The 56,119-nt window shown below is 60.6% G+C and carries 48 protein-coding genes; 31 read left to right on the forward strand and 17 right to left on the reverse strand.

Annotated elements, in window-relative coordinates; translation table 11 throughout:
• Nucleotides 1-145: 145 nt before the first annotated feature.
• From ACP7E6_RS04260 to ACP7E6_RS04290, 7 genes are all read left to right on the forward strand, one after another.
• The gene (locus ACP7E6_RS04260; RefSeq protein WP_426228188.1) at nt 146-2,011 is read left to right on the forward strand and encodes an ABC transporter ATP-binding protein; all 1,866 of its coding nucleotides are present in this window, start codon (nt 146-148) and stop codon (nt 2,009-2,011) included.
• A 42-nt stretch (nt 2,012-2,053) separates the two neighbouring features.
• A complete protein-coding gene (locus ACP7E6_RS04265; protein ID WP_426228190.1) occupies nt 2,054-2,437 on the forward strand; it encodes a hypothetical protein in 384 nt (127 codons plus the stop codon).
• A 113-nt stretch (nt 2,438-2,550) separates the two neighbouring features.
• Nucleotides 2,551-4,419 (forward strand): ABC transporter ATP-binding protein, encoded by a 1,869-nt coding sequence (locus ACP7E6_RS04270; protein WP_426228192.1) that lies wholly within the window; start codon nt 2,551-2,553, stop codon nt 4,417-4,419.
• A 370-nt stretch (nt 4,420-4,789) separates the two neighbouring features.
• Nucleotides 4,790-5,368 carry a ubiquinol-cytochrome c reductase iron-sulfur subunit gene (gene petA / locus ACP7E6_RS04275; RefSeq protein WP_426228194.1) on the forward strand — a complete coding sequence of 193 codons (579 nt, stop codon included), beginning with the start codon at nt 4,790-4,792 and terminating at the stop codon, nt 5,366-5,368.
• Between the two features lie 14 nt (nt 5,369-5,382).
• The gene (locus ACP7E6_RS04280; protein ID WP_426228196.1) at nt 5,383-6,654 is read left to right on the forward strand and encodes a cytochrome b; all 1,272 of its coding nucleotides are present in this window, start codon (nt 5,383-5,385) and stop codon (nt 6,652-6,654) included.
• Between the two features lie 29 nt (nt 6,655-6,683).
• Entirely contained in the window at nt 6,684-7,577 is an 894-nt protein-coding gene (locus ACP7E6_RS04285) for a cytochrome c1 (protein WP_426228198.1), read from the forward strand.
• Between the two features lie 131 nt (nt 7,578-7,708).
• Complete coding sequence (locus tag ACP7E6_RS04290) at nt 7,709-8,533, forward strand: carbon-nitrogen hydrolase family protein (protein ID WP_426228200.1); 825 nt, start codon at nt 7,709-7,711, stop codon at nt 8,531-8,533.
• Nucleotides 8,534-8,670: 137 nt separating this feature from the next.
• Here ACP7E6_RS04290 and ACP7E6_RS04295 read toward each other — a convergent pair whose 3' ends face one another.
• The gene (locus tag ACP7E6_RS04295; RefSeq protein WP_426228202.1) at nt 8,671-15,279 is read right to left on the reverse strand and encodes a kinesin; all 6,609 of its coding nucleotides are present in this window, start codon (nt 15,277-15,279) and stop codon (nt 8,671-8,673) included.
• 663 nt (nt 15,280-15,942) lie between these two features.
• On the opposite strand from ACP7E6_RS04295, the gene ACP7E6_RS04300 reads away from it, so the two are divergent.
• Both ACP7E6_RS04300 and ACP7E6_RS04305 read left to right on the forward strand, forming a co-directional pair.
• A complete protein-coding gene (locus ACP7E6_RS04300; RefSeq protein WP_426228204.1) occupies nt 15,943-16,311 on the forward strand; it encodes an Hpt domain-containing protein in 369 nt (122 codons plus the stop codon).
• Nucleotides 16,312-16,533: 222 nt separating this feature from the next.
• The gene (locus ACP7E6_RS04305; RefSeq protein ID WP_426228206.1) at nt 16,534-16,854 is read left to right on the forward strand and encodes a 2Fe-2S iron-sulfur cluster-binding protein; all 321 of its coding nucleotides are present in this window, start codon (nt 16,534-16,536) and stop codon (nt 16,852-16,854) included.
• Between the two features lie 427 nt (nt 16,855-17,281).
• Here ACP7E6_RS04305 and ACP7E6_RS04310 read toward each other — a convergent pair whose 3' ends face one another.
• On the reverse strand, nt 17,282-17,905 hold the full coding sequence (locus tag ACP7E6_RS04310; RefSeq protein WP_426228552.1) for a DUF922 domain-containing Zn-dependent protease: 624 nt from the start codon (nt 17,903-17,905) through the stop codon (nt 17,282-17,284).
• 205 nt (nt 17,906-18,110) lie between these two features.
• Here ACP7E6_RS04310 and folP point away from each other — a divergent pair, with 205 nt between their 5' ends.
• Genes folP through folK form a run of 3 tightly spaced genes read left to right on the forward strand, consistent with a single transcriptional unit; the run spans nt 18,111 to nt 19,886 of the window.
• On the forward strand, nt 18,111-18,992 hold the full coding sequence (gene folP / locus ACP7E6_RS04315) for a dihydropteroate synthase (RefSeq protein WP_426228208.1): 882 nt from the start codon (nt 18,111-18,113) through the stop codon (nt 18,990-18,992).
• Nucleotides 18,989-19,357: a dihydroneopterin aldolase gene (gene folB, locus ACP7E6_RS04320; RefSeq protein WP_113318221.1), complete on the forward strand. Its 369-nt coding sequence runs from the start codon at nt 18,989-18,991 to the stop codon at nt 19,355-19,357. The genes folP and folB overlap by 4 nt, the downstream gene beginning before the upstream one ends.
• Nucleotide 19,358: 1 nt before the next feature.
• Nucleotides 19,359-19,886: a 2-amino-4-hydroxy-6-hydroxymethyldihydropteridine diphosphokinase gene (gene folK, locus ACP7E6_RS04325; RefSeq protein ID WP_426228210.1), complete on the forward strand. Its 528-nt coding sequence runs from the start codon at nt 19,359-19,361 to the stop codon at nt 19,884-19,886.
• 70 nt (nt 19,887-19,956) lie between these two features.
• Here the strand turns inward: folK and ACP7E6_RS04330 are convergent, their stop codons facing one another.
• On the reverse strand, nt 19,957-20,505 hold the full coding sequence (locus ACP7E6_RS04330) for a hypothetical protein (RefSeq protein WP_426228212.1): 549 nt from the start codon (nt 20,503-20,505) through the stop codon (nt 19,957-19,959).
• 260 nt (nt 20,506-20,765) lie between these two features.
• On the opposite strand from ACP7E6_RS04330, the gene ACP7E6_RS04335 reads away from it, so the two are divergent.
• Together ACP7E6_RS04335 and ACP7E6_RS04340 are read left to right on the forward strand one after the other, a co-directional pair.
• Nucleotides 20,766-21,626, forward strand: a complete 861-nt coding sequence (locus ACP7E6_RS04335; RefSeq protein WP_426228214.1) for a cytochrome b/b6 domain-containing protein — start codon at nt 20,766-20,768, stop codon at nt 21,624-21,626.
• Entirely contained in the window at nt 21,623-22,414 is a 792-nt protein-coding gene (locus ACP7E6_RS04340) for a molybdopterin-binding protein (protein ID WP_426228216.1), read from the forward strand. The genes ACP7E6_RS04335 and ACP7E6_RS04340 overlap by 4 nt, the downstream gene beginning before the upstream one ends.
• An 11-nt stretch (nt 22,415-22,425) precedes the next feature.
• Here the strand turns inward: ACP7E6_RS04340 and ACP7E6_RS04345 are convergent, their stop codons facing one another.
• From ACP7E6_RS04345 to ACP7E6_RS04355, 3 genes are all read right to left on the reverse strand, one after another.
• Nucleotides 22,426-23,505, reverse strand: a complete 1,080-nt coding sequence (locus ACP7E6_RS04345; protein ID WP_426228218.1) for a YcjF family protein — start codon at nt 23,503-23,505, stop codon at nt 22,426-22,428.
• On the reverse strand, nt 23,502-24,977 hold the full coding sequence (locus ACP7E6_RS04350) for a YcjX family protein (RefSeq protein WP_426228220.1): 1,476 nt from the start codon (nt 24,975-24,977) through the stop codon (nt 23,502-23,504). The genes ACP7E6_RS04345 and ACP7E6_RS04350 overlap by 4 nt, the downstream gene beginning before the upstream one ends.
• Before the next feature lie 115 nt (nt 24,978-25,092).
• Complete coding sequence (locus ACP7E6_RS04355; RefSeq protein WP_426228222.1) at nt 25,093-25,623, reverse strand: SixA phosphatase family protein; 531 nt, start codon at nt 25,621-25,623, stop codon at nt 25,093-25,095.
• Between ACP7E6_RS04355 and ACP7E6_RS04360 the strand changes: the two genes are divergently transcribed.
• Both ACP7E6_RS04360 and dksA read left to right on the forward strand, forming a co-directional pair.
• Nucleotides 25,622-25,912: a hypothetical protein gene (locus tag ACP7E6_RS04360; RefSeq protein ID WP_426228224.1), complete on the forward strand. Its 291-nt coding sequence runs from the start codon at nt 25,622-25,624 to the stop codon at nt 25,910-25,912. The two genes, ACP7E6_RS04355 and ACP7E6_RS04360, sit on opposite strands and share 2 nt — an antisense overlap.
• A 208-nt stretch (nt 25,913-26,120) precedes the next feature.
• On the forward strand, nt 26,121-26,540 hold the full coding sequence (gene dksA, locus ACP7E6_RS04365) for an RNA polymerase-binding protein DksA (RefSeq protein WP_426228226.1): 420 nt from the start codon (nt 26,121-26,123) through the stop codon (nt 26,538-26,540).
• Nucleotides 26,541-26,652: 112 nt separating this feature from the next.
• Here dksA and ACP7E6_RS04370 read toward each other — a convergent pair whose 3' ends face one another.
• On the reverse strand, nt 26,653-27,708 hold the full coding sequence (locus ACP7E6_RS04370) for a flagellar biosynthetic protein FliO (RefSeq protein WP_426228228.1): 1,056 nt from the start codon (nt 27,706-27,708) through the stop codon (nt 26,653-26,655).
• Nucleotides 27,709-28,044: 336 nt separating this feature from the next.
• On the opposite strand from ACP7E6_RS04370, the gene cckA reads away from it, so the two are divergent.
• Together cckA and ACP7E6_RS04380 are read left to right on the forward strand one after the other, a co-directional pair.
• Complete coding sequence (gene cckA / locus ACP7E6_RS04375; RefSeq protein ID WP_426228230.1) at nt 28,045-30,645, forward strand: cell cycle histidine kinase CckA; 2,601 nt, start codon at nt 28,045-28,047, stop codon at nt 30,643-30,645.
• Between the two features lie 247 nt (nt 30,646-30,892).
• Entirely contained in the window at nt 30,893-31,966 is a 1,074-nt protein-coding gene (locus ACP7E6_RS04380; protein ID WP_426228232.1) for a D-alanine--D-alanine ligase family protein, read from the forward strand.
• Between the two features lie 49 nt (nt 31,967-32,015).
• Here the strand turns inward: ACP7E6_RS04380 and ACP7E6_RS04385 are convergent, their stop codons facing one another.
• Nucleotides 32,016-32,939 carry a pseudouridine-5'-phosphate glycosidase gene (locus ACP7E6_RS04385; RefSeq protein ID WP_426228234.1) on the reverse strand — a complete coding sequence of 308 codons (924 nt, stop codon included), beginning with the start codon at nt 32,937-32,939 and terminating at the stop codon, nt 32,016-32,018.
• A gap of 32 nt (nt 32,940-32,971) precedes the next feature.
• Entirely contained in the window at nt 32,972-33,919 is a 948-nt protein-coding gene (locus tag ACP7E6_RS04390) for a carbohydrate kinase family protein (protein WP_426228235.1), read from the reverse strand.
• 248 nt (nt 33,920-34,167) lie between these two features.
• Between ACP7E6_RS04390 and recA the strand changes: the two genes are divergently transcribed.
• The 3 genes from recA to ACP7E6_RS04405 all read left to right on the forward strand — a co-directional run bounded on the left by recA (nt 34,168) and on the right by ACP7E6_RS04405 (nt 39,171).
• Nucleotides 34,168-35,259: a recombinase RecA gene (gene recA, locus ACP7E6_RS04395; protein ID WP_113318207.1), complete on the forward strand. Its 1,092-nt coding sequence runs from the start codon at nt 34,168-34,170 to the stop codon at nt 35,257-35,259.
• Nucleotides 35,260-35,484: 225 nt separating this feature from the next.
• Nucleotides 35,485-38,154 (forward strand): alanine--tRNA ligase, encoded by a 2,670-nt coding sequence (gene alaS, locus ACP7E6_RS04400; protein WP_426228237.1) that lies wholly within the window; start codon nt 35,485-35,487, stop codon nt 38,152-38,154.
• 165 nt (nt 38,155-38,319) lie between these two features.
• Nucleotides 38,320-39,171: an AraC family transcriptional regulator gene (locus tag ACP7E6_RS04405; protein WP_426228239.1), complete on the forward strand. Its 852-nt coding sequence runs from the start codon at nt 38,320-38,322 to the stop codon at nt 39,169-39,171.
• Between the two features lie 89 nt (nt 39,172-39,260).
• On the opposite strand, the gene ACP7E6_RS04410 is transcribed toward ACP7E6_RS04405, so the two are convergent.
• The 5 genes from ACP7E6_RS04410 to ACP7E6_RS04430 all read right to left on the reverse strand — a co-directional run bounded on the left by ACP7E6_RS04410 (nt 39,261) and on the right by ACP7E6_RS04430 (nt 43,894).
• A complete protein-coding gene (locus tag ACP7E6_RS04410) occupies nt 39,261-40,034 on the reverse strand; it encodes an HAD-IIB family hydrolase (protein WP_426228241.1) in 774 nt (257 codons plus the stop codon).
• Nucleotides 40,004-41,347: a glycosyltransferase family 4 protein gene (locus ACP7E6_RS04415; RefSeq protein WP_426228243.1), complete on the reverse strand. Its 1,344-nt coding sequence runs from the start codon at nt 41,345-41,347 to the stop codon at nt 40,004-40,006. Before ACP7E6_RS04415 ends, ACP7E6_RS04410 begins: the two co-directional genes overlap by 31 nt.
• 145 nt (nt 41,348-41,492) lie before the next feature.
• Entirely contained in the window at nt 41,493-42,707 is a 1,215-nt protein-coding gene (locus tag ACP7E6_RS04420) for an NADP-dependent isocitrate dehydrogenase (protein WP_426125481.1), read from the reverse strand.
• 125 nt (nt 42,708-42,832) lie between these two features.
• Nucleotides 42,833-43,225: a ribbon-helix-helix domain-containing protein gene (locus ACP7E6_RS04425; protein WP_426228245.1), complete on the reverse strand. Its 393-nt coding sequence runs from the start codon at nt 43,223-43,225 to the stop codon at nt 42,833-42,835.
• A 63-nt stretch (nt 43,226-43,288) separates the two neighbouring features.
• Complete coding sequence (locus ACP7E6_RS04430; RefSeq protein WP_426228247.1) at nt 43,289-43,894, reverse strand: DJ-1/PfpI family protein; 606 nt, start codon at nt 43,892-43,894, stop codon at nt 43,289-43,291.
• A gap of 203 nt (nt 43,895-44,097) precedes the next feature.
• Here ACP7E6_RS04430 and ACP7E6_RS04435 point away from each other — a divergent pair, with 203 nt between their 5' ends.
• The 5 genes from ACP7E6_RS04435 (at nt 44,098) to ACP7E6_RS04455 (ending at nt 48,520) form a co-directional block, all read left to right on the forward strand.
• A complete protein-coding gene (locus tag ACP7E6_RS04435) occupies nt 44,098-44,625 on the forward strand; it encodes a hypothetical protein (RefSeq protein ID WP_426228249.1) in 528 nt (175 codons plus the stop codon).
• An 89-nt stretch (nt 44,626-44,714) separates the two neighbouring features.
• Nucleotides 44,715-45,548 (forward strand): RNA methyltransferase, encoded by an 834-nt coding sequence (locus ACP7E6_RS04440; RefSeq protein WP_426228251.1) that lies wholly within the window; start codon nt 44,715-44,717, stop codon nt 45,546-45,548.
• Entirely contained in the window at nt 45,535-46,341 is an 807-nt protein-coding gene (gene murI, locus ACP7E6_RS04445) for a glutamate racemase (protein WP_426228253.1), read from the forward strand. The genes ACP7E6_RS04440 and murI overlap by 14 nt, the downstream gene beginning before the upstream one ends.
• A 4-nt stretch (nt 46,342-46,345) precedes the next feature.
• The gene (locus tag ACP7E6_RS04450; RefSeq protein WP_426228554.1) at nt 46,346-46,777 is read left to right on the forward strand and encodes a GNAT family N-acetyltransferase; all 432 of its coding nucleotides are present in this window, start codon (nt 46,346-46,348) and stop codon (nt 46,775-46,777) included.
• Between the two features lie 228 nt (nt 46,778-47,005).
• Nucleotides 47,006-48,520 (forward strand): helicase HerA domain-containing protein, encoded by a 1,515-nt coding sequence (locus ACP7E6_RS04455; RefSeq protein ID WP_426228255.1) that lies wholly within the window; start codon nt 47,006-47,008, stop codon nt 48,518-48,520.
• A gap of 24 nt (nt 48,521-48,544) precedes the next feature.
• Here the strand turns inward: ACP7E6_RS04455 and ACP7E6_RS04460 are convergent, their stop codons facing one another.
• Complete coding sequence (locus ACP7E6_RS04460) at nt 48,545-48,880, reverse strand: cupin domain-containing protein (protein WP_426125470.1); 336 nt, start codon at nt 48,878-48,880, stop codon at nt 48,545-48,547.
• 121 nt (nt 48,881-49,001) lie between these two features.
• On the opposite strand from ACP7E6_RS04460, the gene ACP7E6_RS04465 reads away from it, so the two are divergent.
• The 5 genes from ACP7E6_RS04465 (at nt 49,002) to ACP7E6_RS04485 (ending at nt 53,256) form a co-directional block, all read left to right on the forward strand.
• A complete protein-coding gene (locus tag ACP7E6_RS04465; protein ID WP_426228257.1) occupies nt 49,002-49,526 on the forward strand; it encodes a MarR family winged helix-turn-helix transcriptional regulator in 525 nt (174 codons plus the stop codon).
• Nucleotides 49,527-49,753: 227 nt separating this feature from the next.
• The gene (gene rpsD, locus ACP7E6_RS04470) at nt 49,754-50,371 is read left to right on the forward strand and encodes a 30S ribosomal protein S4 (RefSeq protein ID WP_113244728.1); all 618 of its coding nucleotides are present in this window, start codon (nt 49,754-49,756) and stop codon (nt 50,369-50,371) included.
• 101 nt (nt 50,372-50,472) lie between these two features.
• Nucleotides 50,473-51,411 carry a glutaminase gene (locus tag ACP7E6_RS04475; protein ID WP_426228259.1) on the forward strand — a complete coding sequence of 313 codons (939 nt, stop codon included), beginning with the start codon at nt 50,473-50,475 and terminating at the stop codon, nt 51,409-51,411.
• Between the two features lie 133 nt (nt 51,412-51,544).
• Complete coding sequence (gene ttcA / locus ACP7E6_RS04480; RefSeq protein ID WP_426228261.1) at nt 51,545-52,435, forward strand: tRNA 2-thiocytidine(32) synthetase TtcA; 891 nt, start codon at nt 51,545-51,547, stop codon at nt 52,433-52,435.
• Nucleotides 52,432-53,256, forward strand: a complete 825-nt coding sequence (locus ACP7E6_RS04485) for an inositol monophosphatase family protein (protein WP_426228263.1) — start codon at nt 52,432-52,434, stop codon at nt 53,254-53,256. The genes ttcA and ACP7E6_RS04485 overlap by 4 nt, the downstream gene beginning before the upstream one ends.
• A 76-nt stretch (nt 53,257-53,332) precedes the next feature.
• Here ACP7E6_RS04485 and ACP7E6_RS04490 read toward each other — a convergent pair whose 3' ends face one another.
• Together ACP7E6_RS04490 and ACP7E6_RS04495 are read right to left on the reverse strand one after the other, a co-directional pair.
• On the reverse strand, nt 53,333-54,616 hold the full coding sequence (locus tag ACP7E6_RS04490; protein WP_426228265.1) for a multidrug effflux MFS transporter: 1,284 nt from the start codon (nt 54,614-54,616) through the stop codon (nt 53,333-53,335).
• 34 nt (nt 54,617-54,650) lie between these two features.
• Nucleotides 54,651-55,886, reverse strand: a complete 1,236-nt coding sequence (locus tag ACP7E6_RS04495; RefSeq protein WP_426228267.1) for a multidrug effflux MFS transporter — start codon at nt 55,884-55,886, stop codon at nt 54,651-54,653.
• Nucleotides 55,887-56,119: the final 233 nt, after the last annotated feature.

Consider the following 56,119-nt stretch of genomic DNA (forward strand, 5'->3'; position numbering starts at 1 on the left):
TTTTTAAACTCTTGCGCACGACCGCCCGCTTTCCGGACGAACACGTTTCGTATGCAAGATTGAGTTGTTTTCCGGTTTTTAATGTCTAATCGATGAATGCGGGGCTTCCCCGCCTTCCTTCACTGGATTCCTGAAGGAGCCTATCATGTTCGGCTGGTTTGAATCCCGCCTTAATGCCTATCCGGTCGAGGAACCCACGGTTCCGCCGCAAGGTCTGTTCGCATTCTGCTGGCACTATACCAAGCCTGCGGCACCCTGGCTGTTGACCATGTCGATCTGCACCATGCTGATCGCGGTCGGCGAAGTGGCCCTGTTCCAGTTCCTCGGCAATGTCGTCGACTGGCTGTCTTCGGCCAAGCAGGACACGTTCCTGCAGAGCGAAGGCACCAAGCTGATCTGGATGGGTGCGCTGATCCTGATCGGTCTGCCGACGGTGGTGGCGATCGATTCGATCATCATGCACCAGGTGTTGCTCGGCAATTATCCGATGATCGCACGCTGGCAGATGCATCGCTATCTGCTGCGGCAGGGCATGACCTTTTTCGCCAACGAGTTTGCCGGCCGTGTCGCCACCAAGGTGATGCAGACCTCGCTTGCCGTGCGCGAAACGGTGATGAAGATCCTCGACGTCTTCGTTTACGTCGTCGCCTATTTCATCTCGATGCTGGTGGTGGTCGCTGCGGCCGACTGGCGGCTGCTCGCGCCGCTGATCGTCTGGATCATCATCTATGTCTGCATCGTCACATATTTCGTGCCGCGCCTGCGCAAGATCTCCAAGGATCAGGCGGATGCGCGCTCGATGATGACCGGCCGCGTCGTCGACAGCTATACCAACATCGCCACCGTCAAGCTATTTTCGCATGCCGGCCGCGAGGAGGTGTATGCCAAGGAAAGCATGGATGCGTTCCTGCAGACCGTGCACCGGCAGATGCGCAAGGTGACGCTGTTCCATGTGCTCGTCTACACCAACAACTGCATCGCGCTGTTTGCGATCTCGGCGCTCGGCATCTATTTCTGGATGACCAGCGGCATGTCGGTCGGTTCGATCGCCATTGCCGTGTCGCTCGCCATGCGTATCAACGGCATGTCGCAGTGGATCATGTGGGAAGTCTCGGCGCTGTTTGAAAACATCGGCACCGTCTATGACGGCATGAGCATGATGACCAAGGCACATGACATCGTCGACAATCACGATGCCAAGGTGCTGAAGGCGCCGCAGGGCGCCATCGCGTTCGAAAACATCGGCTTCCACTACGGCAAGAACAAGGGCGTGATCGACAACCTCTCGCTCGACATCAAGCCGGGCGAAAAGATCGGTCTGGTTGGACGCTCAGGTGCCGGCAAGACGACGCTGATGAATGTGCTGTTGCGCTTTTACGATCTCGAATCCGGCACGATCCGGATCGACGGGCAGGACATTTCCGCGGCAACGCAGAACAGCCTGCGCGCGCAGATCGGCGTGGTGACGCAGGATACGTCCCTTCTGCATCGCTCGATCCGCGACAACATCGCCTATGGTCACCCCGAGGCTGACGATGCCGACATCATCGCCGCTGCCAAGCGGGCCAATGCCTGGGACTTCATCGAGTTGCTCGAGGATAACCAGGGCCGCAAGGGGCTCGATGCGCAGGTTGGCGAGCGCGGCGTCAAGCTCTCCGGCGGCCAGCGGCAGCGGATCGCGATTGCCCGTGTCTTCCTGAAGGACGCGCCGATCCTGATCCTCGACGAAGCGACCTCGGCGCTCGATTCGGAAGTGGAGGCCGCGATCCAGGAAAACCTGTTTGCCCTGATGAAGGGCAAGACGGTGATCGCGATTGCCCACCGCCTGTCGACGCTGACGGAGATGGACCGGCTGGTCATCCTCGAAGCCGGCAAGATCGTCGAAACCGGCAGCCATGCCGAGCTGATCAGCCGCAGCGGTCTGTATTCCGACCTCTGGTCGAGACAGTCCGGCGGCTTCATCGCTGATGATGGCGATGGTGCAAACCAAAAGGAGGAGGCGGCCGAATAGGCCGCCTCCGAGCTTCGCATGCTATCTCCCGGGACGATCGACGTGAGCGCTATCGGTTTTGAATTCGACATCCTGATCAAGGGGGAGCGCACGCAGGCCTTCGATGTGTTCACCGCGGCCAATCCGGACTGGAAATGCCGCTGTGGAAAGAGCGGCGGCATGCTGGCCGAGCCACCACAGCTGACGGTGGATCAGCCGGATGCGTGTGCCTTCGTGGCGCTGCATGTCGATGCGTATGCGACGCAGCTTTCGGCGCTGCGGGTGCTTGGCCATGGTCATGGCGTCCGCATTGCCGTCCATTTTGACAGTGCGACAATGACGGCCTTGAGCCTTGGTCTCAAACCCTCGACCATGGCGCTGGTTTCGGCACTCGGCTATCAAGTCGAGTTTTGCCTTTATCCGTCCACAGAGCACGACGACGACTGAAAACTCGATCCGAACGCGCCCCTTTGGGAACATGACGAATTTGTAATTGAGATCATCAGCCTTCGCGGTTGATTGCCGATTGCCGCGCGCGCGAATCCGCCTATATCGGACATATGCTTTTGCGCGCCCTGTTCGCTTTTTTCGAAAACTGGATCCAGCCTTTCGCTGCTCGCGACGGCTTGCAGCCACCTGAGCGGCTGATCCCCTACGTTTGGTTTTATATCAGGCAGGCCAAGGCGCCGTTCATCGCCATGCTTGTTCTCGGCGGCCTGACGGCGGCGATCGAGGCGACGCTGTTCTGGTTCGTCGGCCGCATCGTCGATATTCTTGCCACGGTCAAGCCAAGCGACGGCTGGAGCGGGCTACTTGCAGACCACGGCGCCGAACTGTTCGGCATGCTCGTCCTGATCGGCGTCGTCCGCTTTGTCGTGTCGCTGGTGATGGCGCTGGTCGATCAGCAGGTGATCACACCCGGCTTTTACAATCTGGTGCGCTGGCAATCCTACCTGCATGTCTCGCGACAGTCTTTGTCTTTCTTCCAGAACGATTTTTCCGGCCGCATCGTCACCAAGGTCTGGTCGGGCGGGCAGGCGGTCGGCGATGTCGTGACCTCGCTGATGGAAAGCGTATGGTTCGTCGGCATCTACTCGGTCTCGACGCTGGTGCTGGTCGGTCAACTCGATCTGTCGCTTGCCGTTGTCGTTCTTCTCTGGCTGATCGGCTTTGCCTTCCTGGCACGTTATTTCGTTCCGCGCATCCGCAAGCATTCGAGGGAAACTGCGGAAGCGTCGTCGATGCTCAGCGGCCGCATGGTCGATGCCTACAGCAATATGCAGACGCTCAAGCTGTTTGCCCGCGACGAGGAAAACGACCGCTACATGCGGCAGGGTTTCGATATCTTCCAGGACAGCATCATCCGCTTCACCCGGTTCATCACCGGCGTGCGGGCGTCGATGGCGTTTCTGTCGGGGATCATGATCGTCACCATGGCGGGGCTCAGCGTCAATCTCTGGCTTTCAGGGGCGATCAGCTCAGGGGCGGTCGCGTTCACCATGGCCCTGATCCTGCGGCTGAATTTTCTCTTGAGCCGGATGATGGTGCAGTTCAACGGCATCATGCGCAATATCGGCACGATCCAGAATGCCGCCGAGATGATTTCGCAGCCGGTGCAGCTTGTCGACCAGCCGAATGCACCGAGCCTCGTCGTCAACAGCCCGGCGATCCGTTTTGACAATATCCATTTCCATTACGGCAAGGGGCAGGGCGTCATCGACAATCTGTCTCTTGTGGTCAGGCCGGGTGAAAAAATCGGCATTGTCGGCCGGTCAGGCGCGGGCAAGACGACGCTCGTCAATCTGCTGTTGCGCTTCTACGACCTTGAAGCCGGCCGCATTCTGATCGATGGGCAGGACATTTCGACGGTGCGCCAGGAATCGCTGCGCATGCAGATCGGCGTCGTCAGCCAGGATACATCGTTGCTGCACCGGTCGATTCGCGACAACATCCTGTTTGGCCGGCCGGATGCGGATGAAGACGGCCTGCGCGAAGCGGCGGAAAAAGCCGAGGCGCTGGATTTCATCGAGAACCTGCAGGATCAGCGCGGACGCAAGGGGTTTGACGCCCATGTCGGCGAGCGCGGCGTCAAGCTGTCCGGCGGACAGCGCCAGCGGGTGGCGATCGCGCGGGTGATGCTGAAGGATGCGCCGATCCTCGTGCTCGACGAGGCGACCTCGGCGCTCGATTCGGAAGTCGAGGCTGCCATCCAATCCAATCTCGATAGGCTGATGCGAGGAAAAACCGTGCTTGCCATCGCACACCGGCTGTCCACCATCGCAGCGCTCGACCGTCTGATCGTCATGGACCAGGGCCGGATCGTCGAAGATGGCACCCATGACCAGCTGATATCAGCCGGCGGCCTTTATGCTGATCTCTGGCTGCGCCAGTCGGGTGGATTTCTCGCCCGCGAAGCTGCGGCCGAATAGCGCACCAAGCCGCTATCCACGGGCGTGGAAAAGCCTTGTTTTGACCGCGCCGGACGGCAAAAATCGGTTTGCGAACATTGGCTTCGGTTTTCCCGCGACATTGTGGCTCACCTCTTGCGCTCAAGGCTAGACATCCCCAGCGATCAAGCATAGAACGCGCCGGAATGCCGGGGAATCTGCCGTTTCTGATACGTGTGGGGTTCGCCCGGTTTTGATGTATGACGCGGGAGAGCGAAAGTTTTCTTCGAATCGTGCATAGAGGCTTATTGATTTGGCGCTGTTCTTTCGCTCAAGTGTCAGCACGGGGCGCGGATCGACGCCGGGGACAGTGCGGTTTCCGCAAAACATTGCGTGAGAGGATGGTTTAGCCGTGAGCGAACACGAGATATCAAGCGAAACCTCGGGCGAGCCCACTCGCCGCGATTTCCTGTATTTGACGACTGGGATGGCAGGCGCAGTCGGCGCAGCAGCCGTGGCATGGCCATTCATCGACCAGATGCGGCCTGATGCCTCGACGCTGGCGCTGGCCTCGATCGAGGTCGATGTTGCAAGCCTGCAGCCGGGCATGTCGCTGACCGTAAAATGGCGCGGCAAGCCGGTGTTCATCCGCAACCGTACCGACAAGGAAGTCGAGGAAGCCAACGCTGTTGCGCTGGCCGACCTGAAAGACCCGGTTGCGCGCAACGCCAACCTTCCAGCCGATGCGACTGCGACAGACCTTGATCGCTCCGCCGGCAAGGAAAGAGAAAACTGGATCGTCATGATCGGCTCCTGCACGCATCTCGGTTGCGTTCCGCTCGGCCAGGCTGGCGATTTTGGCGGCTGGTTCTGTCCGTGCCACGGCTCACACTACGATACGGCCGGCCGTATTCGTAAGGGCCCGGCACCACAGAACCTCGCCGTACCGACCTTTGCGTTCGCTACCGACACAGTCATCAAGATCGGTTGAGGGGAATACTGATTATGAGTGGTGATCATTCAACCTATACGCCGACGTCCGGTATCGAGAAATGGGTGGATTCGCGCCTGCCGCTGCCGCGGCTCGTGCATGACAGCTTCATTTCCTATCCGGTTCCGCGCAATCTGAACTACGCCTACACATTCGGCGCCATGCTGTCGGTCATGCTGATCATCCAGATCCTGACCGGTGTCGTTCTGGCCATGCACTATGCCGCCGAAACGACGGTCGCCTTCAATTCCGTCGAGAAGATCATGCGCGACGTCAACCAGGGTTGGCTCCTGCGCTACATGCATGCCAACGGCGCGTCGTTCTTCTTCATCGCCGTCTACCTGCATATCGGCCGTGGTCTCTACTACGGCTCCTACAAGGCTCCGCGCGAAATCCTCTGGATCCTCGGCGTTGTCATCTACCTTCTGATGATGGCCGCGGGCTTCATGGGCTACGTTCTGCCCTGGGGTCAGATGTCCTTCTGGGGTGCGACCGTTATCACCGGCTTCTTCTCGGCCTTCCCGCTCATCGGCGAATGGATCCAGCAGTTCCTGCTCGGTGGCTTTGCCGTCGATAATCCGACGCTCAACCGCTTCTTTGCGCTGCATTACCTGCTGCCCTTCATGATCGCCGGCGTCGTTGTCCTGCATATCTGGGCGCTGCACGTCGTCGGTCAGACCAACCCGACCGGCGTCGAGGTCAAGACCAAGACGGACACGGTTGCCTTTACCCCCTTCGCCACCCTCAAGGATGCGCTCGGTGTATCGGTGTTCCTGCTGGTTTACGCCTGGTTCGTGTTCTACATGCCGAACTTCCTCGGCCACCCGGACAACTACATTCCGGCGAACGCCCTGAAGACACCGGCTCACATCGTTCCTGAATGGTACTACCTGCCGTTCTACGCGATGCTGCGCGCCATCACCTTCAATGTCGGCCCGATCGATTCCAAGCTTGGCGGCGTTCTGGTGATGTTCGGTGCGATCATCATCCTGTTCTTCCTGCCCTGGCTCGATACGTCGAAGGTTCGCTCAGCGGTTTATCGTCCCTGGTACAAGCTGTTCTTCTGGCTCTTCGTGGTCAATGCCATCCTGCTCGGCTGGCTTGGCTCGCGCCCTGCCGAAGGCCTGTACGTGGTGATGTCGCAGCTTGGCACTCTCTACTATTTCGGTTTCTTCCTCGTCATCATGCCGGTTCTCGGCCTGATCGAGACGCCGAAGCGCATCCCGAATTCCATTACCGAGGCGGTTCTGGAAAAGCAGGCTGCGAAAAAGTCTGTTGCTGCGTGATGTCTGACAAGAACAAGGGACCCAAAACAATGAAAAAGCTTGTTACAGGCATTCTTTCGCTCGCAGTCGTCGCCGGACTTGGTGCTGGCATGGTGTTCGCCGCAGAGACCGGCGAAGCCAAGCCTGCGGGTGCTGCCGCTGAGGAAGAGCATGGCGGCGGTACGCCGCACTTCCCGATCCACAAGCCGGAACAGGAAAAATGGTCCTTTGCCGGACCGTTTGGCCACTATGACAAGGGCCAGCTGCAGCGCGGCCTGAAAATCTACACCGAAGTCTGTTCCGCCTGCCACTCGATGAACCTGGTGTCCTTCCGTACACTGGAAGGCCTGGGCTATTCGCCCGCCCAGGTGAAGACCTTTGCGGCCAACTATGAAGTCCAGGACGGCCCGAATGCCGAAGGCGAGATGTATACCCGCAAGGCCGTGCCTTCGGATCATTTCCCGTCGCCGTTCCCGAATGCCGAGGCTGCTGCTGCTGCCAACAATGGTGCGGCACCGCCGGACTTTTCGCTGATCGCCAAGGCGCGCGGTATCGAACGCGGCTTCCCCACCTTCATCTTCGACATGTTCACCCAGTATCAGGAAGGTGGCCCGGATTACATTCATGCGCTGCTGACCGGCTACCAGGAACCGCCGAAGGGTGTCGAGATTTCGCCGGGCACGCATTACAACCCGTACTTCGCCAATGCTGCGGCTCTTGCTATGGCAAAGCCGATCGCCGACGATCAGGTCACTTATGACGACGGTTCGCCGCAGACGGTCGAGCAATATTCGCGCGACGTCTCCGCGTTCCTGATGTGGGCTGCCGAGCCGCATCTGGAAGCGCGCAAGCGCACCGGCTTCATGGTGATGATCTTCCTGTTGATCTTCACCGGCCTGATCTACCTGACGAAGAAATCGGTCTACGCCAACAAGGAGCATTGAGTTTTCTCAATCTTCCAAACGACAAGAGGCGGCCCAAGTGGCCGCCTTTTTTTGTGTCTGCGCGTTGTCCATACCGCTCAGCGGCGAGATGATGTGATTCGTACGCAAGTAGGGCGCTGATGAAACTGGCGATGGCGCAGACCGTTGTCTCGGCCGACATTGCCGCCAATGGGGCGGCGATACGCGTCATGATCGTCAATGCGGCGGAGAAAGGCGCGAGAATCGTCGGTTTTTGCGAGGGCGCTCTTTCTGGCTATTCGAAATTCCAGATCGGCAGCCCGGCCGAATGGGAGGGGTTTGACTGGGCTGCGCAAGAGGCTGCGCTTCGCTCTATCGCTGCGCTTTGCGGCGAGCTTGGCATTTTTGCCGTGGTCGGCGGAGCGCACCGGCTACCGGCCGGACATCCGCCGCACAACAGTGTCTATGTCCTTTCCGATTCCGGATCTTTGCTGACGCGGTATGACAAGCGATTTCTGTCCAACAGCGAACTCGGCGGCTGGTACACGCCGGGAGCCCTGCCAATTATTGTCGAGGTCGATGGTTTTCGTCTTGGCTGCGCCATCTGCATCGAGTCGCAATTCCCTGAGATATTCAGTGATTACGAGAGGATGGGTGTCGATGGCGTGATTTTCTCATCCTATGGACTCCCATCCTATTTCCAGATCGCGTTGAGGGCACATGCCGGATTGAACTGCCTCTGGATCGGGGCGGCGACCCCGGCACAGAAAGCCGGCAAGGGACCCGCCGGTATCATTGGCCCGGATGGCGAGTGGATGGCACAATGTGCGCCAACACCGGAGCCCGGTCTGGTCGTGGCCGACCTGGACCGGACCGATCCCACTTATGACATCCCGCTGCAGAAAGGCCGGCCTTGGCGCGTCAGGGCAAGGCAGGGGGATATCTATCGCGATCAGATGATCGATGATCCGCGTAGCCACACCAGAGACGGGTATTGATGTGGGCTTTTATCCCAGCTGATCAACGGCAATGACGTGTTCGCTATTCAGTGCATTCTGTTTCATTGGCGTCGAACGCAAAAAAAGCCCCGCAGTTTCCTGCAGGGCTTTGATGTCTCAGAGCATTTTCAAAGCTCTTAGCTGAACCGTCCAGCCGCGTGCGCCAGCATCGTGTAGACCTTGCCGGTATCCGACGTCAGGTAGGTCTGCGTCATGACCTTGTCGCGGTCGTTGCGGGCGACGTCGCCGAGCAGCTTTTCGAAGTCGGCGATGTAGCGATCGACGGCCGTGCGGAATTCCGGTTCGCGATCATACTTGCGCTTGATCTCGTCGAAGGTCTGCTGGCCTTTCAGCGTATAGAGGCGGCGTGTGAACACGTCGCGCTCGCCGCGCTGGTAACGGCGCCACAGATCGACCGAAGCATCGTGGTCGATGGCGCGGGCGATATCGACCGACAGCGAATTCAGCGATTCCATCACATGGCGCGGGTTGCGGGTGTCGCCGTTGCGGGCCGCAGGAGTCGGCTGTGCTTCGGCGGCACGCTGCTGGACCGGTGCGGCAGTTGCCGGCTCTTCGTCGCGTGAGGCACCACGCAGCAGGTCACGCATCCAGCCGCTGCCTTCTTCGGCACGCTGGCGGGTTGCTGCCTGCGGCTCCGGCTGGCGGCCAACCGGCTGTTGGACGGCTGGCTGCTGGGCGAGTGGACGCGGCTGCTCGATGCCGAGGCTGCCGCGAAGGGCCGTCTCGGGCTCCGGGCGGCGTTGTTCGACTGCCGGCTGGTGGGCGACGGCGCGGACCGGGGCGGGCGCTACGGCCTGCTGGACTGCCTGCTGGGCTGCGGTCTGCTGGCGGATCACGGGCTGGGAGATCTCGAGCTGGCCGGACGACTTGCCGATGATGTCGGAAAGCTCCTGCAAGGCCTTGATCTGTTCGGCGACCGCACGGCGCATGACCGAGGCGTTTTCCTTGGCCTCTTCCGGCAGGTCGAAGGCGCCGCGTTTCAGTTCCTCGCGGGTCATGTCGAGTTCCTTGCGGATCTCGTGGGCCGAGCGGCGGATTTCGTCGGTGGCGCCGCTGAAGCGGCTGACTGCCTCTTCGACAGCCTGGCGAATGGCGGAGCCCATGTGTTCGGCTGCCCCATCCGATTTCTTGCTGGTTTCGGTCATCAGGCGATCGATGTCCGAGAGCGATGCGCCGACGCTGCCGCGCAGGCGGGAGGCGACTTCCTTTGAGCGTTCCTCGGCGCGGACGAAGGCGCCCTCGACGGAGAGGCTGGCGTCTTCACCGGCCTTGGTGACGGCGGCACGCATCGCTTCGCTCGCCGAGGCGGCGCGGGCTTCGGCTTCCGACAGGGTCTTGCTGACATTGGCGAAGGACGACTGGACACCGGCGCGCAGGTTGCTGGCGATCTCGTTGGAGCGTTCTTCTGCCCGCACGAACACCGATTCGACCGACATGCTGGCTTCGTCGCCGGCCTTGACCACCGCATTGCGCATGGCGTCGGCCGCCGATGCGGCGCGCTGTTCGGCTTCGCTCAGAATGCGGCCGACATCGCTGAAGGACGACTGGATGCCGGAGCGCAGGTTGCCCGCGACCTGGGCCGAGCGGTCTTCTGCCCGCTGGAAGGCGCCATCGACGAAGCCTTCGAGCGCATGCATGGTCTTTTCGATTTCTTCGGACCGGCTGACGAGGCCGATGGAGAGTGTGCGCAGCGCGTCCTGGCGTTCTTCCAGCGTGCTGACCAGATTGGACTGGGCGGCAGCGAGGAGATCGGACGCCTGGCCGAGAACCTTGGAATGATCCTCGAAGCGGCCGACGATGCCGCCGATCTGCGACAGGGTGGAGCCGGAAATATCGGCGAGCTTATCGACCTTCCCTTCGAGAAGGCGGGTCGAAGTGGACAGCATGTCGGAGGCACGGGTGGCGGATTCGGAGAACCGCGCGGTTGTCGATTCCAGCTGCTCGTCCATGGCACCGAGATTGGTGCTGGCCTGTTCGATGACGCCGGCAATCGAGTGGTTGCTGGCGGCCAACTGGTCGATCAGGCCCATGGCCGTCGACTGCAGACGGTTCTCGACCATCTTCATCGCCTTGGCCGTCTCTTCGGCGCGGCTCGAGATCGCATTCAGCGTTTCGCCGGTGCGCGCAGTCAGGCTGTCGAGCAGAGTGGCATTTTCGGCCCGCAGGCGATCAGCGCTCTGCTGTGCCACTTCGCTGATCCGGTCGGCTGCTTCCTTACCAGTTGCGGCATACTGATCGATGATCGGGCGTGCCTGTTCGTCGATGATGCGCGTCAGCTCGGCGGAGCGGCCGGCCAGCATGGAGTTGAGCTCGCGCGTGCTGTCGTCAAGGGTGGTGCGGATGGTGTTGCCACGGGCCTCCAGGGCCTTTTCGACATCGGTCAGGCTCTGGCTCAGCGACGATGCCTGTTCGGCGACGCGCGACTGTGTCTGGGCAATCCGGGCAGCTGCGCCATCGGACGCTTCGCCAACGGAACGGGCAAGCTCGGCGCTGCGCATGGCTGCGGTCGCTGCCGTCTGTTCAACGGCCGACTGGAAGTCGGCCTGCCGTGCAGCCATTGCCTGGGCAAAATCGTCACCGGCCTTGGCGAGCAGTTCGGCAGAGCGCAGGGCTTCCGCATCGATGCCTTGGGCTGCTTCGCCGACGGCACCGCGCAGGTTGGTGACAAGGCCAGCGGCCTTGCCCTCGATCGTGCGGCTGACATTGTCGAGACCGATCGAAAGGGCGCGGTCCATGGTGCCGAGGCGTTCTTCGATGCGGCCTGTGCCGCCTTCGATGCTGGCCTCGATCCGTGTGGCGGCGGCTGAAGTGACGCGGTCGAGTTCGGCGGTCTGGGTGGTGAGCGTGTCAGAGATACGGGTTGCGGCTGCGACACTGATCCGGTCGATCTCTTCGGTGCGGCCGGTCAGGCTGCCGGCGATCCGGTCGGCGGCGAGGGTGCTGACACGGTCGAGTTCCGCCGTATGATCCGACAGGGTCGAGGCGATGCGCGCTGCGGCGGCATTGCCGACGCGGTCGATCTCTTGCGTCCGTCCAGCCAGGCTGTCGGTAATCATCGCGGCAGCAGCCGTGCTGATCTGATCGAATTCAGCCGTGTGGGCCGAGAGCGTTTCGGCGATCCGTGCTGCGGCAACGCCGCCGATACGGTGGATTTCGTCGGTGCGGCCGGCAAGGCTGTCGGCGATGCGCGCGGCTGCACGGTCGCTGACCTGATCCAGTTCGGACACCTTGGCCGACAGGGTATCGGCGATCCGCTGGCCGGCATTGTCGACGAAGTCGCTGACGCCGCCGACGCTTTCGCGGATGCGGCCTTCCAGTACGCCGAGGCTGCTCTCAATGCGGGCGCCGGTCTCGTCGACGCTGCTGTTGATGTTGGTGAGCGACGTGTCCATCCGGTGCGTCAGGGTATCGGCGGCACGGCTGATCTGATCGGCGGTTTCGCCAAGCTGGGTGGCGACGTGGCTGGTGCTGGCAAGCATACGCTGCTCAAGGGCAAGCGCGCTCTTGTCGATGGTGCTGCCGAGTTCCGCCTGGCGTTCTTCCAGCGACATTTCCAGCATGCTGGCGCTGGTGGCGAGCGTCGTGGCAATCGACATCGACTGCTCCGCCAAGACGTCGGAGAGCTGGTCGGTTCCGCTGGCAACCGCGACGTTGATCGCGTTGATCCGGTCGTCGAGCGTTGCCCGGATCTGGTCATGCGTCGATGCAAGCGAGGTCGACAGCTGCTCGGCACGGCCGGCAAGGGTCTGCTCGATATCGGCGGCACGGCCAGTCATGGCGAGGGCCAGTTCGGAGGCGTGGCCGGAGAGGACGGTGGCAATCTCCGCCGATGTGCTGGTCATCGTACCGGCAATATCGCTGACGCGGCCGGAGAGATTATCGGCGATTTCGGCGACGCGGCCGGACAGCTGCTTTTCGATGTCACCGACCCGGTCGGCCATCGTCTCGGCAATCGCGCTGGCGCGATAGGACAGGCTGTCGGCAATTTCCTCGGTGCGGCTGCTGAGCGTCTCCGTCATTTCGGTGGCGCGCGCAGACATCGTGCCGGCGATTTCGGCGGAGCGTTCGAAGAGAAGCGTGTCGAGCGTCGCGGTTTGGGCGGTAAGTGTGTCGCCAAGCGCACGGCTGCGTTCGGACATCACGCTATCTAGGCGCTCGGTGGTGCCGCCGATCGCCTGCTCGATTGCGCCGGCAGAGGAGGTCAGAACGTTGGCAAGCGCGCCGGTGCGGTGCGACAGGATGGTGTCGAGACGTTCGGCAGTGCCGTCGAATGCGCCGTCGATCGCAGCGGTCGATGAGGACAGGACGTTTGCAAGGGCGCCGGTGCGCTCCGACAGAATGGTGTCGAGACGTTCGGCAGTGCCGTCGAAGGCGCTGTCGATTGCCGCGGTCGATGAGGACAGCACGGTTGCAAGTGCGCCCGTGCGCTGCGACAGGATGGTATCGATCCGCTCTGCGGTTCCATCGAATGCGCCGTCGATTGCTGCGGTCGATGAAGACAGCACGTTTGCAAGAGCACCCGTGCGCTGCGACAGGATCGTATCGATCCGTTCGGCCGTACCTTCAAAGGCGCTGTCGATGGATTCCGAGCTTGCAGCGAGCAGGCCCGAGAGTTCGACGCTTCGTTCCGAAAGCGTGTTGTCGAGACGCAACTGGCTGGCCGCGATCGATGTGGTGATCTCGTCGGCGCGGTTGGTGAGGGTCTCCTCGATGCGGCCGTGGATCGCCTGCAGACCGTCGATGAAGCCGGTCGTGTGTGTGTCCAGGTTTTCGGCAAGCTGCCGGTTGCTTGCAGCGATGGCGCTGGTGCGGGCGTCGAGCGTGTCGGCAAGACGCTGCTGGCTCTCGGTAAGGGCTGTTTCGAGCGAGATCGCGCGGTGGGCAAAGCCGTTCTCAAGCCGGTCCTGCGCCTCCGTGAGTGCGCCCATCAGGGTGCCGGAGCGTTCCTGCAGGACGCTGTCAATGCGCAGATGCGCATTGCCGATCGCATCGCCGAGTTCAGCGGTTTTGCCGCTGATGGTCTGCTCGATGAAATCCTGCGTCGTGCCGAGGGTCGTGGCCAATGTCAGCGACTGGTCCTGAAGAGCGGTTTCGAAGCGTTCTATGCCGCCGTCAAGAATGCCGCCGATGGAGTCAGCGCCGCCGGTGACCGACTGGTTGATGCGGGCGAGGCTTTCCATCAGCTTGGAGTCCAGCAAGCCGGCGCGCTTGTCGAAGGCTGTGGCAAACTCGTGGAAGCGGCTGTCGAAGGCCGTTGCCAGGTGGCCGACGGTCGTCTGCAGTTTTTCATCGAAGAAGCCGGTGCGCAGATCGATATCCATGATCATGTCGTCGGCGCTGGACTTGAGGCTCTGGCGGAAGTTGGCGCCCTTTTCGTCCAGCGTGGCGTTCAGCGTGTGCAGGATGTCGTCCAGGCCGCCGGTAATGGCCTGCTGGCCAATGTTCAGGCTCTCGTTGAGATCGCGTGTGCGGGCAATCAGCGTTTCATTGAGCTGGCGGGCGCGCTCGTTGAGTGCTGCGTTCAGCTTCTCGGTATTGGCATCGAGCGAGGAGGCGCGGGTCTCGAACTGACCCAAAAGTTGCTGGCCACGCTTTGCGAGCGTCTGGCTGAGATTGTCCAGGCGGGTATCGAATTCGTTGCTGAGCGAAACGCCGGCGGTGGTCAGGCCCGAGAGCAGGGCGTCGGTACGGGTCGACAGCATGGCGCCGATCGTCTGGGTGGCGCTATCGGAGCGTTCCATCAGGGCCGCAGCGCGGGTCTCGATCATCGAGGCAAACGCTTCGCCTGACGTGGCGATACGGTTGGAAATGTCGTCGCCGGCAAGCGCCAATTCGTCCTTGAGCTGGATATGGGCGCCGGAAATGGACGAGCGGATGCGTTCGGCATGGCCGACGATGGATTCGCGCTCGAGGCCGAGTTCCTGAACCAGCGTCCGCACACGCAATTCGTTGTCACTATAGCTACGCTCAAGCGCGTTGACTTCGGAATGGACCAACGTTTCGAGCTCGGTCGCACGCGCAATGGTCCGCTCAATGCCTTCGTTCATCGCCGACACTTCGCGGCGAACCGCCTGGCCGACGGTCATGATGCGCTCGGAGGCGGCAGTTTCCGGCTCGGCGAGGCGCAAGGCGACCTCGGCCATGGAGCGGGCGGCACTGCGCAATTCCTGGGCGCGCGAAATCATGATGGCAAACGAGAAGAACAGCATCACCGGCAGGATGATGAAGATCGCCACGCCAATGGCGCCCGGCATGGCCGACAGATCGGCGAGCGAGCGGATTTGCCAGATTTCCGGCCCGTAAAGAAGATTGGCGACACCGAGGCCACCGATGATCCACAGGGCGGAGACTGCGGCGGCAATGCGCATTGCCGAACGGCTGGAGCGGACGTCCAGCGAACGCAGGATCGCAGCCGGCGTCTTGCGGCCATCGTCGTTTGCGGGCGCAAACGAGGGGGCCTTGGGAGCGGGCTCGGGAGACAGGGTTCTTTGGGTTTCGGCGGCGCGGGCAGCCTTGGCGGCCTGCTCCTGCTGTGCTTTTGAGTTCTTCGCCTGGCTGGGTACAGGCGTCTGTTTGGCCGGCTCGGACAATTTTTCCTCCGGATGATCCAGGGACGTCTTGTCGTTGAGGGCAGACTTAAGCTCGTCAAAATCGATTTTCAGAGCGTCTTCCAACGCCTGAAATGCCTTGTCGTCGATCGACTCATTGCTTTTATTTGTCGCCATGCGGATACGCCTCGTTACCAAACTGTCCTTCCGGAAGGATCCGCCGCAACACCGCCTGCATTGGGAACACCTCCGAAACTCGGACGGTGACATGAGGATACGCGCATCACATCTACGCAGAACCCTGACATGCACCCATTTCAACCACGCACCGACGGATAACGCATTGAGACCCGTAGGTGCTTCATTCAATACAGTTTTCCGTCAGGACCGTTTACACCCAAAGACATAAACATATCCCTCAACGTACCGTAGTGACACATTCACCGGTTTCTTACAATTAAGCCCCTCCGGCATTCGTTAAAATCCTAACAAGTTCTTAATGAAAATTAGAGGCGTTTCGGCCAAAAACCCTTGTAATCAGGCGGTTTAATGGCCGTTAACCATGCCAAGCGAAAGCTGCCCTCATTGTGCCGCGTTTTAATCAGATAGCAGCGCCGCTCCGGCTTAATCGGAGCTGAAGATGATTGAAATACCGGCTCTGCAGGGCGAAGGACCAAACGGTCGGCGCCATCTTGAAGCCACAGATTAGGTAGACCGGTCAGGCACTTCCAGACAAATCCGGGCAGTCCGGAGTTTCATGGGAGAGCGGACCGGTTAAAAAACGGGACGATCGGTTGCGAGCCGGTGCGTCAGAAAAAAACACAACAAGGACATTGGCACATGGCGGCTCTCAAGATCGCATTCGAAGCACCCGATAATTTCGGGGGCGCTTGCTCTTCCACGTCGAGGCCTATCGATCTCGTGCATCTGGCGACGCAGACGATGGGTGACAAGCTTCTTGAAATCGAAGTGCTGCAAATGTTTGCCCGCCAGACCCGGCAGTTGATGAAGGATCTGTCATCCGACAGCGCCGACGCCCGGCTGGCGACCGCCCACCGGCTCCGCGGTGCGGCTCTGGCCGTTGGCGCTTTCAGCGTGGCCGAGACTGCGGCTGCGGTCGAAGCGGCGCCGCACGACGCCGGCAATCTTGCGGCGCTCGGTGCAGCCGTGCTTGAGGCCGAACTGTTTATCCTGAAACTCTGCCGGTAATCGCCACGGGCCTTTGCCGGTGAAACGTTTGGCGACAAAGGGTCACGGTTGATGCCGGACCTTGCGGACACCCATGCGAGTTGACACCCATGCGAGTTGACTGGCGATGGGATTTGTTGGAAGAAATCGGCTGAATTCGCTGCGTTCCGCCGCCGCCTCTGTTTCGGGGCGGCGTTTGTTCTTGCGGCAAGCCGAAACAACGCCAAGCATCCGGAAGAAACAATGCCAAAACTGAGTATCATCGCCTTTGACGGCACGCGCCACGATTTTGAGGTTCAAGCTGGTTCCACAGTCATGGAAAACGCTGTCCGCAACTCGGTGCCTGGCATCGAGGCCGAATGCGGCGGCGCCTGTGCCTGTGCCACCTGTCATGTCTACGTCGATGACGCATGGTCGGCGAGGGTGGGCGCACCGGAGGCGATGGAAGAAGACATGCTCGATTTCGCCTATGACGTGAAGCCGACCTCGCGGTTATCCTGTCAGATCAAGATGAGCGACGGCCTTGACGGGCTCGTCGTTCATGTTCCGGAACGTCAGGCCTGATTCAGGTCCATCGATCTCATTGCCGCCGGCAAAAAAAGCCCCGCTCGTCGCGATCGACGTGCGGGGCCAGGAGGGCGCATCGCATGCAGATGAGGGAGGGAACATCTGCTGCATAAGGATACGCCAGGAGAACACAACCTGCATGATGGCTACGGCCGGTCGAACATCAATCCGGACGAGACAGTCAAGCGCGAAACAATACTCCGGATTTGGCGCATCCATGTGGAGGCGTACTCAGTAATCCGGGCGGGAATGAAGCCGGTCTGTTTGCCTGTTCTTCACTCTGTGCTTTAACAGTACCTCATCTTGCAGCGTTGTTGTATCGCTAGAAATCACCAATGAGATACTGTTGACGGCAAGCTTTACGCAAGCCACGTGATTCACCGCTTGGATTATCTGGGGCTGCGATTCTGTGTGATTGCTGTGTTTACCGCTTTTTCAGCGTATCAAGCCGGTATTGCAGCAACCGGATCATCCGGCGGTCAAAATTGGCGGCTTCCATCCTGTCGAAGCGGGCCTGATCGCGATCATGGTCCTGGATCGCCGTTTCGCTCAGCCGCGCGACGCGGGCCTGCATGCGCTCGCAATCCGCTTCTGGTTTCAGTGCCAGAAAGTCCTTTTCCAGCTTGCGGGCATGGTTGCGGGCGATTTCGGCATGACGCTCCTCGTGGCGCTTGATGTCGCTCGACAGCGTATCCCAGACGAGGCCAAGGTCGCGGTTTGCCTTGCCCCGGTTTTTCCAGCGGGGCAGGATCAACCGGGTGCTGAGCGTGACCTTTGCACTGCCGACGGCGCAACGGTTGCCGTGTTTTACATAGGTTACCGTGCCGCCGAACTTGATCTTGGTGGCGCCGGGATGGCGTGAGCCGCTGCTTTTCATCATCGGCCCGTTTTCCGACAGCGCCTTGTCCAGCTCCTCCGCCGTGCGGCCGCCGATGGAGAAATACGTGATGCTCTTGTTCACGACAGTTTCGGCATGGGCTGCCGAAAAAGTGCTCGCCACGATGCTTGCTATCAGAAGCGCGGCGAATGAAATGCGGCCAGTCGGCATATGTTTACAGGTCTCGGCAGTTGAACTTCCCAGGAGCTTGGGGCATAGCCAGCCGGAGCGCAACAGCAAATAGGCAACAGCTCCCGGTAAACCGGAAAAGCCAATGTATTTCGGATATTTGCGGTTTGCCAATTGTGCAGGTGCCTCCGCCGTCGAGCGGTTCGCCGTGTCATAGGCCCAGTGCAAGAAAAGGAATGAAACCATCATGATCGATCCTTTCCAGCCGTTCGAATGGGCATTGGCACATGGCCGGACGTTGACGCTCGGTCCGCAGGGACGGTTGATGGCGATCATCAACGTCACGCCGGATTCGTTTTCCGACGGCGGCAGCTATGCGGAAACCGAGGCGGCGGTGTCGCAGGCGTTGCGTTGTATCGAAGACGGCGCCGAGATCATCGATGTCGGCGGAGAATCGACCCGTCCGGGGGCAGCGATGGTGACGGCCGCGCAAGAGCAGGACCGGGTGCTGCCGGTGATTGCAGCACTTGCCAGCCGTACCGATGCGATCATTTCTGTGGATACCTACCGGGCCGAGACCGCAAACCGCGCGATCGCCGCAGGCGCCCATATCATCAATGACGTACACGGACTGCAGCGCGAGCCTGATCTTGCCAATGTCGCTGCGGCAACCGGGGCCGGGCTTTGCATCATGCACACGGGCCGCGACCGCGAGAAGCTCACTGATGTGGTTGCCGATCAGTATCATTTCCTCGAGCGGTCTCTGCAGATTGCCGCCGCCGCCGGCGTCGAGCGTCAACGGATCGTGCTTGATCCGGGCTTCGGCTTTGCCAAGGATACCGATGAAAACGTCGCGTTGATGGCGCGCTTCGCAGAATTGTCCGGTTTCGCGCTGCCGCTTTTGGCCGGCACCTCGCGAAAACGCTTTCTCGGGGCCATTACCAATCGTGAGGCGCAGGAGCGGGATGCGGCCACGGCTGCAACGACCGCACTGCTTAGAGTGGCCGGTGCTGCTGTTTTCCGGGTACACGATGTCGCAATCAACAGGGATGCGCTTCTGGTGGCGGATGCTATGCTTGCCGCAAAAAGACACATGACCGGACTGCCTGGGAAGGAAAATCGACCATGACAGCGATCTACACGATCACCCTAAAGAACTGCGCCTTTTTTGCGCGCCACGGCGTCCATGACGAGGAGGAGTTCCTTGGGCAGCGGTTCTTCGTCGATGCGGAGCTGGATGTTGTTCAGGGAACGGCTCTGGTCGAGGATTCGATCAACGATACAGTGCATTACGGCATTGCCTTCACCGAAATCGAGAAGATCATCACCGGGCGCCGGCGTTACCTGATCGAGGCCCTGGCGCTGGAGGTGGCAACCACGCTCTGTTCGGTTTTCCCGCAAATCCGCCGGGCGAAAATATCGATCCGCAAGCCGAATGCACCGGTTCCCGGTGTGCTCGACTATGTCGAAGTGACGGTCGAGCATTTTGCCTGAGATGGATGGGCATTTGGCGACGCTCGGCCTCGGCGGCAATATCGGCGACCCCAGAGCGTCAATGGCGCGCGCGCTCGTCCTTCTGGATACCCGGCCGGACTGCGCGGTGGTCAGTGTTTCAAAACTCTATCGCACGCCGCCCTGGGGTAAAATCGATCAGGCCTGGTTCTTCAATGCTTGCGCTGCCGTGAGGACGACATTGTCTCCGGACGATCTGCTCGATGCCTGCCTGTCGATCGAACGCCAGATGAAGCGCGAGAGGCTGGAGCGCTGGGGCCCGCGCACGATCGATATCGACGTTTTGACCTACGACGATCGCACACAGCATTCGCAGATACTGGAAATACCGCATCCGCGGATGACCGAGCGCGGTTTTGTCCTGAAGCCGCTGGCGGATTTTGCGCCGAACCTTGCCATTGCCGGCCGTACCGTTGCCGATTGGCTGGAGGATGCCGATGTGGCGGGCATAGAAATTGCCGATCCGCGCAGCGATTGGTGGCGGCAGACTACGGAAAATCCGCAGTCCTAAACGCATCCGCAGTCTTAAACGCAAAAGAGCCGGACAAGCCGGCTCTTTAAACTACCCAATGGGCATTTGCTTATTCGATAGAACCGACGGCCATGTTGTCGACCTGGCGGCTGAGGCTGACACCGATCACCGGAACCATCGCGTCTTCGACCTTGACCGAAATGGTGATGTTCAGTGTGGAGGAATCCTGCAGGCGGGCGATCATCGCGCCGTTCAGCTTCTTGCGATTGATGCCGACCACGACCTTGTCCTTGGCGACGTTGCCCGAGACGATGTCGAGCCCCTTGCCGTTGGCGCCATCGAGGAACTTGCCGGTATAGGTCTTGCCCTTCTGGGTGATCAAGGCGGACATTGGCTGCTTGAAAACGCCAACGCGGCAGGTACCATCGAGCTTGATGCCGGCGGCGGAGCCATCAGCCGGTTCTCCGATCAGGTCGCAGGTGAATTTCGTCCCCTTGTACTTGCCCGCGACGATTTCGCCCGGGCCTTTCCACTGGCCGGACACCTGTTCGAAAAACGCCTTGTCATCGCCGGAAAAGGCCGGCGATGCTGCGCAGGTCAGGGCTGCGAGTGAGGCTGCGGCAACGCCGCGAGCGATCAAAGAAGGGCGCGAGAACATGAACGATCCTTGATGGTCGATGTCAGGAATGTGGGGCTACATTTGCACTTAAATGGTTAATGGAGCGTTTCGCCACCTTGCTTGATGACGGTGAAGAGCGCTCACGAAATGTTTCATGTATCGATTTCCGGCCTTTTGAACCCCCTGGAAATCCAGCGTTTTCACGGCAGAATCACCGGGACGTGTGCAGCGGTGACTGGATGTGCTTTGGAAACTGCCATGCCGCTTGTTACGTAATGCGCATATAAGGGAGATACGAGATGACCATCGTTAACGATATCGAGTCGCGCTCGGCAGCAAAGGCCGGTGACGGCTCCGTCATCTACCGGCACCGGATTGCGACGCGCATCACGCATTGGACCTGGGCGATCGCGCTGTTCTTTCTGCTGTTGAGCGGGCTGCAGATCTTCAACGCCCATCCCCAGCTCTATATCGGCAATCAATCCGGCTTCGAATTTGAAAACAGCGTGCTTTCGATGCGGGCGATGCAGGCCGCCGATGGAACCGTCGGCGGCTACACTACGGTTCTTGGCCGCAGTTTCGACACGACCGGCGTGTTCGGCATGAGCGGTCCGGCCGACAATCCGGCCTATCGCGGTTTTCCCGCATGGGCGACACTGCCGTCCTACCAGGATCTGGCGACGGGACGCGTGGTTCATTTCTTCTTTGCCTGGTTCTTCGTTGCCGCCTTCCTTGTCTGGTTCGTCAGCAGCCTGATCAGCGGGCATCTGAAGCGCGATATTCTTCCCTCCATCGCCGATATCAGGGCTTTGCCGCGCAGTATCATCGATCACGTGCGCTTCCGGTTCCATCACGACGGCCGTTACAATGGCCTGCAGAAGATGGCCTATGCCGGCGTGCTGCTCGTGATCTTTCCTTTGATCATTGCCACCGGCCTCACCATGTCGCCGGGCATGAATGCCGCCTGGCCCTGGCTGCTCGATATCTTTGGTGGCCGGCAGACGGCGCGCACCATTCATTTCCTCTGTATGGCAGCGTTGGTGGTTTTTTTCCTGATCCACATCTTCATGGTTTTGGCGGCGGGGCCGCTGAACGAAATGCGCTCGATCATTACCGGCTGGTATCGGACGGATAAGAAGAATGAGGAGCACTCGGCATGACCCCCTTTATCATCAACCGTCGAAAGTTCCTGACCATCGCCGGCGTCGCCGCTGCCGCCGTTCCGCTTTCGGGCTGCGATGTCTTTGACAGCGTGCTGGCTGGACAAAGCCCGGTGCGGCAGTTTCTTGCTTCGGCAAACGGTCTTACCTACCGCGCCCACCGCGCGCTGATCGGCGCCGATACGCTGGTGCCGGAGTTTGCCGCCAGCGAAATCCGCCAGGGCCAGCGGCCGAACGGCTCCACCGATCCGACCGATGCCGACTATCTTGCGCTGAAGGACACCAATTTTTCCAGCTATCGGCTGGCCATCGGTGGGCTGGTCGAGAAGCCGGTGAGCTTCAGTCTCGATGAACTGCGCAACATGCCGTCGCGCACGCAGATCACCCGCCATGACTGCGTCGAGGGCTGGAGCTGCATCGCCAAATGGACCGGCGTGCCGCTACGCCAGATACTTGACGAGGCCCAGGTGAAATCGGAGGCACGTTTCGTGGTGTTCCACTGCTACGATACGATGAACCTCGGGCTGCAGGGCGCCGTAGCCTATTACGAATCGATCGACCTCATCGATGCACGGCACCCGCAGACGATTCTTGCCTATGGCAACAATGACAAGCCGCTGGCGATCGCCAACGGCGCACCGCTTCGGGTCCGTGTCGAACGGCAGCTCGGCTACAAGATGGCGAAGTACATCAAAGGCATCGAACTCGTCTCGTCGCTGGCGCCGTTCGGCGGCGGCAAGGGCGGCTTCTGGGAAGATCTCGGCTACGACTGGTATGGCGGCATTTAAGCCATTCCGTGCTAGCCGTCGACCTCCGGCATCCTTGTCTTGGATGATCCGGGCGTCAGGTCGCCGATGAAATCGCCGATACCGGGGCGTTTCAGCGCCCGAAACGGCATCGGCCGGCAGAGATCCATCGCGGCGATGCCGATGCGTGCGGTCATCAGGCCGTTGATGACGCCTTCGCCAAGGCGCGCCGACAGTTTCGAGGCGAGGCCATGGCCGAGCACCTGCTGGATCAAACTGTCGCCGGCGGCAATCGAGCCGGTGACCGCCAGGTGGGCAATGACATCGCGCATCAGCCGCAACAGTCCCAATGTCCCCGGCCGGCCGCCATAAAGATCGGCCATGGCCCGGATCAACCGCGCCGATTCGTAAATCACATAGCCGAGATCGACGAGCGCACGCGGGCTGACGGCGGTGACGATCGAGACGCGTTTGGAGGCGTTGAGGATCAGGCCCCTGGCTTCCCGATCGAGCGGCGTCAAGAGTTCGCGCTCGGTCAGGTCGAGCAGGTGAGGGCCGTCGATGATCTCCGTCTCGGTTTCCTTCAGCCGCAGGCGGCCGCGCGCCGTCTGCGGCTTGGCTGCCAGCAGGTGGACGAGATGGGCCATCACCTGCCGTGCCGGCTTTGCTGTCGATGACAGGCTGGCATCAATGGTTTCCTGCTTCAGGGCCTGCACGGCATTCAACCGCATCAGTCCCGACAGTTCGCGGACGATGATCACCAGAAAGGCGATCAACCCGATCGCAACAGCGCCGATAGCGAGATAGCCGAGCCAGTCGGCGCGGGTGAAAAGATCACGCACGAGACTATCGACCCAGAGGCCGACCGCCAGGGAAACCAGAACGCTTATGGCGCCAACGGCAAGCTTGGAGAAAGAGAAACGCCGTTTGCGCGGTGTGGCTTCAGGCGTGCCGGGCAGGGCAGTGGTGGTCGCCGCAAAAGGATCATCGGCATCGGCCGTCATGACGATATTGTCGCCGAAACTGGCCGGAGAACGTTTCGTTGGAGTTGGCGCTTCGGTGGAAGTGGATGGATCGTTGCCGATGGTGAATACGGCAGGTTTTCGCTGCGGAATCTTGGGTGTGTCGCTCATGCCAGCCGGTCTCCGAACAGGAACTGCATGGCCCGGTCGAGCCGGATATGCGGGACGGAGAGTTTCAGGCCGCCGCCGGTTTCCTCAATCGGTGGTGGCCGGAAGCGGACGAAGCTCAGATCGGGCACCAGGCTTTCTTCCGGTTTGGATTCGAGGTCTTGAAAAAGTGAATCGGGATTCTTCGGTAAGTCACCGGTAAATATCGCTGTTTTCCGTTCGCCATCAAAGGTCTCGCCGTTGATGGTCTCGCCTGCAATCGGCGTGCCGACGATGACCGGCAGGGTGTGGCCATCGTGATCGACGGTCGCCTCGCGGGTTGCTCTGACCGAGGCGATGGCCATGACCTCGAGGCCGGCTCCACTCATGCCGATACGCTCGACGGCACGCCGGACAAGGCGCTCGGTGATCCGTTCAAGCCGGTCGTGGCTTTCGTGGTGCAGATGGTCGGCCTTGGTTGCGGCGATCAGCACCTTGTCGATCCGCTTGGTGAGAAAGGATGACAGGAAGGAATTGGTGCCGGGCTGGAAGCTCGCCAAAACGTCGGCCAGCGCGCTCTCCAGGTCGAGCAGCGATTCCGGGCCGCGGTTGATTGCCTGCAGCGCGTCGATCAGCACGATCTGGCGGTCGAGCCGGGCGAAGTGTTCTCGGAAGAACGGTTTGACGACATAGGTCTTGTAGGCCTCGTAACGCCGTTCCATCATTGCCCAGAGCGAGCCTTTTGGCGCACGGCCTTGCGGAAGGTCCGGCAGCGGCGAGAAGGTCAGGGCCGGCGAGCCTTCGAGATCGCCGGGCATCAGGAAACGGCCGGGCGGCAGCGTCGACAGCGAACGTTCGTCCGACTTGCAGGCCCGCAGATAACGGGTGAAGACCTCGGCCAGCCTGCGGGCGTCTGCCTCGACGGCAGGTGCCGTAATGTCGAGCGAGGAGGCCAGCGCCAGCCAGTCAGCCGACAGCTCGGCGCGGACGCCGGTTCTAGCCCGATCCGCCGTGCGGTCGCTGAAGGTGCGAAAGTCCTGGTTGAGCAGGGGCAGGTCGAGCAGCCACTCGCCGGGATAATCGACAATGTCGATCGACAGCCGGCCGGGCGAAAACATCCGGTTCCAGCCGCTGGCGCTCTCATAGTCGAGCGTGATGCGCAATTGCGAGATCGCTCGCGTCGAATCGGGCCAGAGCCGATCGCGCACCAGCGCTGCGATATGGTCTTCGTATTGAAAGCGCGGCACCGCATCGTCGGGTTGCGGCTCCAGCCGGATCTTCGATACCCGCCCCGAGCGGACTGCCTCTAAGACGGGCAGGCGGCCACCGTTCAGGAGATTGTGGACCAGCGACGAGATGAACACGGTCTTGCCGGCGCGGGAAAGGCCGGTGACACCCAGCCGCAAGGTCGGATTGACGAAACCCGATGCACGGTCGGTCAGCGTGTCGATTGCAAGTCGTGCGTCATCGGTGAAACGGGTCATGAATGGCGGCAAGTTTTCGGGCCTCAAATATGCGTGGGATATGGCTTCACGGCCATGCATGTCATCTGCGATATAGTGCGCCGGGGCGGCCGAATAAAGGTTGCGGCAGACGGTTGGCGAACAGCGTTCACCTGCCGTGACTGTCCGGATCGAGCCATGCGGTCAAAGTCCCAGGCGGCAGGATGCCAGGGGAAGGCCGTATATCGAAGTCGATTACGGCGAGCGCGCCGGGAGGATAACCGGCCGGGGCGGCCTCGAGTACAGCCTCCTCGCTGAGAATTTCGCGCAAGATCTCTTCGATCACCGGATTGTGCCCGACCACCATCAGCGCTGAAAGGGCAGAATCCTGGCTGCCAATGACGTTGCGATAGACGCTCGCTCCACCGGCGTAGAGTTCATCGACATAGCGGATATCCAAATCTTCCGTCATCGCGCGCCGGAAGGCATCCGCCGTCTGGCGGCAGCGCAGGGCGGTCGAGCAGAGAACGAGATCCGGCCGCATGCCGCCGTCCGCCGCCATGCCGGCGACGATCTCGGCATCGGCAAAGCCCGTATCATCCAGCGTCCGGTCGAAATCCTTCTGGCCTGGAAGCGCCCAGGCGGCCTTGGCATGCCGCAGAAGGTACAGTCGAAAAACAGCAGCAACCGCAGCGGGCATGGGAAATATCCTAGAGATAGCATTGCCGCCCGAACGCCATCTCGATCCGGGCAGCGGCGTCTGTTGTTGGGTTCCGTATGCGCTTTGTCCGCCGGGGGCGCCGAAAGATCAAGCGGTGGCGATCCGTTTTTCAGTCGTCGCGCTGGATATTGCCGAATCCTTTTACGGCCAGTGCAGCAAGGGGAAACGCACAGTGCTGTTGGCACGAACAAGAAGAAAAAACATCTGCCTATTTCTTGTGCCGTGGAGAACGCGAAATATGCTTTGTCCGAAATTTCGCTGCCGCTGAGATGCAGCTTTGGTGCTGGCTGCCGGATGTCTGCAGCAAGACAATTTCGAGAAAAATCTGAAATCTGTAATTTTGATGAAATATTAGCCTGTTAGCCTCTCAAGTAAGCAAGGCTTAAAAAACGGTGGGCTGTTTTTCAAAGACTTGAAACGGCGCGTGCATGGGTCTATACACCGCCGCACATGAGATGTTCTTCAGGAGAATCGCGTTGAGTGAGAAGATCGATCTTAGTTCCTATGTCTTGTCTGAGACTGAGGAATTCATGAATACTAACCAGCGTGCATATTTTAGAGCAAAGCTGAACGCCTGGAAAAACGACATCCTCCGTGAGGCCCGGGAAACACTCGGGCATCTGGCCGAGGAAAGTGCAAACCACCCCGATCTTGCAGACAGAGCATCGTCGGAAACCGACCGGGCCATCGAGCTTCGGGCACGGGACCGGCAGCGCAAGCTGATCTCCAAGATCGATGCGGCCCTGCAAAGGCTTGACGAGGGAACGTACGGTTACTGCGAGGAAACCGGCGAACCGATCGGACTGAAGCGTCTCGACGCAAGGCCGATCGCAACCTTGTCGATCGAGGCGCAGGAGCGTCACGAGCGTCGGGAAAAAGTCTACCGCGACGAGTAATCGTTCCGGTTCAAACATGAAAAACGGCGCGAGATGATCGCGCCGTTTTTTGTTTTGGTGGTGTTGTCGCTTGGACAAACGCGGCATTGAGGCCGCGATATCTGCAACCAGCTCAATTCTTACGGTTTTCGGCGATCTCGTTCAGCATCCGGTTCATTTCGTCTTCCAGCGACGGTTCCGTGCGGTTGCCCTGCACCGCGCCCAGCCGCGGCTCCTGACGGCCTGCCGGATTGGCTAAGGGGGCGCTTGCACGCTTTTCGCCGTCGATACGGACAGGGTCGGCGCTCAGCTTGCCAAGGTCGCCGGTGATCTGGGCATCGAGAATACGTTCGAACTCAAGGGCGGTCGCGTCCTTTTGAGCTTTGGCATCTGGCTGAGCTTGAGCACCCGCCAAGCTAGGAACGGGTTGAGCCTGCGTTGCCGCGATGCCTGCAACGGCAGGTGCCTGGGGCAAAGGCCGCTCTGCGGTGACGGACTGATTTGCCGCCAGCACCCGCGATCGTGCAGCATCCAAAATATCTTCTGGTGATCTGGCCGTCTCGATCGACACGGGGGGCGTCGTGTTCGACGCGACGGGTTGCGGTCGAACCTGAGCTTGAACCGGAATAGTCCGCTCGGGAAGAGGTTGGCGTGGTGTGACGGTATCGGTTCGTGGTTGCACCGGCTGGACGGCCCGCGCCGGTGGCAGAGAGACATCGGCGCCTTCACCGTAAAGAACCTGACCCATTGCCGACACCGGCGCCGGTTTGACTTCTGGCTGGGGTGTAGCACGGCGTTCGGTGATCGTGCGCTCTGCGACCGAACACTCTGTGACCGGGCGTGCGCCAATGGCAGCATCGGCCGGCGGCTGAGCAATGGCAGCCGGCGCCTGTGGCTGGGCCGTCGATGCAATCCGGCTTTCGATCACGACGTCGGTCGGTCCGCCGATCATGATCAGGTGCTCGACATCGTCGCGCCGCACCAGCACGAGCCGCCTGCGCGTATCGATCGCTGCCGCATCCAGTACGGCAAGCCGCGGCTGGCGGTTCTTGCCGCCGCGAATGAACGGCGATGACGGCCTGTTGCGCATGAACCGGAGCACCCCGACCAGGCAAAGCAGGGCAAGAGCCACAGCGCCCGCCGCAATGATGAAACGGGTACCGTTGTTGCCAACGATATCTTCGATCATGTGCTGTACTCCTTCGTAAACCCGCGACCTGTGCCGATTTGACAGCTTTTTTCGGGTCGCAACAAACAGTGCCGGTCATTGTCCTAGCGCCAATGTAGCGCTGTTTCCAGCTTCGGCGAGGTTTTGCGGGACATTCCCTGTGAATTGACCGCAATGCCTTTCACGGAGATGCTTTCTGCTCTTCCCTGTGGCTGTTAAAGATGATTCTTGCTCGGTGTTTCGCGGTCCGCCGGCACGGGATGCAGATTCGCCCCGGCTGCCGTTGATCTGAGCATAGAGACCAAACCTGCGCGTTCATTCCGGACGTGCACGGCACGGTCTAAAAACGAGGGCCATATGACGAAATTGCGGCAGGCAGGTGACTATCACATGCCGATTGTAGACCGTGGAACGCGGCCCGGAACGGTGCTGCGGATCATTCTGCTCGCCATCGTGCTGACCGCGTCGGCCGTCGGCTTCGTCATTTTCAAAAATCAGCTGGAAAACCAGATCGTCCTCGGCATTCTCGGGGTGCTGGCCATGGTCGGCATTTTCTTCCTGGTGTCCTCGGTGATCGGCTTCATCGAGGTGATGCCGCAGTCGCGCCCGGACGAACTGGCGCGCGCCTTCCTCGACGGTCATCAGGACGGCACGCTGGTGACCGACCGCAAGGGCCGGATCATCTATGCCAATGCAGCCTATGGTGCGCTAACCGGCGCCACCAAGGCCACCGAAATCCAGTCGCTCGAAACCATCCTGTCGCGCAACCGCGAAGCAACCGAGGCGATCTACCGGCTGACCAACGGCCTGCACGAGGGCAAGGCCGGACACGAGGAGTTCCGCTTGTTGAAGCCGCTGCGCTCAAGCGGCGGTTCGGCCGGTTCCGGCGCCCACTGGTTCCGTCTGAAAGCACGCGTCCTGCCGCTTGAGGATGGCGACCGCAACCCGTTCTATATCTGGCAGATTTCCGACATCACCTCGGAGCGCGACGATCAGGAGCGATTCTTCAAGGAATTGCAGAACGCCATCGACTATCTCGACCACGCTCCGGCCGGCTTCTTCTCGGCCGGCAAGAAGGGCGAGATTTTCTACGTCAACGCCACGCTCGCCGATTGGCTTGGCTTGGACCTGACCAAGTTCCAGCCGGGATCGATGACGATCGCCGATCTCGTCGCAGGCGAGGGGCTGGCGCTGGTTCAGTCGGTGCAGGCCGAACCCGGCTTGAAAAAGACCAAGACGCTCGATCTCGATCTGCGCAAGGCCAATGGCCAGAGTTTTGCCGTGCGCATGGTGCACCGGGTTTCCTCGGCGCGCGACGGTGCCCCCGGCGAAAGCCGAACGATCGTACTTGCCCGGTCGAACGACGACGAAAGCGATCAGTCGGCATCGATCGCCGCGATGCGCTTTACCCGCTTCTTCAACAATACGCCGATGGCGATCGCCTCCGTCGACGGCGACGGACGGATTCTGCGCACCAACGCGCCGTTCCTCAAGCTGTTCTCCGCCGTCGTCTCGCAGGACGATATGGAGCACGGCGCATTGCTGGAAGCTTTCGTTCACAGTACCGACCAGACGCGACTGCGCGATGCGCTGGACGCCGCCAAAGACCGGCAGGGCGACATCGCACCGATCGATTCGCTGCACCCGACCGACGAGTCGCGGCATTTCCGCTTCTATGTGCATGCGGTCATCGACCAGAGCGACCAGGCGCCGGAAGAGGCGGCGATCGTCTATGCCGTCGAGATCACCGAGCAGAAGGCGCTCGAAACCCAGATGGCGCAGACGCAGAAGATGAATGCGGTCGGCACCTTGGCTGGCGGCATCGCGCATGACTTCAACAATGTGCTGACGGCGATCCTGCTCTCCTCCGACCATCTGCTTTTATCCGCCCGGCCCTCGGATGCGAGTTTTGCTGATCTGATGGAGATCAAGCGCAACGCCAACCGCGCGGCGGTGCTGGTGCGTCAGCTTCTCGCCTTCTCGCGCAAGCAGACGATGCGGCCGACCGTGCTGTCGATGACCGATGTCCTCGGCGACCTGCGCATGCTGGTCGACCGGATGACCGGCACCAACGTCAAGCTTGAGGTCGACTACGGCCGTGATCTCTGGCCGGTGCGCACCGACCTCGGCCAGTTCGAGCAGGTGGTGCTCAATCTGGCCGTCAACGCCCGCGATGCCATGCCCAATGGCGGTATCATCACCTTGCGTACCCGCAATCTGCCCGCTGCCGAAGTCGCATCGTTCAACGTCCGGGAGCTGCCGGAAGATGACTATGTGATGGTTGAGGTGTCCGACCAGGGCACCGGCATTCCGCCGGAAATCCTCGACAAGATCTTCGAACCTTTCTTCACCACCAAGGAGGTCGGCAAGGGTACCGGGCTTGGGCTGTCGATGGTCTACGGCATCATCAAGCAATCCGGCGGCTACATCTATCCGGAATCCGAAGTCGGCAAGGGAACGACGTTCCGTATTCTCCTGCCGCGCTACATCGAAGAGCCGCCATTGCCGGGCGAAGCCGGCGAGGCGCAGGCGGCGGCAGCACTGGCCGCAAAAGCTCCGGCCAAACCGGAACCGACCGACCTGACCGGAAACTCGGCGGTGGTTCTTCTGGTGGAAGACGAAGAGGCCGTGCGCCGCGGCGGCAAGCGCATGCTGGAAACCCGCGGCTATACGGTGCACGAGGCCGGTTCCGGCGTCGAAGCTCTCGAGGTCATGGCGGAGCTGAACGGCGCCGTCGATATCGTCGTGTCCGACGTCGTCATGCCGGAAATGGACGGGCCGACCTTGCTCAAGGAAATCCGCAAGACCTATCCGGACCTGAAGTTCATCTTCGTCTCCGGTTATGCCGAGGACGCTTTTGCGAGAAATCTGCCGGCCGACGCCAAATTCGGCTTCCTGCCGAAGCCGTTTTCGCTCAAGCAGCTTGCCGTCGCCGTGCGGGAAATGCTCGACAGCTGATCTGCAATCGCTGGTCATCGGCAGGATGCGGGATCTGCCGTTCCCGGATGAGCGCGGCCACCGATCGGCTGATCTCTGTGGCGTTAACCTCGCGCCGGGATATTTTTAGGCCGGGTTGCTGCTGTCCTAAAAAGGCCTGTTTCGCAATTGCATCTTCAGGTGTCACGCGCTGCGTTTGAGTCTGACAGGTTGTGTGGTCTGTTTGCCCAAACGCAGCGTCCCATCCTCCGATCTTGCGAGCGCTCGAATGAATTCAAAGCTGAGAATTGCTGTTCTCTTTGGTGGCCGTTCTGCCGAACATGATGTTTCTGTTCTGTCTGCGCGCAATGTCTTCAAGGCGCTCGATGCTGAAAAATACGACGTCGTGCCGATTCTGATCGATCGCCAGGGGAAATGGCTTCTGCATCAGCTGCGCGATGGAGCCTTGCCGGATCCGCTGCCAGCCGCGAGTACGCAGGTCTGCCTTTTACCCGGGGGCCGTGGCCGCCTTGTCATCGTTCCCGAGGACCAATCCATCCGCGAACTGCCGCCGATCGATATTCTTTTTCCGGTTCTGCATGGGCCGCATGGCGAGGATGGCTCTGTGCAGGGGCTTGCCGAGGTTGCCATGGTGCCGTTTGCCGGGTGCGGAATTCTGGGTTCGGCCACCGCCATCGACAAGGATGTGGCCAAGCGCCTGCTGAAGGAAGCCGGATTGCCGGTGGCGCATTCACTGACTTTCCATCAGGGCGACGCACCCTCCTTCGATGACGTCGTCGCGGCGCTGGGATCGCCGGTGTTCGTCAAGCCTGCCCGGCAGGGCTCGTCGGTTGGCGTCAGCAGGGCTCAAACGGCAGGCGAATTTCTAGCTGCCCTCGCGGAAGGCTTCCGCCATGATCAGAAAATCCTCGTCGAGGAGTTCATTCAGGGGCGCGAGATCGAATTCAGCATTCTCGAACAGGCCGACGGCACGCTCATCGCCTCTCTTCCAGGAGAAATCACTCCCGCCGGTAGCCACGGCTTCTACAGCTATGATGCCAAATACATCGATCCGGACGGTGCCATTCTCAGCATTCCGGCTCAACTGCCGGATGACGTTGCGCAAAAGCTCAGATCAATGGCGCAAGGGGCTTTCCGGGCGCTCGGATGCGACGGCATGGCCCGCATCGACTTTTTCGTGCGTCCCGACCTCAGCGCCGTCGTCAACGAGGTCAATACGATCCCCGGTTTTACCGATATCAGCATGTATGCCAAGGCTCTGGCCGCCAGCGGAATTGCCTATGCCGACATCATCGACAGGCTGATCGAGCATGGCCTTGCGCGGGCAGGGCGGCAGGGCTGACATTGCGGGGGCTGGCAGCCAGCCCCCGATTTTCGATGGTGGTTTGAATTCAGACCAGAGCGACGGCAATCTCGGCCGCAAGCCGGGCATTGTTCTCGACCAAGGCGATATTGGTCTCGAGGCTGCGGCCGTCGGTCAGGCCGAAAATGCTGTCGAGCAGGTAGGGCGTGACTTTCTTGCCGGAAATCTCGTCGCGCGCGGCATTGTCCAGTGCCCGGGTGATGTAGATTTCCATTTCGTCGCGCGGGATTTCGTTGGCCTCCGGTACCGGATTGGCAATCAGCATGCCGCCATCGACGCCGAGCAGGTCGCGCATCCTCTGGAAATTGGCAATTGCTGCCGGGCTGTTCAGCATCAGCGGGCTCTCCAGGCCGCTGTCGCGCGACCAGAAGGCCGGAAAGATGTCGCTGTCATAGGTGACGACCGGAACGCCGCGCGTTTCCAGAACTTCCAGGGTTTTTGGAATGTCGAGAATGGCTTTTGCGCCGGCGCAGACGACGATGACGCCGGTGCGGGCCAGTTCGTCGAGGTCGGCGGAGATGTCGAAGCTTTCTTCGGCCTTGCGATGCACGCCGCCGATGCCGCCGGTGGCAAACACGCGGATGCCGGCGCGCGCCGCTGCAATCATCGTTGCGGCCACCGTGGTGGCGCCGGTGCGGCGCTCGGCGATCGCAAAGGCGAGATCGGCGCGCGACAGCTTCATGGCGCCTTGCGTCTGCGCCAGCGCTTCCAGTTGGGCATCTTCAAGGCCGATATGCAGGACACCGTCGATGACGGCGATCGTTGCCGGGACGGCACCTTCTTCACGGATGATCGCCTCGACGCTACGGGCCATGTTGAGATTGCCCGGGAAAGGCATGCCATGGGTGATGATGGTGGATTCAAGCGCGACGATCGCTGCGCCGCGTGCCTTGGCGGCCGCGACTTCGCTGGAATATTCCATCGGCAGAAGGGGGGAGAAGGGCTTGGTCATCGCGGATCCTTGTTTGGCTTTTTAAGGCGCGTTCATGACAGGATTTCGGCTGACGGCACAAGTCGAATTGCTTCTTCGAGCATTGCCCGCGACATTTTTTCCGATACGGCCAGTGGCGACCGGACGGTGATGCCGGCAGCGGCAACGCCGGAGCGAAGGCATATGTCGAGCGGATCACCTTGGACAAATGCCGACAGGAACCCGGCTGCGAGCGAATCGCCAGCGCCCGTGACGTCGGCCAGCGCGTCAAGCTGCGGCGGTGCGACCGTAACGGTTCGCCCGTTCTGAAAGGCGATTGCGGGCTTGCCGCCGCGGGTGATGACGCCGCCGGTCAGGCCGGCCGCCTCGAGCAGAACAGGCCATTCTGCGGCTTCCGCGCTGTCGCGGCCCGTCAGTGCCCGCGCTTCCGCCTCGTTCATGAACAGGAAGGTGAGCCCGGGCAGACTTTGCACCAGCCGCGCGACTTTCGCAGGGGAAATGGCGATGGCGGCGATCGGCTTTGTTCCGGCGTTTGCCCGGGCAACCAGACCGGTCAGCGTCTCTTCGGGCAGGTTGGCATCGGTGACGATCAGATCGCTTGCCGAGATGATTTCGCGCATGGCCTTCTGTTGCAATCGCCTGGGAGAAAACAGCCGGTAAAGCTCCATGTCGGCCAGCGCGATGACCAGATTGCCGTCATTTTCGAGAATGGCCGTGTAGCTTGGCGTCTTGCGATCGAGGAAGATGAAGGGGCAATCGATAACCCCGGCTTCGCTTGCCGCCCGGGCCACCGTTTCGCCGGCGGCATCGCCGCCGCGCGGGCTGATCATGCGAACGTCATGTCCAAGCCGCGCCAGATTGCGGGCCGCGTTGAAGCCGCCGCCGCCGGCCTCCTCGAACCAGCTGCCCGGATTGCTCGATCCCGGCACGGTGGTGCCGAAGATACGGGCCCGGCGGTCGATATGCGCGCCGCCGAAGATGGAAACTTGTCTGCCTGTCATGCGTTTTCCCGTGTGCCGATCCCTGGCGATTCGTTGCGCTATGATGTTGATCCGCTTTTTGTTTCAGTCATTTCCACCGATTGTGGAATCTGTCGAACGAGGCATGGAACAAGAAAAGAACACGCATCCGTTTATGTTGATAAATCAAGTTCATAGATGGCTCTTGCAAAATGAGAACAAAAAGTGTACATAGCTTTCATCGGCGACTTCATTGCCTCAACAGCTTCCATAACTTAAAGGTGGATCACATGGCACAAAACTCTTTGCGGCTTGTAGAGGACAAATCGGTGGATAAAAGCAAGGCACTTGAAGCGGCACTTTCCCAGATCGAACGTTCGTTCGGCAAGGGATCGATCATGAAGCTCGGTGGAAAAGACAGCATTGTCGAAATCGAAACCGTTTCGACGGGATCGTTGAGCCTGGATATCGCGCTTGGTATCGGCGGACTGCCCAAGGGGCGCGTCATCGAAATCTATGGACCTGAAAGCTCGGGCAAGACGACGCTGGCACTGCAGACCATTGCCGAAGCCCAGAAGAAGGGCGGCATCTGCGCCTTCGTCGATGCGGAACATGCGCTGGATCCGGTCTATGCCCGCAAGCTCGGCGTCGATCTCGAAAACCTGTTGATCTCGCAGCCGGATACCGGCGAACAGGCCCTGGAAATCACCGATACGCTGGTGCGTTCCGGCGCCATCGACGTACTCGTCATCGATTCGGTTGCTGCACTGGTGCCGCGCGCTGAAATCGAAGGCGAAATGGGCGACAGCCTTCCCGGCCTCCAGGCCCGCCTGATGAGCCAGGCGCTGCGCAAGCTGACCGCGTCGATCTCCAAGTCGAACTGCATGGTCATCTTCATCAACCAGATCCGCATGAAGATCGGCGTCATGTTCGGTTCGCCGGAAACGACGACAGGCGGTAACGCCCTGAAGTTCTACGCTTCCGTTCGCCTCGACATCCGCCGTATCGGCGCCGTCAAGGATCGCGAAGAGGTGATCGGCAACCAGACGCGCGTCAAGGTCGTCAAGAACAAGATGGCGCCGCCCTTCAAACAGGTCGAATTCGACATCATGTATGGCGAAGGCGTATCCAAGACCGGCGAGTTGGTCGATCTCGGCGTCAAGGCTGGCATCGTGGAAAAATCCGGTGCCTGGTTCTCTTATAACAGCCAGCGCCTCGGCCAGGGCCGCGAGAATGCCAAGATGTTCCTGCGCGACAATCCCGATACGGCCAAGGAGATCGAACTGTCGCTGCGCCAGAATGCAGGATTGATCGCCGAGAAATTCCTTGAGAATGGCGGCCCGGAAGCCGGAGACGAGGATGACGATGCCGCTCTGGCATAAGATCGCTTGATTTTCGACATCATGTTTGCCGGCCGCCCTTTCCAAGGGCGGCCGGTTTTCTTTTGCCGTCTGGACAGGGATTGGCCCTGACGATAAAAGCCTGTGTTCCCATGGGGCGGGAGAGGATCGGCGGATGTCCGGTGATCCGCAATTTTCAAAAGTTTCCGGTTCGCGGTTCGGCCAGGCAGGTCGCGGACGGTCCGATGCAAGAGATAAGGGCGCAATATGAGCGGCGTGAATGAAATCCGGTCGACGTTCCTCGACTACTTCAAGAAGAACGGCCATGAAGTCGTAGCGTCGAGCCCGCTGGTTCCGCGCAACGACCCGACCCTGATGTTCACCAATGCCGGCATGGTGCAATTCAAGAACGTCTTTACCGGCCTTGAGCAGCGTTCCTATTCGACGGCTGCGACCGCGCAGAAATGCGTGCGCGCCGGCGGCAAGCACAACGACCTCGACAATGTCGGTTATACCGCGCGTCACCACACCTTCTTCGAAATGCTCGGCAATTTCTCCTTCGGCGATTATTTCAAGGAGCGGGCGATCGAGCTTGCCTGGAACCTGATCACCAAGGAGTATGGCATCGACGCCAAACGCCTGCTGGTCACCGTCTATCACACGGACGACGAGGCTTTCGGCCTGTGGAAGAAGATTGCCGGCCTGACCGACGACCGGATCATCCGTATTCCGACCAGCGACAATTTCTGGGCGATGGGCGATACCGGCCCATGCGGTCCCTGTTCTGAAATTTTCTACGATCACGGCGATCATATCTGGGGCGGCCCTCCCGGCTCCAAGGATGAAGATGGCGACCGCTTCATCGAAATCTGGAACCTCGTCTTCATGCAGTACGAGCAGGTGACGAAGGAAGAACGCGTCGACCTGCCGCGTCCGTCGATCGATACCGGCATGGGCCTCGAGCGTGTTGCGGCCCTGCTGCAGGGCAAGCATGACAATTACGACATCGACCTTTTCCGCGCGCTGATCGCAGCTTCGGAAGAGGCGACGGGCGTCAAGGCTGAAGGCGACCACCGTGCCAGCCACCGTGTGATCGCCGACCATCTGCGCGCGTCCGCCTTCCTGATTGCCGACGGCGTTCTGCCGTCGAAGGAAGGCCGTGGCTATGTGCTGCGCCGGATCATGCGCCGCGCCATGCGCCATGCGGAGCTGCTGGGCGCCCGTGACCCGTTGATGTGGAGGCTGTTGCCGGCCCTCATCGGCCAGATGGGCCGCGCCTATCCCGAACTTGTCCCGGCGGAATCGCTGATTTCGGAAACGTTGAAGCTCGAAGAGACCCGTTTCCGCAAGACGCTGGAGCGTGGTCTCGGGCTGCTGTCGGATGCAGCGACGGATCTGGTCGAAGGTGACCAGCTGAACGGCGATACCGCCTTCAAGCTTTACGACACGTTCGGTTTTCCTCTCGATTTGACGCAGGACGCCTTGCGCGCCCGCGGTATCGGCGTCGATACCGAGGCTTTCACCGCAGCCATGCAACGCCAGAAGGCGGAGGCCCGCGCCTCATGGTCCGGTTCCGGCGACAAGGCAACGGAAACGATTTGGTACGAACTGAAGGAAAAGCTCGGCGCCACCGAATTCCTCGGTTATGACACCGAGACCGCCGAGGGCGTGGTTCAGGCGATCGTTGCCGATGGCAAGGCGATCGAAACCGCGTCGAAGGGGGACACAGTGCAGCTGGTGCTCAACCAGACCCCATTCTACGGCGAGTCCGGCGGCCAGATGGGCGATACCGGCGTCATCTCGACCGATCATGCAAAACTGACGGTGACCGACGTGCAGAAGCGCGGCGAAGGCCTATTCGTGCACTCCTGTGTTGTGGAAGACGGAACGGTCAAGGTTGGCGACGCTGCCGCGCTCACCGTCGATCACGCCCGACGCTCGCGCCTGCGTGCCAACCATTCGGCCACGCATCTGCTGCATGAAGCGCTGCGCGAAGTGCTGGGAACCCATATTGCCCAGAAGGGCTCACTGGTTGCGCCCGAACGCCTGCGTTTCGACGTCTCGCATCCCAAGCCGATGTCGGCCGAGGAGCTGAAGATCGTCGAGGACATGGCCAACGAGATCATCGTGCAGAACAGCCCGGTGACGACGCGGCTGATGAGCGTCGATGACGCGATTGCCGAGGGTGCGATGGCGCTGTTCGGCGAAAAATACGGCGATGAAGTGCGTGTCGTGTCGATGGGGCAGGGCATCCATGGCGCCAAGGCCAACCGGCCCTACTCCGTCGAGCTCTGCGGCGGCACCCATGTCGGCGCCACCGGCGAGATCGGCCTTGTGCGGATCGTCGGCGAAAGCGCCGTCGGTGCGGGCGTTCGCCGTTTGGAAGCTTTGACCGGGGTGTCGGCACTTGCCTATCTCAACGAACAGGACGAGCGGGTCAAGACATTGGCAACGACGCTCAAGGTTCAGCCGGCCGACGTTCTGACCCGCGTCGAAGCCTTGATGGATGAGCGCCGCAAGCTGGAGCGCGAACTGAACGAGGCGAAGAAGAAGCTGGCGCTCGGCGGCGGCGGCGGCGGCGCCGGTGGTTCTGCCGATCAGATCCAGGATATCGGCGGGGTTAAATTCCTCGGCAAGGTGGTTACCGGCGTCGAGCCGAAGGACCTGAAGAGTCTCGCCGATGACGGCAAGACGAGCCTCGGTTCCGGCGTCGTCACCTTCGTCGGCGTTTCCGCAGACGGCAAGGCAAGCGCCGTGGTTGCGGTGACCGACGATCTGACGTCGCGTTTCAGCGCTGTCGATCTGGTTCGTATCGCCTCTGCAGCGCTCGGCGGCAAAGGCGGCGGCGGCCGTGCCGACATGGCGCAGGCCGGTGGCCCGGATGGTACTAAGGCTGCGGAAGCGATCGATGCGGTTGCTGCGGCACTGGCCGGGTAATCCGGCTTTCGGTTCCTTGCGATGTTTGAGAAACCGGGCGGAAAGGCCCGGTTTTTCTTTGCCCAATCGTTTTTTCTCGTGCTCAAATCGTGCGCGCCAACTCCGCAGGATTTGTCAAATGCGGATGTGGTTCTGTCTGGTTGTTCGGCTTGTATGAGGATCGGCATGAAGGAAGACAGCATCTGGGCGGTTTACGAGCAGCGCCTGCGGCGCGTATCGGCCTATATTCACGACCACCTGGACGAGGAGCTCGATCTCGATCGGCTCTCGGATATTGCGTGCCTGTCGCCGCATCATTGGCACCGGATCTACCGGGCCGTGCACGGCGAGACGCTGGCGGCGACCGTCAAGCGGTTACGGCTGCACCGGGCTGCGGGTGATCTGGTGCGCACCACTCTTTCTGTCGAGGAAATCGCAAGACGGACCGGCTATCCCAATCTCCAATCCTTCAACAGGATTTTCAAATCGGTGTTCGGCATACCGCCGGCCCGCTACCGGAGAGAGGGCAGCCACACGGTCTTTCAATCGGCAAACGGCAAAGGATTTGGCGACATGTATCCTGTTACGACGAAAACGATTTCCCCGCGTGAACTGGTCGGGGTCAGCCATACCGGCTCCTATATGGGCATAGGCCGGGCTTTCGAAACACTGGGCGGCACGCTACAGGCGCGCGGGCTCTACAGGCCGGAAATGAAGATGGTCGGCCTCTATCTGGACGACCCGGATCTGGTGGCGGAGGACGAGCTGCGTGCGTTTGCCTGCGTGACCGAAGGCGAGCATGTGCCGGCGGACGAGCCGCTGGTTCGACAGCATCTGGATGGCGGCGAATATGCCGTTCTGCGCCACAAGGGGCCTTACGCCGATATGCACAAGGCCTATCAATGGCTCTATGGCACATGGCTGCCGCGATCGGGCCGGGAAGTCCGCGATACCGTGATGTTCGAGGAATATGTCAACAACCCGCGAGATGCCGCGCCGACCGAACTGTTGACCGACATTCATCTGCCGTTGAAATAGCAGTTAGCAGGACCCGGCGTTGAAATCGCGATGCCGGGCACTGTATTTCATGAGCTGGCTAAGGAAATTCGGCTGGTGAGGCGCGGGGATCATTTCTCAAGGACACCCCAATGCACAAGCCCCTCCAGCACGCCATCAGCGACGGAACCCTGGGCCCTGTAAATCTCCGGCCGATCCTCAGCGATGGCCTTCAATTCCGCCAAAGCATTGGATACGACGATACCGCGCACGCCCGGCAGTTCGAACATGCTGCGGTCGTTGTTGGTATCGCCGGCCACCACGACATCGTCATGCGACAGGCCAAGCTGGCGGCAGAGCCAGGAGAGGGCGGCCCCCTTGTCGACGCCGTCGGGCAAGATGTCGAGATCGCGGTTGCTGGAATAGACCAGGCGTGCGGCAATGCCAGCGCTCGCCAGCCGTTCCTGGATGCCAGCCAGGGTTACCGCATCGGCGTCCATCAGATACCAGCTGGATTTCTGCGCATGCTGGTAGGCGTCGGGTTGGACGGCGATGCCGGTGATACCGGCAAGAGCTTCGGCAATTCTCTCACGGTCGAAACCCGCTCCGATGGAGCTGGAATAGGCCGGGCCATGGGATGGTTCCTTTTCGTGGTCGAGCATCGTGCCGACGCCGCCAATATAGACATCCGGCCTCGGTAATGCCGTCGTGGCGACAAAGGCCTTCTGATCGGCGATCAGCCGACCGCTGTTGAGCACCAGAAGCGGCCGCTCGTCCGGGCTGAGGCTTTGCCATGCCTGACCAAATCTTGCCTCTGCATCCGTGTTTCCTGCCAGCGTCCCGTCTATGTCGCTGCAGAACAGCCGGACGGGCTTCAATCTCCATCCGTCCATGGTTCCGCCCATTCGTTGTCATCCATTGCCTGCGGCATCGGCCGTCCTTCGACGACGCCGATCAGCTGCTGGGCAATGCCGGTCCAGGTAAACAGACTGCGGGCCTTATGGGCACCCATGCGCGACAGGCGGCCGTAGAGCCGCTCGTGCTTCAGCGGCTTCATCATGGTGACGCCCAGGTCGTATTTGTCGAATGGATCGGCAAACAGCGCGTGGCGGCCATAACTGACAGCGCGGAACAATCCGCCATGAATGGTGATGATAGTCGGCGTGCCGCTGGCCATCGCTTCAATCGCCGTCATACCGAAGGGTTCATAGCGGCTCGACAGCACGAAAATATCGGCGGCGCGGTAAAAATCCGGCAGGTCGTCGTCGGCCACGAAACCGGAAAAGACGACTTTGTCCTCAAGGCCCAGCGAGGCTACGCGCGCCTTCAGCTCGGCGAGAATGCCTGCCTCCTGTGGGTCCATGTTCTCGCCGCCGACGGCCAGGTGCAGCCGCGCTTCCGGCACACGCTCGGCCAACACCGAAAAGCCGTCGATCAGGAGGTCGTAGCCCTTGTTGGTGGCCAGACGCCCCATGGCCATCACCACCTTGCCTTCGAAACCAAAGCGCTGGCGGGCCATTTCGCGCGTTGCCCTCGATACGGGGAAGAAGCGGTTGTCGTCGTAGCCGGGCGGGATCATGTGCACCCGGTCGCGCGGCAGATTATAGTCGTTGACCAGCATTTCCACCTGAATCGGCGTCGTGGCAATCACCATGCTGCAGGAGCGGTAGATGATCAGCTCATGCTTGATGCGTTCGGAAAAATTGAATTCCTTGTCGAACTCGGCCGCCTTGTCCGGATAATCCGTCTCCATCTGGCTCTTCTTCCACATGCCCAGTGAATGCGGCGTGTGGATATGGGTAACGGCAAGCGCTTCGGACAGCCGCTGTCCGGCAATACCGGCGTCCCAGTAGTGGCTGTTGATCAGCGTGTAGGTAAAATTGTTCTTGCGAATGAAGCGCACAGCGTTTTCGCACCATTCCATCAGGTGCCTATAGAGATATTCCTTCGGAATGAAGTCATTGCCGCCGCAGGGGATGCGAATGACGCGGACGCGGTCATCGACTTCGTCGAATTCCGGCTGGTCCTCGAACCGGCGCGTGTAGATATCGACCTGATGACCGAGCAGCGCCAGCTTGCGGGCGAGTTCGATGACATAGACGACCTGACCGCCCGTGTCGGCAGCGCCAAGCGGTGGTTCCGCGGCGACATATCCATGCGTTGAAACCAGCGCGATGCGCGGAAGAAGCGGTTGGGTTCTCTCGGTAGAAACAGTCATTTAAAAAGGTTCACGATCTTTTGGGAGGTGAAGCATGCAGCGCAGCATGCAAGGGTCTCACATCGCGAACGGGCGAAGCATAAGAAGGTTCCATAAAAAAACCCGGCACGGTGGCCGGGTTATCTGTTGATGACTCTGTGTGTGCTTAGGCAGCCATTGCCTTCTTCAGGTTCTCGTCGATCTTATCGAGGAAGCCGGTGGTGGAAAGCCATGGCTGGTCGGGGCCGATGAGCAGCGCCAGATCCTTGGTCATGAAGCCGCTCTCGACCGTGTCGACGCAGACCTTTTCCAGCGTGTCGGCGAACTTTGCCAGCTCAGTGTTGTTGTCGAGCTTGGCGCGGTGGGCAAGGCCACGCGTCCAGGCGAAGATCGAGGCGATCGAGTTGGTCGAGGTTTCCTCGCCCTTCTGGTGCTGGCGGTAGTGGCGCGTCACCGTGCCGTGGGCGGCTTCGGCTTCGACCGTCTGGCCATCCGGGGTCATCAGAACCGAGGTCATCAGGCCGAGCGAGCCAAAGCCCTGGGCCACGATGTCGGACTGGACGTCGCCGTCGTAGTTCTTGCAGGCCCAGACGTAACCACCGGACCACTTGAGCGCCGAAGCGACCATGTCGTCGATCAGGCGGTGTTCGTACCAGATCTTGGCTTCCTTGAATTTGTCCGCGAATTCGGCGTCGAAGACAGCCTGGAAGATATCCTTGAAGCGGCCGTCATAGACCTTGAGGATGGTATTCTTGGTCGACAGATAGACCGGAACGCCGCGCTGCAGGCCGTAGTTCAGCGATGCGCGGGCGAAATCGGTGATCGATTCGTCGAGGTTGTACATGCCCATGGCAACGCCGGCTGCCGGCGCGTCGTAGACTTCGTGCTCGATTTCCGTGCCGTCTTCGCCGACGAACTTCATCGTCAGCTTGCCCTTGCCGGGGAATTTGAAGTCGGTGGCGCGGTACTGGTCGCCGAAGGCGTGGCGGCCGACGATGATCGGCTTGGTCCAGCCGGGAACAAGCCGGGGCACGTTCTTGCAGATGATCGGTTCGCGGAAGATGACGCCGCCCAGAATGTTGCGGATCGTGCCGTTCGGCGATTTCCACATCTTCTTCAGGCCGAATTCCTCGACGCGCTGCTCGTCGGGGGTGATCGTCGCGCACTTGACGCCGACGCCGTGCTTCTTGATGGCGTTGGCGCTGTCGATCGTCACCTGATCGTTAGTCGCATCGCGGTTTTCCATGCCAAGGTCGTAATATTCCAGATCGATATCCAGATAGGGATGGATCAGCTTTTCCTTGATGAACTGCCAGATGATGCGGGTCATTTCATCGCCGTCGAGCTCGACGACCGGATTGGCGACCTTGATCTTTGTCATGTTGCAAACCTCTGTATGGGGTTGGATGGAGAAGGGTTTGCGCCCCTATAGCATCCAGTTCACCACAGGCAAAGACATACGCGCGCGATTCCGCCTGCGTTGCCTGCCGATTGCAAAACCTCTGTTCAATGGCCCCGGACGGAGCGCGGAAAATCTGCAGCGCGCGGTTTTGCATAGCGTCTGTCCTCGCGGACAAGAATGCTGTCCGCATCGAGCGCGGCAATCGGTGTATGGCGATCAGTTGGCACGAGCCCCTCGACTTGCAGCGCCAGATAGCGGCCGCAGCAAACCCTCAGGAAGGATGTGAAATTCTCCGGCGGATGGCCTTCGCCGAGCGATTCGACATAGAGCCGGCCAATCAGACGGCCAACCGACATGCCGTCGCGGTCGCCGATATCGTCCAGAATGGACCAGAAGAAGCTTTCAAGCCTGATGCTTGTCGCTACCCCGTCGATCCGCACCGAGCGGGTGACACTTTGCCAGAGCGCCGGGTCGGCGCCGATGAATAGCCTGCACATCCGTTCCTCCCAGAACTCCGGCCTGAAGTGTTCACCCTTCGGTGCGGTTTGGCAAGGCCGCTGTCAGGCGGCTGATCTTGTCAACGGCTTGCTGTGGCGGATTTCCGTGCCGAGCACTGTCAGAAACTGGCCGATCCAGGCGGGGTGGGCGGGCCAGGCGGGTGCCGACACCAGATTGCCGTCGGTGACTGCCTGGTCCACCGGGATATCCGCATAATGTCCACCGGCAAGCTCGACGTCGAAACGGCAGGCGGGGTAGGCAGAGCAGGTGCGTCCCTTCAGCACGCCGGCCGCCGACAGCAATTGCGCACCATGGCAGATCGCCGCCACCGGTTTGCCTGCGTCGAAGAAGTGTCGAACCATGGCGATGACGTTGGCATCGAGCCGCAGATATTCCGGTGCGCGGCCGCCTGGGATAACCAGCGCGTCGTAGCTTTCGACCTTGGTTTCGGCGAAGGTCGCGTTCAGGGTGAAATTGTGGCCGCGTTCCGAATAGGTCTGGTCGCCCTCGAAATCATGGATGGCCGTGGCGATCTGCTGGCCGGCCGCCTTGCCGGGGCAGATCGCGTGAACCGTATGCCCTACCGCGAGCAGCGCCTGGAACGGCACCATCGTCTCGTAGTCCTCGGTGAAATCGCCGCAGATCATCAGAATTTTCTTGCCGCCCATCATATCCTCCATCGGGTTGCGTCGGCAGGCAGGATGCCACGGGCGTTGCCCTGCCGGGTATTAGCCGGATACTACATTGCTGCTGGTGGGCGAGGGGCTCTGCCGCTCATTCCGGCCTCGCCTGACGCTCAGAAAATGGTTATGACCAACCGAACATGGTGTGGCGCCGGCAGACCAGCTGCGCCTTAAATTGGAGATGGTCGATGAAACGGTTGATGCTTGTTGTTCTTGCCTGCGCGGCCTTTTCGACGGCGCAGGCGGCGGACCCGGCGGCCCCCGTCAACGAGATCATGCAGGAGGCGGTCAAGGGCTGGGCGGAAGAGGCGCAATCCGGCGAGGACTATTTCTCTAAGGCACGACTGGGCCGCATCTATAGCCAGGATTTCGCCAAGACCTACCGTGAGGCGGCAAAATTCCCGGCCTATGACGAAGGCGATTCGCCCTTTGACTATGATGTGATTGTCAGCGGTCAGGATAGCTGCTCGATCAAGGACCTGTCCATCATCGCTGGTCCGGAGGCGGATGGTAAAAGCGACGTGAAGGTCACTTTTGACAATAGCCATTGTTTTGGCGAGCGCGCGAGCGACTGGAAACCGAGCGAACTGCATTTCATGGTGATCGAGGAGGGCGGCAAAGCTGTCATCGACGATATTGTCCGGACGGGCGAAACAGGCTCGCTCAAGGGGGAATTGCAGGGGATCGCCAGCCAGGGCGTCACCAATCCGCAATAGGCCGTCGCGGGTTGCGGCTTTCAAAATCCGCGCATCTATGCAAGGAAGCGCTGAAATCCAGGCGCTGAAACAGAGACGAAAGTACCGGAATGGCAGGAACCAACAGCGAGCGCGTACTTCTCACCGAAGGACCGGCGATCATTCTGGTGCATCCGCAGCTTGGCGAGAACATCGGCATGGTGGCGCGGGCCATGGCCAATTTCGGTCTTTCCGAGTTGCGGCTGGTCAGCCCGCGCGATGGCTGGCCAAGCGAAAAGGCCCGCTCTGCCGCAAGCCGGGCCGATCATGTGATCGACGCGGCCAAGGTCTATGAGACCGTGCCGGAAGCGATCGCCGACCTGAATTTCGTCTATGCGACAACCGCACGCGACCGTTACGGCTACAAGCCGGTGCGTTCGCCGCTGGTCGCCGCCGAGACGCTGCGCAGCCGCTTCAACATGGGCGAGGCGACCGGCATCCTGTTCGGCCGCGAGCGTACCGGGCTCACCAACGAAGAGGTGGCGCTCGCCGACGAGATCGTCACCTTCCCGGTCAACCCGGCCTTTGCCTCACTCAATCTGGCGCAGGCGGTTCTTCTGATGTCCTACGAATGGCTGAAGACATCCATGGAATCGCGGGAGGAAACCTCCTTCCAGGCATTGCCGCAGAACCCGGCGACCAAGGACCAGTTGCAGGGACTGTTCGATCATGTCGAGGAGGCGCTGGAGGCGCGCGGGTACTTCCGGCCGGTCGCCAAAAAGCCGAAATTGGTCGACAATTTGCGTGCAGTCCTGACCCGCCCTGGCTTTACCGAATCCGAAATCCGTCTGGTGCGCGGCGTCATCTCGTCGCTCGACCGTTTCACCCGCGAGGCGCCGCGCGGTACCGGAGCGCCGGAAAATTCGCGCGCGAACAAGGTTGACGACGCCGGTGACGATACCTGAGCTAAAACCCATCCTGGTTTTCGACAGCGGCATCGGCGGGCTGACCGTGCTGCGCGAAGCGCGCGTGCTGATGCCGGAGCGGCATTTTATCTATATCGCCGATGATGCCGGTTTCCCCTATGGCGGCTGGGAAGAGGAAGCGCTGAAGCAGCGCGTCATCTCGCTGTTTGCCAAGCTGCTTACCGAGCACGATCCCGAAATCTGCGTTATCGCCTGCAATACCGCCTTCACGCTGGTCGGCGCCGATTTGCGCGCGGCCTTCCCCGGGATGCGCTTCGTTGGCACGGTACCGGCGATCAAGCCTGCGGCGGAGCGGACGCGCTCCGGCCTTGTCTCGGTTCTGGCAACGCCCGGCACCGTCAAACGCGCCTATACCCGCGATCTCATCCAGTCGTTTGCTACGCAATGCCATGTCCGCCTTGTCGGCTCTGAAAATCTGGCCCGCATGGCGGAAGCCTATATTCGTGGCGAGGCAATCGATGACGGCGCGGTTCTGTCCGAGATCGAGCAGTGTTTTGTCGAGAAGGATGGCAAGAAGACCGACATCGTCGTGCTGGCCTGTACGCATTATCCGTTCATGGCCAATGTCTTCCGCCGCCTGGCACCCTGGCCGGTGGATTGGCTCGACCCGGCCGAGGCGATTGCCCGCCGCGCGCGCAGCCTTGTGCCGCTGCCGGATGGTTTTGAGCCCTTGAACGGCATCGATCCGGCTATCTTCACGTCGGGGCACCCGGACTTTACTACACGCCGACTGCTGCAAGGATTTGGGCTCACGGTGTCGCAGGCCATCTGACGTGATGCAGATCGTGCCGATAACGCCTGACTTTGATGGATTCGCAGCCTTGCGGGAGGAAAGCGTTGCCGAGGGGCAGCGCATGCTTGCCCGGTTGCAGGAAAACTGGATTTCCGGCCTCAACCGGTTCGATCGCCCAGGCGAAATCCTTGCCGGGGCGATTGTCGATGGTGTGCTTGCCGGTGTCTGCGGCCGCAATGTCGATCCGTTCGCCGGCGACGCTTCTGCTGGCCGCGTTCGGCATCTTTATGTGACACCGGGTCATCGGGGCAAGAGTATCGGCAGCCAGCTGGTTCGCTTCATCGTCCGTGACGCAGCCGATTTCTTCCGGTTTTTGAACACAAGAGCACCGCCGCAAGCGTTCGAATTTTATGGACGCCTTGGGTTTTCGCCGGTTCTGGAAAACAACACAGTCACGCACAGGCTTTATTTCTGAAGATCTGCTGTCTTAGCTGTGGGTTTTGCTGCGATTGGCGCGCCACACAGGCGGTTTGGTGGTAGGGGTCAACGCTTGCGGGTTCGTGGCGGCGCATCCGCATTACAGCGCCGCGCGGCAAATATGACGCGCAAAGGTCGCTGTAACACTTTAGGTCTGCTGCATAATTTTAGCCTTAAATCGATTCGATTTTAGGAATTACGCAGTGGCATTTTGAACGAGGTGGATATGAAAGTCGGCATCGACATGGGGACGGCGTCCGATGGCGCATCCGTTCCGCTCGATATCGAGGAGCTTCTGGCGACGCGTCTTTTGGTGCAGGGCAATTCCGGCTCGGGAAAATCGCACCTTCTGCGCCGTCTGCTGGAACAGTCCGCCCCGTGGGTGCAGCAGTGCATCATCGACCCGGAAGGCGATTTCGTCACGCTGGCCGACAAGTTCGGCCATGTGGTCATCGAGGGCGAGCGCACGGAAGCCGAACTGATCGGCATCGCCAGCCGTATCCGCCAGCATCGCGTTTCCTGCGTTCTGTCGCTGGAGGGGCTGGACATCGAGCAGCAGATGCGCAGCGCCGGTATCTTTCTCAATGCGATGTTCGATGCTGATCGCGACTACTGGTATCCGGTGCTGGTGGTTGTCGATGAAGCGCAGATGTTTGCGCCGTCGGTTGCCGGTGACGTCTCGGAAGAAGTGCGCAAAATCTCGCTTGGCGCCATGACCAACCTGATGTGCCGTGGACGTAAACGCGGCCTGGCCGGCGTTATCGCCACGCAGCGCCTGGCAAAGCTTGCCAAGAACGTTGCCGCCGAAGCCTCCAACTTCCTGATGGGGCGCACCTTTCTCGATATCGACATGGCGCGCGCCGCCGATCTGCTCGGCATGGACCGCCGCACCGCCGAAATGTTCCGCGACCTGAAACGCGGTTCGTTCGTGGCGCTCGGCCCGGCTCTGTCGCGGCGTCCGCTGCCGGTGACCATCGGCCATGTCGAGACCTCAGCCCGCTCCACCAGCCCGAAGCTGACGCCGCTGCCTGAAGCGGTCGCCGATGTCGAGGACCTGATCTTCACGCCGGATCCGGACGAATTGATCCGGCCCATCATGCGGCGTCCCAGCGCCCAGCCGCGCCCGGCCACCGATATCCTTGCCGAGCTTTCGCGGCCGCGCCCGGAACCGATCGGTCTTGCAGAGCCGAAGGCACCGGTGCCGGAAATGCCGGTTCAGGAGCGCGAGGCGCTGCTCGACGGCCTGCTTGCCGAAATCCTCGAACATCCCGACGCAGCGTTCCGCGCCGATGCCGAACTGTTCCAGGATTTTCTCGTTCGTTGCCGGATCCGCCGCGTTCCCGGTGCACCGCTGTCGCTGAGCGCCTTCCGCCGCAAGATGGCGGTTGGCCGGTCCGGCGTCGATGCCGAGACGGCCGCGACCGAAATCTGGGCGTCCGCGCTTAACCTGTCACGCAATGTCACGGACGATCTGCAGGGCGTGTTCCTGCTGGTGGCGCAGTCTGCCGTGCGCAATCTGCCATGCCCTTCGGATGCGATGATTGCACGGGCCTACGGCACGCATTCCGCCCGCCGCGCCCGCCGTCTGCTCGGTTATTTCGAAGAGCAAGGCTTGATCGTGGTTCACAGCGATCTTTCCGGCAAACGGATCGTAGCGTTTCCGGATTTGCAGGTCGAGACGGCACCCGGTGCTGCCGATGCTGTTTATGATGATGCGGGTAGCCGGAACGCTGCAGAATAAACGCCGACAACAATCGCGGGATTGTCAGACCCAGGTCTGGATGACGCGTTCGGATGCGTGAATGCAGGTGAGTTCGAGCCTGTCGGGTCCCGTATTGACGAAACGGTGCGGTGTTTCGGCATTGACCACAATGATATCGCCCACTTTAGCATCGAGCGTTTCAAGCCCGACGGTGAACTGCGCGTGGCCGGATCGGACGATCCAGGTTTCACTATACGGATGCGTGTGCAGCGCCGGTCCCTGGCCGGTTTCGTTATCGACCAGGAAAATCGAAATCGGCGTGTCGTACTCTGCGCCCTCGAACAGGACTGTCCTGTTCGACCGCTGATCCTGCTCGGTGCGGGGAATGACATGGAACATGCTGGCCTCCGTTTTGCGGTCTGGTGAATTAGAACAAAGGACTATATATCTCGACAGGAAGATATTATACCAAACTGTCTTCTCGTCAAGATAGTTTGGATTTCTGAAAGGCGCAACGGTGATGGAAGACAAGGAAAATACCGATCACGTGGACCGTCTGCGTGGGCAGTGGCAAAGGGAGTTGCCTGATCTCGACACCCAACCCATGGCCATTCTGGGTCGCGCCTACCGGCTGGCCAATCTGGTGCGTCCGTCGATCGAGGCGACCTTTGCGTCCTTCGGTCTCGATCGGGGCGAGTTCGATGTCATATCGACGCTGAGGCGGTCAGGACCGCCATACAGGCTGACGCCGACGGAGCTTTATACGTCGCTAATGATCTCGTCCGGCGGGCTGACGCATCGGCTGGACAGGCTGAAGACATCGGGGCTGATCCTGCGCGAGCGTTCGCAGGCCGACGGACGCAGTATGGTCGTCGGCCTGACGGAGGAGGGCATACGGCTTGCCGAGGCGGCGTTTCGCGTTGATATGGCCAGCGAGGCATCCTTCATGGCGGATTTGAGCGCTCAGGAGCGAACGGACTTGGCGGCATTGTTGCGGAAGTTGCTGGTCTCGGTGGAGCGGCGGACGGAGGGCGATACGCGTTAAATCTCGTGCGCGGAAACGCAAATTCGTTTGACAATAGAGGGTGAAGTGACTAAAGCCGCCACAACGCCGGGCCGAAATGCCCGGTGTTTTATTTGACATGTCCCGTGGATTCTCCGTTAGCGTAATGTGAGAAACCTGTCAGAGCTTTCAAAAGAAGTTCAGAGGAGGGCGTGTTTCCTTGATCCGGTTTGGCAACAGACCGGTGTAACCTGTTGAAGGGAAATACGATGAGCAAGCGCGAATCGTCTAAGTACAAAATTGACCGCCGTATGGGCGAGAACATCTGGGGCCGTCCGAAGTCCCCGGTGAACCGTCGCGAATACGGTCCTGGCCAGCACGGCCAGCGTCGCAAGTCCAAGCTTTCCGACTTCGGCGTGCAGCTGCGCGCCAAGCAGAAGCTCAAGGGCTATTACGGCGACATCCGCGAAAAGCAGTTCCGTGCGATCTTCGCCGAAGCTGACCGCCGCAAGGGTGATACCTCTGAAAACCTGATCGGCCTGCTCGAATCGCGCCTCGACGCGATCGTCTACCGCGCCAAGTTCGTTCCGACGGTCTTTGCTGCCCGTCAGTTCGTCAACCATGGCCACGTCAAGGTCAACGGCGTTCGCGTCAACATCGGTTCGTACCGCTGCAAGGCTGGCGACGTGATCGAAGTTCGCGAAAAGTCCAAGCAGCTCGTTTCGGTTCTCGAAGCCGTTTCGCTCGCTGAACGCGACGTTCCGGATTACGTCGAAGTCGATCACAACAAGATGGTTGCGACTTTCGCCCGTATTCCTGCCCTGGCCGACGTTCCTTACCCGGTCATCATGGAACCAAACCTCGTCGTCGAATTCTATTCGCGATAATTTCTTAGAGGCCCGGCCTTGTGAAATTCGGAAAAGCCACTCAGAGATGGGTGGCTTTTTTGTTGCCCAATCTCCACCAAATCTCATGCGGAGAATGACCGATGCCCGGCCCGTTGGACCTGCAGTCGATTGTCGATGATATCCACCGCGAGCTTGCGCCACGGCTCGGCGAGGGCAAGGTGGCCGATTACATCCCGCAGCTCGCCCGCGTCGATCCGAAGCGTTTCGGCATGGCGATCGTCACCGTCGACGGCGATGTGCATATGGCCGGCGATGCTGAGGTGCCATTCTCGATCCAGAGCATCTCCAAGGTTTTCACGCTGACGCTGGCGCTTGGCAAGCACGGCGAAAACATCTGGAAGCGCGTCGGCCGCGAACCCTCCGGGTCGGCCTTCAATTCGATCGTCCAGCTTGAGCACGAACACGGAATCCCGCGCAATCCGTTCATCAATGCCGGGGCGATCGCCATTACCGATCTGGTCCTGGCCGGCCATACGCCGAAGGAAGCGATCGGCGAAGTGGTCCGGTTCGTGCGTTATCTGGCCGACGAGGACGATATCCTCATCGACGCCGACGTGGCGCGTTCCGAGGAGGCGACCGGCTACCGGAATTTCGCGCTGGCCAATTTCATGCGCTCCTTCGGCAAGCTCGATCATCCCGTCGAGCACGTGCTTGGTGTCTATTTCCATCAATGCGCGCTGGCGATGAGCTGTGTCCAGCTGGCCAAGGCCGGGCTGTTTCTGGCTGCGTCCGGCACCAATCCGCTGACCAAACATTCCGTCGTCTCGAAACAACGGGCGCGGCGTATCAATGCGCTGATGCTGACCTGCGGCCATTATGACGGTTCTGGGGATTTCGCCTATCGCGTCGGCCTGCCGGGCAAGAGCGGCGTCGGCGGCGGCATCCTCTGTGTCGCGCCGGGCAAGGCGTCCGTTGCCGTCTGGTCGCCCGGGCTCAATCACAACGGCAATTCGCTGCTCGGTTCGCTGGCGCTTGAAATGCTGGCCAGCCGCACGGGATGGTCGGTATTCGGCGCTTAAGCAGCCGTTACGGAAGTTTCACACCGGATCCTGTGCATTTTCCTTGATCTTGCTGCTTTAGACAGGCAAGTGCAGGGCATCGTTTTCGCGCGCTGTTTTTTCGTCCGTGCGCCCTTTCATCCGGGACTTTGTCATGGATATTGCCATTCAGCCGCAAGCTACCAACCTCGAAGATCTTCCGTTCAGCCCGGATGACGCCGTCAACGAGGCGATGCATCCGATCTTTGCAAAGATGCCGGCCTCCGTCTCGTTCAACAAGCTGCGCAAGCGGTTGCTGCGGCAGGTGCGTCAGGCGATCGAGGATTTCGGCATGCTGAAAGGCCAGAAGCGCTGGCTCATCGGCGTTTCCGGCGGCAAGGACAGTTATAGCCTGCTGGCACTGTTGATGGATCTGCAATGGCGCGGCCTGCTGCCGGTCGAACTCGTCGCCTGCAATCTCGATCAGGGGCAGCCGAATTTTCCCAAGCATGTCCTGCCGGACTATCTCACATCGATCGGCGTCAAGCACCGTATCGAGTATCGCGACACCTATTCGATCGTGAAGGAAAAGGTTCCTGCCGGTGGCACCTATTGCGCGCTCTGTTCGCGCCTGCGCCGGGGCAATCTCTACCGGATTGCCCGTGAGGAAGGTTGCGATGCGCTGGTTCTCGGTCATCACCGCGAGGATATTCTCGAAACCTTCTTCATGAACTTCTTCCACGGCGGCAGGCTGGCGACGATGCCGGCCAAGTTGCTGAACGACGAAGGCGATCTGATGGTCATGCGGCCGCTCGCCTATGCCGCCGAAGACGATCTCGCCAAATTTGCGGCTGCGATGGAATTCCCAATTATTCCCTGCGACCTCTGCGGCACGCAGGATGGACTGGAGCGCAATGCGATGAAGGCGATGCTGTCGGACATCGAGCGCCGCATGCCCGGCCGCAAGGACACGATGCTGCGGGCACTCGGCCACGTCAATCCGTCGCATCTGCTCGACCCAAAGCTGTTCGATTTCCAATCTCTCTTCGCGGAGCCCAAAGCATGACGTCTGCCATCGATATCGCTGCCATCGCCAATATCCTGCAGGAAGCCGCCTTCAAGGAAATCCTGCCAAAATTCCGCAATCTCGGCGCGGGCGACGTGCGGATGAAGTCGGAGGCGATCGATCTGGTAACGGAGGCGGATGAAGCCGCCGAACGGCTGATCAAGGCGCGGATGGCGGAACTTGCACCCGATGCACTGTTCATCGGCGAAGAATCCGTCGCCGCCAACCCGGCACTGCTCGACAGCCTGGCCGGGGCTGACCTCGCCATCGTCGTCGATCCGATCGATGGCACGTTCAACTATGCGGCGGGTCTGCCGCTGTTCGGCGTCATGGCCGCCGTCGTCTCCAAGGGCGAGACGGTCGCCGGTCTGATCTATGATCCGATGGGCAATGACTGGGTGATTGCCGAAAAGGGTTCCGGCGCCTGGCTATGCAAGGCTGATGGTTCCCAGGAGCAGCTCTCGACTGTTCCGTCCGTGCCGCTGGAAAGCCTGGTCGGCTGCGCTTCGACCGGCTTCTATTCGCCTGAGAACCGCCGGATCGTCATGGGCAACATGGCCAAGGTCCGCATCGCCACCAGCTACCGCTGCGCGGCGCACGAATATCGTGGCTTTGCCGGCGGCCACTTCCACTTCCTGATGTATCAGAAGCTGATGCCTTGGGATCACCTTGCCGGTACGCTGATTGCCCAGGAAGCCGGCGCCTATGCTGCCCGGTTCGATGGTTCGCCATACCTGCCGCATCACGTCGATGGCGGCCTGCTTCTGGCTTCCGACAAGGATTGCTGGGAGATGCTGCGCCGCGAGGTGTTTACCGTCTGAGGAAAGACATTGCTCATTGGAAAAGGCCCGCCAGGAATTTTTCTGGCGGGCCTTTTTCATTTTATATTTCAGCGACTTACGTATGGCCGCCAGCGCCTTCCAGCGTGGCGTGGTCGTCGCCCGGATGGGTGAAGAGCTTGCCTCTTTCCGCCCAGAGCACGGCAGCAATGGTCACCGCGCCAAAGGCGGTAAATCCGGCGAACAACGGCTGGACCGTGCCGTTGAACAGTTGGCCGACAGTGCCGCCGATCAGCGCGCCGCCGGTTGTCGAGACAAAGCCGGTGATGGCGGTGGCCGTGCCTGCCAGGTGTCCCATCGGTTCGAGGCTGATCGCGGTGAAATTGGTGGCGATCACGGCGAACATCATCAAAAGCACGGAAAACAGCAGGTAGGCGACGAGGAAGTCCGGGCGGCCACCAAGCGAGAGCAATAATCCCGCGCCCGACAGCAGCGTGAACAGGATCATCGCTACATGCGAAATGCGCCGCATGCCGAAGCTGCGGACGAAATAGCCGTTGGCGAAATTGGCAACCGCGATACCGCCGGCCGTGCCGGCAAAGGCGATCGGCAACCAGTCGCCAAGGCCATAGACCTCGCCAAAAATCTGCTGGACGGTGACGATATAGGCGCAGATGACGGCGGTGAACAGCGTCAGGCCGATCATGTAGCCGCAGGTGACGCGGTTGGTCAGCACCGTGCGGAAGCCGGAGGTGACGGAGGCGACCGACAGCGGCAGGCGCTCGCTTGCCGGCAGTGATTCCTTCAGACGCATGCCGGCCCAGACGAACAGGATGGCACCGACGCAGCCGAGCAGGATGAAGATCCAGTGCCAGTTGGCATAGTAGATGACGGCTTGGCCGAGCGACGGCGCGACGATCGGCACGATCATGAAGACGATCATCACATAGGACATCACCCGAGCCATTTCACGGCCACCGAAGCAGTCGCGCACGATCGCCATCGTGGTGATGCGAACGGCTGCGGCGCCGATGCCCTGCACGAAACGCAGGAGAAGCAGCATTTCGAAGCTCTGGGTCAGGGCTGCGCCGAACATCGTCAGGGTGAAGAAGACGAGGCCGGCGAGCAGGATATTGCGGCGTCCGAACGTGTCGGAGAGGCTGCCGAAGACGATTTGCGAGCAGCCGAACCCGAGGAAGAAGATGCCGATGACCAGCTGGGTGTCATTGGTATTGGCAACATTCAACGACTGGCCGATGGCGGGCAGGGCGGGGAGCATGATGTCGATGGCGATGGCGACGCTCGCCGTCATCAGGGCAATGGTGATGATGAACTCGAAAAATCCGAGTCCTATTCGGGATGAGCCGACATTTTCGACGTGTTCGGTGGTGGTGGCGGACATGAAGGAACCTATGAATGTCTTGGGAGACAGGACGTTAAATTGCGGGATTATGCGGTCTGAAAAGCTTGCCTTTTTCTGCGGTGAGAACAAAGGCAAGCCCGATGATGGAAACGCTTAAGAAGCCGATGGCGAGTGGCGTGATCGTACCGTTGAACGCCTGGCCGATCAGCGCACCGATGGTGGCGCCGCCGATCGTCTGGGTGAAGCCCAAAACCGAGGATGCCGTTCCGGCAACGTGGCCGAGCGGCTCCATCGCCATAGCGTTGAAATTCGAGCCGATCAGCCCGAACTGGAACATGGCGCAGGCATAGAGAACGGCGAACAACCAGAACGGAAGCAGGCCGAAGACCGACGCCGCGACCCAGATCAGGCTGGTCAAGACGAAACCGATCAGCGCCCCATGCGACAGGCGGCGCATGCCATAGCGCTTGACCAGCCGCGAATTGGTGAAGGAGGCGAGCGCCATCATGCTGGCAAAGCCGGCGAAGACCAGCGGAAACCAGGTTCCGAGCCCATAGATGCCGACGAGGATCTGCTGTGCCGAATTGATGAAGCCAAACAGCGATCCGAACAGAAACGCAGCCGCGAGCGAGTAACAGAGCGCGACGCGGTTTGTCAGGACGATGCGGAATCCTGCCAGGATGGACGTGACCGTGAACGGCCGGCGGTGCTCGACCGACAGCGTTTCAGGCAGGCGCAGCATCACCACTGTCGCGACGGAAATCGCAAACAGGCAGATGACCACGAAGATCATGTGCCATTCGGCAAAGATCATGATCAGCTGGCCGACGCTGGGCGCAATGACCGGCACGATCATGAAGACCATCAGCACCAGCGACATGACTTCCGCCATCATCCGGCCACCATAGACGTCGCGGACGATCGAGACGGTGATGACGCGGGTGGCGGCTGCGCCGATGCCCTGAATGAAGCGCAGCGCCAGCAATCCGGTAAACGAGGGAACGAAGACGATGGCAAGGGCGCAAAGCGCATAGAGACCAAGGCCGCCGAGAAGGGGCAGCTTGCGGCCGAATCGATCCGACAGCGGGCCGAAGACCAGCTGCGCACAGCCCATGCCGATGAGATAGGCGGTGATGACATATTGGCGGGCGTTTTCATCGACGACGCCGAGGCTGGCACCGATTTCCTGAAGGCCGGGCAGCATGATGTCGATCGAAATCGCATTGATCGCCATCAGCATGGCCATCAGGGCAATGAAGCGTGGTTTTGACAAAGCCGGGAGACCCGGCGCTTCGGACAATGTGGTCATTGGGTATTCCTGGCGGATGTGCCGGGCGCCTGAAACTGGAAGCGGGAACGTTTCGGACGCGGATGAAAATGCTGGAGCCAGCATGGAAGATCGAAAGAAAAGCGCGGCTCCGAAGCGCTTTCAAAACGGCAACCGGGCTCGCCGGTCTGGAAGCAATTCCGGCAAAACGACGCCAGCAATTACCGATATATGTGGGAGGTCAGATCGGCCTCATTGACTGCGCGCCGGCCATC

Source organism: Pararhizobium sp. DWP3-4 (assembly GCF_049898205.1).
Lineage (GTDB): Bacteria > Pseudomonadota > Alphaproteobacteria > Rhizobiales > Rhizobiaceae > Pararhizobium.

What these genes read in the sequence shown, in the direction of transcription:
- ACP7E6_RS04260 (WP_426228188.1), top strand. Translation starts at nt 146, where the DNA reads ATGTTCGGCTGGTTTGAATCCCGCCTTAATGCCTATCCGGTCGAGGAA.
- ACP7E6_RS04270 (WP_426228192.1), top strand. Translation starts at nt 2,551, where the DNA reads ATGCTTTTGCGCGCCCTGTTCGCTTTTTTCGAAAACTGGATCCAGCCT.
- ACP7E6_RS04280 (WP_426228196.1), top strand. Translation starts at nt 5,383, where the DNA reads ATGAGTGGTGATCATTCAACCTATACGCCGACGTCCGGTATCGAGAAA.
- ACP7E6_RS04285 (WP_426228198.1), top strand. Translation starts at nt 6,684, where the DNA reads ATGAAAAAGCTTGTTACAGGCATTCTTTCGCTCGCAGTCGTCGCCGGA.
- ACP7E6_RS04290 (WP_426228200.1), top strand. Translation starts at nt 7,709, where the DNA reads ATGGCGCAGACCGTTGTCTCGGCCGACATTGCCGCCAATGGGGCGGCG.
- ACP7E6_RS04295 (WP_426228202.1), bottom strand. Translation starts at nt 15,279, where the DNA reads ATGGCGACAAATAAAAGCAATGAGTCGATCGACGACAAGGCATTTCAG.
- ACP7E6_RS04300 (WP_426228204.1), top strand. Translation starts at nt 15,943, where the DNA reads ATGGCGGCTCTCAAGATCGCATTCGAAGCACCCGATAATTTCGGGGGC.
- ACP7E6_RS04305 (WP_426228206.1), top strand. Translation starts at nt 16,534, where the DNA reads ATGCCAAAACTGAGTATCATCGCCTTTGACGGCACGCGCCACGATTTT.
- ACP7E6_RS04310 (WP_426228552.1), bottom strand. Translation starts at nt 17,905, where the DNA reads ATGCCGACTGGCCGCATTTCATTCGCCGCGCTTCTGATAGCAAGCATC.
- folP (WP_426228208.1), top strand. Translation starts at nt 18,111, where the DNA reads ATGATCGATCCTTTCCAGCCGTTCGAATGGGCATTGGCACATGGCCGG.
- folB (WP_113318221.1), top strand. Translation starts at nt 18,989, where the DNA reads ATGACAGCGATCTACACGATCACCCTAAAGAACTGCGCCTTTTTTGCG.
- folK (WP_426228210.1), top strand. Translation starts at nt 19,359, where the DNA reads ATGGATGGGCATTTGGCGACGCTCGGCCTCGGCGGCAATATCGGCGAC.
- ACP7E6_RS04330 (WP_426228212.1), bottom strand. Translation starts at nt 20,505, where the DNA reads ATGTTCTCGCGCCCTTCTTTGATCGCTCGCGGCGTTGCCGCAGCCTCA.
- ACP7E6_RS04335 (WP_426228214.1), top strand. Translation starts at nt 20,766, where the DNA reads ATGACCATCGTTAACGATATCGAGTCGCGCTCGGCAGCAAAGGCCGGT.
- ACP7E6_RS04340 (WP_426228216.1), top strand. Translation starts at nt 21,623, where the DNA reads ATGACCCCCTTTATCATCAACCGTCGAAAGTTCCTGACCATCGCCGGC.
- ACP7E6_RS04345 (WP_426228218.1), bottom strand. Translation starts at nt 23,505, where the DNA reads ATGAGCGACACACCCAAGATTCCGCAGCGAAAACCTGCCGTATTCACC.
- ACP7E6_RS04360 (WP_426228224.1), top strand. Translation starts at nt 25,622, where the DNA reads ATGGGAAATATCCTAGAGATAGCATTGCCGCCCGAACGCCATCTCGAT.
- ACP7E6_RS04355 (WP_426228222.1), bottom strand. Translation starts at nt 25,623, where the DNA reads ATGCCCGCTGCGGTTGCTGCTGTTTTTCGACTGTACCTTCTGCGGCAT.
- ACP7E6_RS04370 (WP_426228228.1), bottom strand. Translation starts at nt 27,708, where the DNA reads ATGATCGAAGATATCGTTGGCAACAACGGTACCCGTTTCATCATTGCG.
- cckA (WP_426228230.1), top strand. Translation starts at nt 28,045, where the DNA reads ATGACGAAATTGCGGCAGGCAGGTGACTATCACATGCCGATTGTAGAC.
- ACP7E6_RS04380 (WP_426228232.1), top strand. Translation starts at nt 30,893, where the DNA reads ATGAATTCAAAGCTGAGAATTGCTGTTCTCTTTGGTGGCCGTTCTGCC.
- ACP7E6_RS04385 (WP_426228234.1), bottom strand. Translation starts at nt 32,939, where the DNA reads ATGACCAAGCCCTTCTCCCCCCTTCTGCCGATGGAATATTCCAGCGAA.
- ACP7E6_RS04390 (WP_426228235.1), bottom strand. Translation starts at nt 33,919, where the DNA reads ATGACAGGCAGACAAGTTTCCATCTTCGGCGGCGCGCATATCGACCGC.
- recA (WP_113318207.1), top strand. Translation starts at nt 34,168, where the DNA reads ATGGCACAAAACTCTTTGCGGCTTGTAGAGGACAAATCGGTGGATAAA.
- alaS (WP_426228237.1), top strand. Translation starts at nt 35,485, where the DNA reads ATGAGCGGCGTGAATGAAATCCGGTCGACGTTCCTCGACTACTTCAAG.
- ACP7E6_RS04405 (WP_426228239.1), top strand. Translation starts at nt 38,320, where the DNA reads ATGAAGGAAGACAGCATCTGGGCGGTTTACGAGCAGCGCCTGCGGCGC.
- ACP7E6_RS04410 (WP_426228241.1), bottom strand. Translation starts at nt 40,034, where the DNA reads ATGGGCGGAACCATGGACGGATGGAGATTGAAGCCCGTCCGGCTGTTC.
- ACP7E6_RS04415 (WP_426228243.1), bottom strand. Translation starts at nt 41,347, where the DNA reads ATGACTGTTTCTACCGAGAGAACCCAACCGCTTCTTCCGCGCATCGCG.
- ACP7E6_RS04420 (WP_426125481.1), bottom strand. Translation starts at nt 42,707, where the DNA reads ATGACAAAGATCAAGGTCGCCAATCCGGTCGTCGAGCTCGACGGCGAT.
- ACP7E6_RS04425 (WP_426228245.1), bottom strand. Translation starts at nt 43,225, where the DNA reads ATGTGCAGGCTATTCATCGGCGCCGACCCGGCGCTCTGGCAAAGTGTC.
- ACP7E6_RS04430 (WP_426228247.1), bottom strand. Translation starts at nt 43,894, where the DNA reads ATGGGCGGCAAGAAAATTCTGATGATCTGCGGCGATTTCACCGAGGAC.
- ACP7E6_RS04435 (WP_426228249.1), top strand. Translation starts at nt 44,098, where the DNA reads ATGAAACGGTTGATGCTTGTTGTTCTTGCCTGCGCGGCCTTTTCGACG.
- ACP7E6_RS04440 (WP_426228251.1), top strand. Translation starts at nt 44,715, where the DNA reads ATGGCAGGAACCAACAGCGAGCGCGTACTTCTCACCGAAGGACCGGCG.
- ACP7E6_RS04450 (WP_426228554.1), top strand. Translation starts at nt 46,346, where the DNA reads ATGCAGATCGTGCCGATAACGCCTGACTTTGATGGATTCGCAGCCTTG.
- ACP7E6_RS04455 (WP_426228255.1), top strand. Translation starts at nt 47,006, where the DNA reads ATGAAAGTCGGCATCGACATGGGGACGGCGTCCGATGGCGCATCCGTT.
- ACP7E6_RS04460 (WP_426125470.1), bottom strand. Translation starts at nt 48,880, where the DNA reads ATGTTCCATGTCATTCCCCGCACCGAGCAGGATCAGCGGTCGAACAGG.
- ACP7E6_RS04465 (WP_426228257.1), top strand. Translation starts at nt 49,002, where the DNA reads ATGGAAGACAAGGAAAATACCGATCACGTGGACCGTCTGCGTGGGCAG.
- rpsD (WP_113244728.1), top strand. Translation starts at nt 49,754, where the DNA reads ATGAGCAAGCGCGAATCGTCTAAGTACAAAATTGACCGCCGTATGGGC.
- ACP7E6_RS04475 (WP_426228259.1), top strand. Translation starts at nt 50,473, where the DNA reads ATGCCCGGCCCGTTGGACCTGCAGTCGATTGTCGATGATATCCACCGC.
- ttcA (WP_426228261.1), top strand. Translation starts at nt 51,545, where the DNA reads ATGGATATTGCCATTCAGCCGCAAGCTACCAACCTCGAAGATCTTCCG.
- ACP7E6_RS04485 (WP_426228263.1), top strand. Translation starts at nt 52,432, where the DNA reads ATGACGTCTGCCATCGATATCGCTGCCATCGCCAATATCCTGCAGGAA.
- ACP7E6_RS04490 (WP_426228265.1), bottom strand. Translation starts at nt 54,616, where the DNA reads ATGTCCGCCACCACCACCGAACACGTCGAAAATGTCGGCTCATCCCGA.
- ACP7E6_RS04495 (WP_426228267.1), bottom strand. Translation starts at nt 55,886, where the DNA reads ATGACCACATTGTCCGAAGCGCCGGGTCTCCCGGCTTTGTCAAAACCA.